This window comes from Enterobacter sp. BIDMC 27 (assembly GCF_000534415.1).
Taxonomy (GTDB): Bacteria; Pseudomonadota; Gammaproteobacteria; order Enterobacterales; family Enterobacteriaceae; genus Enterobacter; species Enterobacter hormaechei_C.
Genome location: NZ_KI973178.1, coordinates 2,314,127 through 2,371,797, shown reverse-complemented (window position 1 = coordinate 2,371,797; position 57,671 = coordinate 2,314,127). Strand labels below are relative to the sequence as shown.

Genomic DNA, 57,671 nt, shown 5'->3' with positions numbered 1-57,671 from the left:
TCGCGGCGGCGAGGTTACCGGCTTTATCCAGCGCCACCGCGCCTACCGTGCCCATTTTGCTGCGTTCATCGAGCGGCGCGGCATGGTCCAGCTGCGTCATCCCCGCTGTACGGGCGTCCAGCAGTTGCCGGTAACGCTCCTCGGTGGAGAAAAGATCGGGCGAGACCGTGTCCATCCCGTGCTCGACGGCAAATTTTTCCGCCCCCGCCCCGGCCAGCAGCACATGCGGGCTTTGTTCCATCACCAGACGCGCGGCCAGCACCGGATTACGCAGACGGCTGACACCCGCTACCGCGCCCGCCTTCAGGGTGACGCCGTCCATCACGCAGGCATCCAGCTCGTGCGTTTCATCGCGCGTAAAGACCGAGCCAATACCGGCATTAAACAGCGGGCACTCCTCCAGCAGACGTACTGCTTCGGTCACCACGTCCAGCGCGCTGTCGCCCGCTTCCAGCATCCGCTGGCCTGTTTCCACAATGGCGTTCAGCGCATCAATATAACGCTTCTCCTGCTCGGGACTGAGCTGTGCACGGGTGATTGCCCCGGCACCGCCATGAATTGCGATAACCGCTTTACTCATTTCGCATCACCCATCAGCCTGGCTGGCTGCTTTTTCTATAAATATCATTATCGTCGACGAATCTTCAGATGATTTTTGAATATAGAAAGACGCAACTGTGATGTAAAGCGTACACCCATCGGGTCATACAGTTAGCCGCACTTTTCTGCCATAATGAGCGCTTTCGTTGTTACTCCGCAGGAGCCCACCATGGATTTTACCGCCGGACTGATGCCGCTTGAGACGGCACTCTCGCAGATGCTTGACCGTATTACTCCCCTGCACGACGTTGAGACGCTGCCGCTTGTGCGCTGTTTTGGCCGTATTGCCGCGCGCGATATCGTCTCGCCGCTGAACGTGCCGGGGTTCGACAACGCGGCGATGGACGGCTATGCCGTACGTCTGGCGGATCTGCAAACGGGTCAGCCGCTGCCGGTGGCAGGTAAAGCGTTTGCCGGGCAGCCGTTCAACGGTGAGTGGCCAGCGGGCACCTGCGTGCGCATTATGACCGGGGCACCGGTGCCAAAGGGCTGTGAAGCCGTGGTGATGCAGGAAGAGACCGAACAAACGGACGACGGCGTGCGCTTTACCGCCAGCGTCAAAGCGGGACAAAATATCCGCCACATCGGGGAAGACATTACCCTGGGCGCAACGGTCTTTGCCGCCGGGCAAAAGCTGACGGTCGCCGAACTGCCGGTGCTGGCATCGCTTGGCATCGCGGAGATTGACGTGGTCCGCAAAGTGCGCGTGGCGGTGTTCTCCACGGGAGACGAGCTACAGCTTCCGGGTCAGCCACTGAACGAGGGGCAGATTTACGACACCAACCGTCTGGCGGTGCACCTGATGCTTGAGCAGCTGGGCTGTGAGGTGATTAACCTCGGTATCATTCCTGACGCTCCGCAAAAACTGCGCGCGGCGTTTATCGACGCTGACGCCTCTGCCGACGTGGTGATCAGCTCCGGCGGCGTATCGGTTGGCGAAGCGGATTACACCAAAACCCTGCTTGAAGAGCTGGGCGAAATCGCCTTCTGGAAGCTGGCGATTAAACCGGGCAAACCGTTCGCGTTTGGCAAACTTCCGCACAGCTGGTTCTGTGGCCTGCCGGGTAACCCGGTCTCCGCCGCGCTTACCTTCTACCAGCTGGTGATCCCGCTGCTGGCGAAGCTTTCAGGCAACAATGCCAGCCCGCTGCCGGAGCGTGTGCGCGTGCGGGCGGCAACGCGCCTCAAAAAATCACCCGGCCGTCTCGATTTCCAGCGCGGCATTCTGGCGCGCAACGCCGACGGCGAGCTGGAGGTGAGCACTACCGGGCATCAGGGTTCGCACATCTTTAGCTCCTTCAGTCAGGGGAACTGCTTTATCGTGCTGGAGCGCGATCGCGGCCACGTTGCGGCGGGCGAATGGGTTGAAGTGGAACGCTTTAATCACCTGTTCGGAGGCTGACATGACGGTGGAACTGAGCGACCCGGAGATGATGCGCTATAACCGCCAGATCGTGCTACGCGGGTTTGATTTCGAGGGCCAGGAAGCGCTCAAGGCGGCCAGCGTGCTGGTTGTGGGCCTGGGCGGGCTGGGCTGCGCAGCGGCGCAATACCTGGCTGCGGCGGGTGTCGGCAGCATGACGCTGCTGGATTTCGACACCGTGTCGGTGTCCAACCTGCAACGCCAGACGCTGCACAGCGACGCGACGGTCGGTCAGCCTAAAGTGGAATCAGCACGCACGGCGCTGGCGCGCATTAACCCCAACGTTCAGTTCACCCTGATTGACGCGATGCTGGATGACGACGCGCTGTTTGCGCAGATTGCACGGCATGACCTGGTGCTGGACTGCACCGATAACGTCGCCATTCGCAACCAGCTCAATGCGGGCTGCTTTGCCCGTAAAACGCCGCTGATTTCCGGCGCGGCCATTCGCATGGAGGGGCAAATCACCGTCTTCACCTACGCTGAAGGAGAGCCCTGCTACCGCTGCCTGAGCCGTCTGTTTGGCGAGAATGCGCTGACCTGCGTCGAGGCGGGCGTGATGGCGCCACTGGTTGGCGTTATCGGTTCCTTGCAGGCGATGGAGGCGATCAAAGTGCTGGCGCACTACGGCACGCCCGCAGCGGGTAAAATCGTGATGTATGACGCGATGACCTGCCAGTTCCGCGAGATGAAGCTGATGCGTAACCCCGGGTGTGAGGTGTGTAGCCAGTAAAAAAGTCGGGTGGCGGCTTTGCCTTACCCGACCTACAACGGCTCGAACGGCGCCACCCGGCAACAGCGATGCAAACGTAGGCCGGGTAAGCGTTAGCGCCACCCGGCAACCGCATCAGACAGACGTCCGCCCAAACGCCCCCTGCCAGTCCTGCTCAAACTTCACAATTGCCGCATCCACGGCCGGAGAGGTAATAAACTGCTGCGCCACGTCCAGCGGCAGCGTGATGGACTCGCACCCTGCCAGCAGGCAGTCCAGCGCCTGGCGCGGGGTTTTAAAGCTCGCCGCCAGCACTTTTGACTGCGGGGCATGCAGGGTCAGCAGCTGTTGCAGTTCGACTACCGTCTGGATCCCGTCCCCGCCCTGTGCGTCCACGCGATTTACATAAGGAGCCACATACTCAGCCCCCGCCAGTGCGGAGAGCATCCCCTGTGCTGCGCCATACACCGCCGTACCCAGCGTCGGGATCCCTTCTGCTTTCAGCATTTTGATCGCCGCCAGCCCTTCGGCAGTCACGGGCACTTTCACCACCAGGTCATTGATTATCGCGCGCAGCTTACGTGCGTCTTCCACCATCCCCTCGGCGGTCTTCGCCATCACCTGAGCGAACAGCCGGCCCTTGCCGCCCAGCGCGTCGTGCAGCGCGGGCAGCAGCTCTTCCAGAGGCGTTTTACCCGCCGCCACAATGCTTGGGTTAGTGGTCACGCCCGCCAGCGGAAAGATACGCGCCAGCTTTTTGACTGCCGCAACGTCAGATGTGTCGAGATAAAGTTCCATGATGTCACCCTCAAAATTAGCCTGCACTTACCCTATCACAGCAAAACCTGCTCAGGAATTGACCCATATCAAGATAACTTTCATTCGAAAGTAATTTAATCTTCATATGTAATTCGAGGGCAAGAAAATGATCTTCAATATACAGCGTTACTCCACCCACGACGGCCCCGGTATTCGAACCGTGGTATTCCTGAAAGGCTGCTCGCTGGGCTGTCGCTGGTGTCAGAACCCGGAAAGCCGCTCCCGCACGCGGGACGTCCTGTTTGATGCCCGTCTGTGCCTGGACGGCTGTGACCTGTGTCAGCAGGCCGCGCCGGGGTGTGTTGAACGCGCGCTGAACGGGCTGGTCATTCATCGTGAGACGCTTAACGACGAGACGCTCACTGCCCTCACCGACTGCTGCCCGACCCAGGCGCTTATCGTCTGCGGTGAGGAGAAGCAGGTGGAGGAGATTATGGCCACCGTGCTGCGCGACAAGCCCTTCTACGACCGCAGCGGCGGCGGGATCACCCTCTCCGGCGGCGAGCCGTTCATGAACCCGGCGCTGGCACATGCCCTGTTTAAAGCCAGCCATGAACAAGGCATTCATACGGCCGTTGAAACCTGCCTTCACGTGCCCTGGCATTATATCGAGCCGTCACTGCCGTATGTCGATCTGTTCCTGGCGGACCTGAAGCATGTGGACAGTGACGTATTCAAACAGTGGACCGATGGCTCAGCCAGACGGATCCTGGACAACCTGAAGCGCCTGGCTGCCGCCGGGAAAAAAATCACCATTCGCGTGCCGCTGATCCAGGGCTTTAACGCCGATGAAGCGTCGGTTACCGCCATTACCAATTTCGCCGCCGACGAACTCGGCGTTCACGATATTCATTTTCTGCCGTATCACACGCTGGGCATGAACAAATACACCCTGCTCGGCCAACCCTACTCTGCCCCTGACAAACCGCTGGATAACCCTGCCCTGCTGGACTTCGCGCAGCAGTATGCCTGCCAGAAAGGGTTAACAGCGACCTTACGAGGATAAACTTATGACCACCCTGAATCTCAACACCCTCAGCGAGCGCATCAAGGCGCACAAAACGGCGCTGGTGCATATCGTTAAGCCGCCGGTCTGTACCGAGCGCGCACAGCATTATACCGAAATGTATCAGCAGCACATGGACAAGCCGATCCCGGTACGTCGCGCCCTGGCGCTGGCGCATCACCTGGCCGAGCGTACCATCTGGATCAAGCATGACGAGCTGATTATCGGTAACCAGGCCAGCGAAGTGCGCGCCGCGCCGATCTTCCCGGAATATACCGTCTCCTGGATTGAGAAAGAGATTGACGATCTGGCGGACCGTCCGGGTGCGGGCTTCGCGGTCAGCGAAGAGAACAAGCACGTCCTGCATGCGATCTGCCCGTGGTGGCGCGGCCAGACGGTGCAGGATCGCTGCTACGGTATGTTTACCGACGAGCAGAAAGGCCTGCTGGAAACCGGCATTATCAAAGCCGAAGGCAATATGACCTCCGGTGACGCACACCTGGCAGTGAATTTCCCGCTGGTGCTGGAGAAAGGGCTTGACGGCCTGCGCGCGAAAGTGGCCGAGCGCCGGTCGCGCATCAACCTGACGGTGCTGGACGATCTGCACGGCGATCAGTTCCTGAAAGCCATTGATATCGTGCTGGAAGCCGTAAGCCTGCACATCAAACGCTTTGCCGACCTGGCGCGTAAAATGGCCGCGACAGAAACCCGCGACAGCCGCCGCGACGAGCTGCTGGCCATGGCGGAAAACTGCGACATCATCGCCCACCAACCGCCAAAAACCTTCTGGCAGGCGCTACAGCTGTGCTACTTCATTCAGCTGATCCTGCAAATTGAGTCCAACGGTCACTCCGTCTCCTTTGCCCGTATGGACCAGTACCTTTACCCGTACTACCGCCGCGACGTGGAGCTGGATCAGAGTCTGGATCGCGAGCACGCCATTGAGCTGCTGCACAGCTGCTGGCTGAAGCTGCTGGAGGTGAACAAAATCCGCTCCGGCTCGCACTCCAAAGCCTCTGCGGGCAGCCCGCTGTATCAGAACGTCACCATCGGCGGCCAGAAGCTGGTCAACGGTGAGCCGATGGACGCGGTCAACCCGCTCTCTTACGCGATTCTGGAGTCCTGTGGTCGCCTGCGCTCCACCCAGCCAAACCTGAGCGTGCGCTACCACGCGGGGATGAGCAACGACTTCGTCGACGCCTGCGTGCAGGTGATCCGCTGCGGCTTCGGGATGCCAGCGTTTAACAACGATGAAATCGTGATCCCGGAATTTATCAAGCTCGGCGTGGAACGAGAGGACGCGTATGACTATGCGGCGATTGGCTGTATCGAAACCGCCGTCGGCGGCAAGTGGGGCTATCGCTGCACCGGCATGAGCTTTATCAACTTCGCCCGCGTGATGCTCGCCGCGCTGGAAGGTGGCCGCGATGCCACCAGCGGTAAGGTATTCCTGCCGCAGGAAAAAGCGCTTTCTGCCGGTAACTTCGGCAATTTCGATGAGATCATGGCGGCGTGGGATAACCAGATCCGCTACTACACCCGCAAATCCATTGAGATCGAGTACGTGGTGGACACCATGCTGGAAGAGAACGTCCACGATATTCTCTGCTCGGCGCTGGTGGACGACTGCATTGAACGCGCGAAAAGCATTAAGCAGGGCGGCGCGAAGTATGACTGGGTTTCCGGCCTACAGGTGGGGATCGCCAACCTTGGCAACAGCCTGGCGGCGGTGAAGAAGCTGGTGTTTGACCAGGGCGTTATCGGTCAGCAACAGCTGGCGGCGGCGCTGGCGGATGACTTCGAGGGGCTGACCCACGAGCAGTTGCGCCAGCGCCTGATCAACGGCGCGCCGAAGTACGGTAACGACGACGACAGCGTGGACCTGCTGCTGACCCGTGCCTACGAAACCTACATTGAAGAGCTGAAGCAGTACCATAACCCACGCTACGGCCGCGGCCCGATTGGGGGTAACTACTATGCGGGCACGTCGTCTATCTCCGCAAACGTGCCGTTTGGCGCAGCAACCATGGCAACGCCGGACGGCCGTAAAGCCCACACCCCGCTGGCGGAAGGGGCAAGCCCGGCCTCCGGTACCGACCACCTCGGCCCGACGGCGGTGATTGGCTCCGTGGGTAAACTGCCGACGGAAGCGATTCTCGGCGGCGTGCTGCTAAACCAGAAGCTGAACCCGTCGACGCTGGAAAACGACAGCGATCGCCAGAAGCTGATGGTGCTGCTGCGCACCTTCTTCGAGGTGCATAAAGGCTGGCACATTCAGTACAACATCGTCTCCCGCGAAACGCTGCTGGAAGCGAAGAAACACCCGGATCAGTATCGTGACCTGGTGGTGCGCGTCGCGGGTTACTCGGCGTTCTTCACCGCCCTGTCGCCGGATGCGCAGGACGATATTATCGCCCGTACTGAGCATACGCTGTAACGGTTTATCCCCTCTCCCTTGAGGGAGAGGGTTAGGGTGAGGGGGAAATGCGCACGCTGATGCCCTCACCCCGGCCCTCTCCCACGGGGAGAGGGAGAAAACACTAAAAACGGCAACTTCGGTTGCCGTTTTGCTTTGACTTTCGAATGAAATTAAATTTGTGCTCCCCGTCACCTTGTTATTAGAATGTTTCAAACGCAGTGACCCAGGAGCACAGTATGACCGTAAAAGTTATCGTCACCGATATGGACGGAACTTTCCTTGATGATGCCAAGCAGTACGATCGTGACCGCTTCCAGGCACAGTTTGAGCAGCTTAAAGCCCGCGACATTGAATTTGTTGTCGCCAGCGGCAACCAGTATTACCAGCTCATCTCCTTCTTCCCGGAGCTGAAAGATCAGATCTCCTTCGTCGCGGAAAACGGCGCGCTGGTCTTCGATCACGGCGAACAGATTTTCCACGGCGAACTGACGCGTCATGAGTCGCAAATCGTCATTGGCGAGTTGCTAAAAGACAAAGGGCTGAACTTTGTGGCCTGCGGGCTGGAGAGCGCGTACGTCAGCGATAAAGCACCAGAAGCGTTCGTGAAGCTGATGTCGAAACACTACCATCGCTTAAAACCCATCAGCGATTACCGCGAAATTGACGACGTGCTGTTTAAATTCTCCCTGAACCTGCCGGACAGCGATATCCCGAATCTGGTTGATAAACTGCATGTCTCCCTGGACGGCATCATGAAGCCGGTCACCAGCGGCTTCGGTTTTGTCGATTTGATTATCCCCGGCCTGCACAAAGCCAACGGCATCAGCCGCCTGCTGAAACGCTGGAAAACCTCCCCGCAGGAGTGCGTCGGCATTGGCGACAGCGGCAACGATGCGGAAATGCTGAAGCTGGTGAAATACTCGTTTGCGATGGGCAACGCGGCGGAAAGCATTAAAGCGGTCAGCCGTTACGCTACCGACGATAACAACCATCAGGGCGCGCTGAACGTGATTCAGGCCGTGCTCGACGCGCACTCCCCATTCGACGCCTGATCCCCCTACCTGCCGGAGCCTCGCTCCGGCCCCCTCACTCTTTTCCCATCCTGTGGTACCCGTCAAGGTTTTAAACTTGCATTAACTTTTTTTTAACTTAAAGTATCACTTGTAGACACTTTTACTTTCGAATGAAAGATGCGAGGCAGTTATGACCTTTACCAGCGAAACGTTGCCAGCGGACCATAAAGCGGCAATCCGTCAGATGAAACGTGAATTACGCGCGCAGATCGGCGATGTGCAGGCGGTGTTCGACCGGCTCAGCGATAAAATCGCCACCCGCGTGGCGGAAATCAACGCTCTCAAAAACAAAGGCGAAACCGTCTGGCCAGTGATCCCTTTTGCCGACGTGAAAAACGGCACGATCACCGCCGAACAGCGCGAAGCCGTTAAACGTCGCGGCTGCGCGGTGATCAAAGGCCACTTCCCGCGCGAGCAGGCGCTGGCGTGGGATCAGTCGATGCTCGACTACCTCGATCTGAACAAATTTGACGAGGTGTACAAAGGACCCGGCGATAACTTCTTCGGCACCTTAACGGCCTCTCGTCCGGAGATTTATCCGATCTACTGGTCTCAGGCGCAAATGCAGGCGCGCCAGAGTGAAGAGATGGCGCAGGTACAGTCATTCCTGAACCGTTTATGGACATTTGAGAGCAACGGTAAACAGTGGTTCGACCCGGACGTGAGCGTGATTTACCCTGACCGCATCCGCCGCCGCCCGCCGGGAACCACCTCGAAAGGACTTGGCGCACACACCGATTCTGGCGCGCTGGAGCGCTGGCTGCTGCCCGCTTATCAGCAGGTGTTCGCCCGCGTGTTTGACGGCAACGTCGAGAAATACGATCCGTGGAATGCCGCGCATCGTACCGAAGTGGAAGAGTACACCGTCGATAACACCACCAAATGCTCGGTGTTCCGCACCTTCCAGGGCTGGACGGCGCTGTCGGATATGATCCCCGGCCAGGGGCTGCTGCACGTGGTGCCGATCCCGGAGGCAATGGCTTACATTCTGCTGCGTCCGCTGCTGGACGACGTGCCGGAAGACGAGCTGTGCGGCGTGGCGCCGGGGCGTGTGCTGCCGATTTCTGAGAAGTGGCACCCGCTGCTGATCGAAGCGTTAACCAGCATTCCGGCGCTGGAAGCCGGTGATTCCGTGTGGTGGCACTGCGATGTGATCCACTCCGTCGCGCCGGTGGAAAATCAGCAGGGCTGGGGCAACGTGATGTACATTCCTGCCGCGCCGATGTGCGAGAAGAATCTCGCCTATGCGAAAAAGGTCAAGGAAGCGCTGGAAACCGGCGCGTCACCGGGCGATTTCCCGCGCGAGGATTATGAGAAAAGCTGGCAGGGCCGCTTTACCGTGAACGATCTCAACATCCACGGCAGGCGCGCGCTGGGCATGGCTTAACCGTCATACAGCCCTTCCCGCTCAACGGCGGTGCGTCGTTTCCCCTGACGTATCCGCCGTACCGACTCCCGCACGGTCAGCGTGCCGTTTAGCAGCAATGTTCCCACCGGCGCATCCGGGCGCATCAGCCGCTGCTGGAGCATATGCACCGCTTCCGTTCCCAGCTCATCACGCGGAACATGTACCGCGGTTAAGGGCACATCCTGAATCGCCGCGAGATTAAAGCCGTCGATGCTCATCACCGAGACATCCTGCGGCACGCGCAGACCGTGTTTTTGCAGCGCGCTGATGGTCCCCGCCGCCATAAAATCACCACCAACCAGGAACGCCGTTGGCAGGTCCTTCCCTTTCTGCTGGTGAAGCCACTCGCTTACCAGCTGCTCCGTCTCTCTGGCGCTGAAGCTGGACACCATCAGCAGGTCGCGCCTGTCGCTGAACCTGAGGTTATGACCGTGCCACGCGTCGCGGATCCCGGACAGGCGCAGCTCCATGGTGTAGCGACGCAGGCACAGCACGTTCATCACCTCCCGGTGCCCCATCTCGAACAGGTACTCCGCCGCCCGCTCGCCAATCGCGCGATGATCCGGCGCGACGGCGGGCAGGCGCATGTGGCGGTCCCGGCAGTTAATCAGCATGCAGGGTTTGCCCACGTCCACCGCCAGATCGTGGATATGCGGATCGTCGATACCGAGGAGGATCGCCGCCTGGGTGTCCGTTTCGTTCATGCGGGCCAGAAACAGCTGGGCATCGCTGTCGTTCTCCTCCAGCGCACAGTAGCGCAGACGCACCTCGTGCGAGGCCAGCCCTTTGCTCACGCTCTGGATGACGCGGTAGTAAAAGATGTCGGACCGCTCGTCAAACGCCCGCTGCGGGGCAAACACCACCAGGCTGTTAAGCAGCAAGCGCCCCGCCGCCATGCCGTCCATTACCCCCAGCTCCCGCGCGCACGCCAGCACCTTTGCCCGTGCTTTTTCGCTGGTGTTTGCCTTCCCCGCCAGCACGCGAGAAACGGTGCTGATGGAGAGCTGCGTCCGGGCGGCGATTTCGGTGATTTTAAGCCTTTTGTCCATTTTGTGATCTGGCTCCGGATGTGAAATGAAAAAATTTTCACAACATGTTTATCAGGTAATAACTTGCGAGAAGGCCATAATGCCGAAAATTAAACCTCAGTTATGAGAAAGTTTGCACAAAATACACTATTCCCTGCCCAATTTCTTTCTTAAGGTGAACCTGTCACACAACTTCCATACTAGTTGTATAGCAGCTTAGCGCTCTAAAACAGATAACTTTCAAACGCCTGACGCTGTGTGACACCTGAACCTTTGTCCCCTTACCGTCCGTCTTGTGGAGAAGAAAATGAGTCAGGACATCAATAACACCGTAGCGACAAGCAAAACACGTCGCGTCATCAGGAACCTGCGCTGGTACGTACTGGTGCTGTTTCTTCTCGGCGTGACCGTTAACTACATCACCCGTAACTCGTTAGGTATTCTCGCCCCTGAACTGAAAGAGAGCCTCGGGATCACCACCGAGCAGTACTCCTGGATCGTCGGCGCGTTCCAGATCGCCTACACCATTTTCCAGCCCCTGTGCGGCTGGCTGATTGACGTTATCGGCCTGAAAATCGGCTTTATGGTCTGCGCCGGGATCTGGGCGCTGATGTGTATCTTCCACGCGGGTGCCGGAAGCTGGCTGCACCTGGCGATTCTGCGCTTCTTTATGGGTGCGTCCGAAGCCGCCGCCACGCCAGCGAACGCCAAAACCATCGGTGAATGGTTCCCGAAATCAGAGCGCCCTGTTGCCGCAGGCTGGGCGGGGGTAGGCTTCTCCATTGGGGCCATGCTGGCCCCGCCTATCATCTACTTTGCTCACGCGTCGTTCGGCTGGCAGGGTGCGTTTATGTTTACCGGCGTGCTGGCGCTGCTGTGGGTGATCCTGTGGTGGGCGTTTTATCACAACCCGGAACAGCACCCAAACCTGAGCCGCGATGAGCTGGCGTTTATCAAGCAGGATAACGAACCTGCGCCGGTCAAACTGCCCTTCCTGACCGCGCTGAAAACCGTCTCGAAGAACAAACGTTTCTACGGTATCGCCATCCCGGCCTTTATGGCGGAACCGGCCTGGGCCGTGCTGAGCTTCTGGGTGCCGCTGTACCTCGCCAAAGAGCACGGTATGGATTTGAAACAGATCGCGATGTTCGCCTGGCTGCCGTTCCTGGCCGCCGACCTCGGCAGCGTGGCGAGCGGCTACCTGACCCGGCTCTACACCCGCTGGTTTGGCTGCACCCGCGTCAACTCGGTGGTAGCCAGCTCCGTCACCGGCGCGTTTCTGATGATTTCTCTGGCCGTCGTGGCCGTGACCCGCGACCCGTATATCACCATCGTGCTGATCTCCATCGGCGGCTTCGGGCACCAGATCATCTCCTGCATGCTGAGCGCGCTGGTCGTGGAGTCGTTCGACAAAGGCCAGATGGCGACGGTCAACGGCATGCGCGGCTCGGCAGCGTGGATCGCCAGCTTCCTGTTCTCCCTTTTGATTGGGGTGACCGCCGACAAAATCGGCTTCAACCCGCTCTTTATCGCCATGGGCTTCTTTGACCTGCTTGGCGCTGTCTTCCTGGTGGCATTTATTGCTGAACGTCGCGCCAAGCGCGCCTGATAGTGGATGTATTGCATATGAAAAACCTGAAAAACTGGACCGTCGATACGCAGTCGGCGAATCATCTGGAACTGCTAATCGATAACCAGCACCGCCTGTGTCTGTATGTGCTGGAAGAGAATCTGTTCCGTGTGCTGATCAAACGTAAAGGCGAGCTGGCGCTGAACCGCACCTGGAGCATCGCGCCGGAACAAGATGTGCCGTGGGAAGGCCGCCGTCGTGACGATGTCAGCGGCTTCACCTGCCCTGCCTGGACGCTGACGCAGCGGGACGACACGTTAACCGTAGCGACTGAACAGCTGCGCGTCACCGTCCACCAGCCGCTGTGGCTGGAGTGGCACTACCGCAATGAGGCGGGCGAGTGGCAGCCGCTGGTCAATGACCGCCCGACCAGCGCCTACCTGCTGAACGCCCACGGTGACGGCGTGGCGCACTATCTTAGCCGTCGTAAGGATGAACGTTTTTACGGTCTGGGTGAGAAAGCGGGTGATTTACAGCGCAACGGCAAACGCTATGAGATGCGTAACCTGGACGCGATGGGCTATAACGCGGCCAGCACCGATCCGCTTTACAAGCACATCCCGTTCACCCTCACCCGTCGCGATGACGTGAGCTACGGTCTGTTCTACGATAACCTGAGCAGCTGCTGGCTGGATCTGGGTAACGAGATCGACAACTATCACACCGCCTACCGCCGCTGGCAGGCGGAAGCGGGCGATATTGACTACTACCTCTTCACCGGCAAGCGCGTGCTGGACGTGACGAAAGCCTTCGTGCGCCTGACGGGGAAAACGCTGTTCGGACCGAAGTGGAGCCTGGGCTACAGCGGCTCGACCATGCACTACACCGACGCGCCGGACGCGCAAAACCAGCTGATGAACTTCATCCGCCTGTGCGATGAGCATGCCATTCCGTGCGACTCGTTCCAGCTCTCCTCCGGCTATACCTCGATTAACGGCAAGCGCTACGTCTTTAACTGGAACTACGACAAAGTGCCGCAGCCGAAGGTGATGAGCCAGGCGTTCCACGACGCGGGGCTGCGGCTTGCGGCCAACATCAAGCCGTGTCTGTTGCAGGATCATCCCCGCTACAGCGAAGTGGCGGAACGCGGCCTGTTCATTCGTGATTCAGAAACCGATGCGCCTGAACGTTCCAGCTTCTGGGATGACGAAGGATCGCATCTCGACTTCACCAACCCGCAGACGGTGCAGTGGTGGCAGAACGGCGTGACCATGCAGCTGCTGGAGATGGGCATCGACTCCACCTGGAACGACAACAACGAGTATGAAGTGTGGGACGGGGAAGCGCGCTGCTATGGCTTCGGTCAGGAGATCGCCATCAAGCACATTCGCCCGGTGATGCCGCTGCTGATGATGCGCGCCTCGCTGGAAGCGCAGCAGCGCTTTGCGCCGGAGAAACGTCCGTATTTGATCTCCCGCTCCGGCTGTGCCGGGATGCAGCGCTACGTTCAGACCTGGAGCGGCGACAACCGCACCAACTGGGACACCCTGCGCTATAACATCCGCATGGGGTTAGGCATGAGCCTATCCGGACTGTTCAACGTCGGTCACGACGTCGGCGGTTTCTCCGGCGACAAGCCGGATGCCGAGCTGTTCGTGCGCTGGGTACAGAACGGCGTGATGCACCCGCGCTTTACCATTCACTCGTGGAACGATGATCACACGGTGAACGAGCCGTGGATGTACCCGGGCGTCACGCCTGCGATTCGCAGCGCCATTGAACTGCGCTACCGCCTGCTGCCGTATCTCTACACCCTGCTCTGGCAGGCGCACGCCGACGACGAGCCGATGCTGCGCCCGACCTTCCTCGATCATGAGCACGATGCGCAGACGTTTGAAGAGTGCGACGACTTCCTGCTGGGCCGTGACCTGCTGGTGGCCAGCGTCGTCGAAGCCGGGCAGCGCGAGCGCCGCGTCTGGCTGCCGGATAACGAAACCGGCTGGTACGATTTTTACACTCACGCGTGGTATGCGGGCGGGCAATCGATCGTCCTTGATGCGCCGCTGGAAAAGCTGCCGCTGCTGGTACGCGCCGGGGCCGGTTTGCCACTCAGCGAACGCATCCGTCACGTGAGCGCAGATAAAGACGATACCCGTGAGCTGAAACTGTTCCCGGTGAAAGGCGTCGGCACCACCGCCGGGCTGCTGTTTGAGGATGACGGCGAAAGCTGGGGCTACCAGAACGGCAACGCGCTGTGGGTGGAATGGGAGATGGAGTGCGACGGCGCAAGTATCAACCTGAAGGTGAATGCGCGCGGCGACTATCGTCCGGCATGGAAGGCGCTGAAGGTGTCATTACCGGCGGGGGAAAAACGTACGTTGCGGGTGAACGGGGTTGAAGGGGGCGAGTGGGTGGTGTAGTGCGGCCTGTTGCCCTCACCCTAACCCTCTCCCACAGGGAGAGGGGATAGAACGTAGGCCGGGTAAGGCGAAGCCGCCACCCGGCTATTTTTTTAACTCTCGATACCTTTACTGCGCAGGTAATCTTCGTAGTTACCGGTGAAGTCCACCACGCGCTCTGGCGTAATTTCGATCACGCGGGTCGCCAGCGAGCTAACGAACTCACGGTCGTGAGAGACGAAGATCAGGGTGCCCTGATACATCTCCAGCGCCATGTTCAGCGACTCAATAGATTCCATATCCAGGTGGTTAGTCGGTTCGTCCATCACCAGAATATTCGGTTTTTCCATCATCAGCTTGCCGAACAGCATACGGCCCTTTTCACCACCGGAGAGCACTTTGGCGGGCTTTTTGATGTCGTCCTGGCTGAACAGCAGACGCCCCAGAATGCTGCGTACCGCCTGCTCGTCGTCGCCTTCCTGCTTCCACTGGCTCATCCAGTCGAAGACGGTCAGATCGTTTTCAAACTCATATTCATGGTCCTGCGCGTAGTAACCAATCTGCGCGTTTTCAGACCATTTCACGGTACCGTTATCCGGTTGCAGTTCACCGACCAGGGTTTTCAGCATAGTGGATTTACCCACGCCGTTGGCGCCGAGGATGGCAATCTTCTCGCCCACTTCCAGCAGCAGGTTGAAGTTTTTGAACAGCGGGCCTTCATCGAAGCCTTTGGTGAGGGCTTCCACTTCCAGCGCGTTACGGAACAGCTTCTTGTCCTGCTCGAAGCGAATGAACGGGTTCTGACGGCTGGAGGCTTTAACCTCTTCCAGCTTGATTTTGTCGATCTGACGGGCACGCGACGTTGCCTGGCGCGATTTAGAGGCGTTGGCGCTGAAGCGGCTGACGAAGGATTGCAGGTCAGCAATCTGCGCTTTCTTCTTGGCGTTGTCGGCCAGCAGACGCTCGCGCGCCTGGGTTGCCGCCGTCATGTACTCATCGTAGTTGCCCGGATAAACGCGCAGCTCGCCGTAGTCCAGATCCGCCATGTGGGTACACACCATGTTCAGGAAGTGACGGTCGTGCGAGATGATGATCATGGTGCTGTCGCGATCGTTCAGCGTCTGCTCCAGCCAGCGGATGGTGTCGATGTCCAGGTTGTTCGTCGGTTCGTCGAGCAGCAGGATGTCCGGGTTAGAGAACAGCGCCTGCGCCAGCAGCACACGCAGCTTCCAGCCTGGCGCGACTTCGCTCATCGGGCCGTAGTGCTGTTCAACCGGAATACCGACGCCCAGCAGCAGTTCGCCCGCACGCGCTTCCGCAGAGTAGCCGTCCATTTCGCCGTATTGCGTTTCCAGGTCGGCCACTTTGTAACCATCTTCTTCGCTCATCTCAGCGAGACCGTAGATACGATCGCGCTCCTGCTTCACTTCCCACAGCTCCGCGTGCCCCATGATCACGGTGTCGAGCACGGTGAACTCTTCGAAGGCGAACTGATCCTGACGCAGCTTACCGATGCGCTCGTTAGGGTCGAGCGACACGTTACCGAGCGTTGGCTCCAGGTCACCGCCGAGGATCTTCATAAAGGTGGATTTTCCGCTACCGTTGGCACCAATCAGGCCGTAACGGTTGCCGCCGCCAAATTTGACGGAAATGTTTTCGAACAGCGGCTTACTGCCAAACTGCATAGTGACGTTGCTGGTAACTAACACGGAGAGATTCCTGCGAAAAGTGTGATAAACGCGGCATTATGCCACAATTCCGAATTGAGATCCCGTGTTGCGGTAATCCACTAAACTTTAACAAAATCGAAAAAAATGTGATTTCGTACACATCTGAATTCCCAGTTAACGGGAATGCACATATAATGCGCTCCCATTACCGATTCAGACTTATCAACTCATCGCCAGAATGGCTTAGATACCTCGCATAACATGAACATGAAATTAACAACGCTTTTTGCGGCGGCGTTAGCCGTAGTAGGTTTTTGTAAGACCGCGTCTGCGGTGACGTATCCCCTGCCGACAGACGGAAGCCGTCTGGTGGGTGAAAACCAGGTGGTGACGGTGCCGGAAGGGAACTCTCAGCCGCTGGAATACTTCGCGGCGCAGTATCAGCTCGGTCTGTCGAACATGCTGGAGGCGAACCCGGGCGTTGACCCGTATCTGCCGAAAGCGGGTACCGTACTCAACATTCCACAGCAGCTGATCCTGCCGGATACCGTGCACGAAGGTATCGTGATTAACAGCGCCGAAATGCGTTTGTATTACTACCCGAAAGGCACCAACACCGTGATCGTGCTGCCTATCGGTATCGGTCAGCTGGGTAAAGACACTCCGCTGAACTGGACCACCAAAGTGGAGCGTAAGAAAGCGGGCCCAACCTGGACGCCGACCGCCAAAATGCACGCTGAGTACATTGCTGCCGGCGAACCGCTGCCAGCCGTTGTGCCTGCCGGCCCGGATAACCCGATGGGTCTGTACGCGCTGTACATTGGACGTCTGTATGCCATCCACGGTACTAACGCCAACTTCGGTATCGGCCTGCGCGTAAGCCACGGCTGCGTGCGTCTGCGTAATGAAGACATCAAATTCCTGTTCGATAACGTGCCGGTCGGTACGCGCGTGCAGTTCATTAACGAACCGGTGAAAGCGACGTCAGAGCCGGACGGCAGCCGTTACATTGAAGTGCATAACCCGCTGTCCACCAGCGAAGATCAGATCAACAACAACGAAATCGTACCGATTAAGCTGACCAGCGCGGTGCAGTCCGTCACCTCTCAGGCGGATGTTGACACGACCATTGTTGACCAGGCGATTCAGAACCGTTCCGGTATGCCGGTGCGTCTGAACTAATCGTGAGAATTAAAAAAGCGGGCCGCGGGGCCCGCTTTTTTTTATCCGTTATTCACGATAACGATGCCGCCATGGTCATAGCGATAGTGACAGTGTGCGTACTCCAGCGGCGTACCATCTTCAAGATAGATCACCTGCTCTACCTCCAGCACCGGGTCGGTTGGCTCGCAGACAAGGTGTTGCATATCCAGCGCACTGGGCTTCAGCGCCCGCACCACCCGATACGATCCCATGATCTTCAGCCCCAGCGTCTCCTGTACATACCGGAATACCGAACTTTCAAGATGGGTTTTGTTCAGACCGGGCACCAGATTGAGCGGCATTACCGTAGCGTCCAGAGACATCGGCTCACCGTTCAGCAAACGCAGACGGATAAAGTCATAGATCGGCGTATCCGGATTTATCATCAGCGATGCCTGCTCTTTCTCGTTCGGGAAGCGCAGTTCGAAGTGCACCACCTGGCTCGTCACCGTGCCCAAATGTTCCCAGGTTTTGGTCGCCCCGAAGTAGTCGCTGCCGGAGAGATCCCACTGGGAAAGCTGGAGGAAATTTTTGCGGATGAACGTGCCCTGCCCCTGTCGGGTATAGACCAGCCCTTCTACGATCAGCTGACGCATCGCCTGCTGAATGGTCATCCGGCTGGTGCTGAACTCCGCCGCCAGCGCGAACTGGTCCGGCAGAGGTTCATTGGCGGCGTACTGCTGGGTGATAATGCGTTTCTTAATTTCCCGCGCTATGGTGATGTACTTCGCCGCCATCGTCCTTCCTTAAATTAGTGTTCTGTCCCGCTGTTTTTCAACGCCACTCGCTCGGCAACTTTGAGGAAAGGCAGGTAGAAGAATACACCAAATACGATGATTGCCAACTGCACCACCACCGCCCGCCAGTCCCCCGCCGTCGCCAGCCAGGCGCTGAGGATCGGCGGGGTCGTCCACGGGATCATCACCACGCAGCGCGACATGAGCCCCAGCGTGGTACAAAGCCACGCAAAGTAAATCCCGATAGCGGGCAGCAGCACAAACGGGATCATCAGCGGCAGGTTAAAGACTATCGGCAGGCCGAAAATCACCGGCTCGTTGATGTTAAACAGACCCGGCGCCAGCGACAGACGCGCCACCTGCTTCGCTGATTTCTGTCTTGAGAAGATGAAGATAGCAATCAGCAATGAGATTGTGCTGCCCGTCCCGCCCACCATGCCAAAGGTCGGCACAAAGATGTTGTTGATGATGTGCGGGATCGGCTGGCCGTTGGCGAAGGCCAGCATATTCTCATTGGTATTGATCAGCAGGAACGGCTCCAGCACCACGCTGTTGACCACCGACTGATGAATACCGAGCGTGAACAGGAAGTTACCGAAGCTGTAAATGAAGATCGTCCCGGGCAGGCTGGTGTTGATCAGCCGCAGCGGCTGCTGAATAAAGGTCGTAATGAGATGGATCAGATCCGTGTGCAGCACGTTCGCCAGTATAGCCGCCAGCACCGCAAACAGGGAGAGCGTGAGGATCGTCGGGATCAGCGCGGTAAAGGATTTGCTCACCGCTGGCGGTACGTTCTCCCCCAGCGAAATGTGCAGCGCCTTCAGCCGTGAAATGGCGATAAACAGCTCGGTTGAGAGCAGCCCAATCAGCACCCCGGCGAAAATCCCGGTGGAGCCGATATTGGCGAACGTCAGCACCTGGGTAACGTTTACCGTGGCGTCGCTGCCGACGGGGGTAATCTGTAAGCGCATCGGCATCATGATGATGAAACTGCTGACGGCGATAACCACTGCCGAGACCGGATTGTCGAAATCTTTGTTGCGCGCCAGCGACCAGGCGATCATCGGCGCCAGCAGCAGCGCGGCGATGTTCAGCGTGCCGTTGATGATCGCCTCGCCCCACACCTTAAACTGCGTGAGCGTGTCGCCCTCTAAGATCCAGGGGAACACCACGTTATTCACCAGCACAGCCAGACCGGCGAGGATGAAAATCGGCATTACCGTGGCGAAGGCATCGCGCAGGGAGCGAAGATGCACCTGGTTTGCCAGGCGCGCCGAGAACTCAACAAATTTATCGACAAAAGACTGCATGTGCGGTGTTATTTTTGTTTCAGACATAGCGGAGTGTTCCCATCAATCAGTCACAAAAACGGCCCGGCAGCGTACGGCTTACATCTCGCGTCCGTTGGTATGGATAACCTGTTTTAACCACGCATAGCTCTTCTTCGGCACGCGCTTCAGGTCTTTCAGGTCGTGATTTTCACGGTTGACGTAGACCACGCCGTAGCGCTTGCGCATGTCACCCTGGGAGCTGAGAATGTCAATCAACCCCCAGCCGAGATAGCCCCATACCTCTGCCCCGTCCTCGAACATCGCCTCTTTCATGGCCTCGATATGCGCCCGGTGGTAGTCGATGCGGTAGGTGTCCTCAATCGGATTCACGCCATCCCAGGACTCAATCACCCCAATGCCGTTCTCAATCGGGAATACTGGCATCCGCCAGTCGTTGGCATAGCGGGTGATGATGGTGCGAAAGCCCAGCGGATCGATCTGCCAGTTCCACTCGGTGGCCTTCAGGTACGGATTGTTTTTCTCGCCGTGCAGCAGGTAATAGTTCACCGGCGTGCCTTCCGGGATGGCATCGCTGTCCAGCGTTTTGCTGGCGTAGTAGCTGAAGGCCATAAAGTCGTTCTTCGTGCGCGCAAACAGCGCGAGATCGTCTGCGCGGTAGATATCGCCGAAGCCTTCCTGCTCCACCACCGCCATCACCGCCGGGCTGTAGCCCTGGCCCGCGAAGACGCGCAGCAGGTTCTGGTTGAGGAATTCGTCGTACTGCTGGGCGCAGAAGATGTCACGCGGTTTGCAGGTGGCCGGATAAATCAGCTGGTGCGCCAGCATGCCGCCCATCAGCTTGCCCGGCTTAGTCTGGTGGAGGTACTCGGTCAGCGCCATGTGCGCCACCATGGTGTGATGCTGCACTTCGTACAGCTCGCGCAGGGTTTCCTCCCCCTTCATATAGCCGGAGATGCGGAAGGCTATCGGCATGTGGAAAATATTCTGCTCGTTAAAGGTCAGCCAGTACTTCACCCGGTCACCGTAGCAGTCGATCATCTTTTTGCCGTAGCGGATAAACGCCTCCACGACGCGACGATCGTTAAATCCGTTGTACTCCTGCGCCAGCGCCAGCGGCATATCGAAATGGTAGAGGCAGACCATCGGCTCGATACCGCGGGCGATCAGATCGTCGATAAAACGGTCATAAAACGCGATGCCTTCGGCGTTGAACTCGCCGTCACCCTGCGGGCAGACGCGGCTCCAGGAGATCTGGAAGCGGTAGCAGTTCATGCCCAGATCCTGCATCAAATCAAAGTCTTCCCGATAACGGTGGTAGGAGTCGGTGGCCACTTTCCAGTCAGAGATATTTTCACCGGCTTCGCGAATGTCGTACACCGACATCCCCTTTCCGCCCTCATTCCAGGCCCCTTCCGTCTGCATGCTCGACACCGAGTTGCCCCATAAGAAGTTGGCTGGCAGTGATTGATTCATGGTTGCCTCCTATATGACTAGTCATTTAAATTATATGACTAGTCATATAGCCGGAGATGGAATTTCGATCAAAGGGGAGGAACGATTTTTGTGAGATGGGTTTGAATAATGACGAGGGATGTCTTGCGAACTGCGCCCTGGCAGCAAGTCCTATTGCTGCCAGACGTAAATGAGTCTGCGCAATTCAGGGGAAAGATGCCGAACCGCCGAACTCCATATAGATTTTTGCCAGATTATTTAACTGGTTAAAGCGATTTTCATACAGTGCCAGTTCGGCCTGACGGCGTTTCTCCTGAGCATCAAGCCAGAAAGAAATTCGCACCGCGCCCTGGCGATAGCGAACTTCGTTTAGCCTCTCTGATTTTTTCGCCAGTTCCAGGCCTTCACGTAGAAGCGTCTCCTGTTCCAGGAGTTGATGACGCAAAGCAAGCGCATCTTCTATGCTACTCATCGCCTTGTAAAGTTCCTGTTTAAACTCCAGAACCCGTTGCTCGTAGTCGTTTCGGGCAATCTTCACGTCCATGCCCCTTTCTCTCCATTCCAGGAACGGCAGGGTCAGGTTTGCTCCAACAGAGCCTACAGGATTTTCCAGGAAGGCGATAAGGCTGCTGCTGCTGGTGCCAAGCGAGCCGGTCAGACTAAACGCTGGATAAAATGCAGTACGCTGGACATCAACGGTGGCCAATGCTTCCCGTACCCGCCACTCTTTAGCGCTGATATCGGGTCGATGCCGCAGCACGTTGACCGGGATCTTTCCACTGACCTGCGGCAGTGGTCCCATTGGTAACGCTTTCGGTTCGACTATCGCGCTGCCCGGCGCGGTTCCAAGCAAAACGGCTTGCTGATTGAGCGCCTGTAAACGTTCATTCTTCAACGCCGCCAGCCTGTTTTCCTGCGAAAGCACGCCCTGCTGAGCATCCACAACATCCAGAGAGGAGGCACCGCCCGCGGCATAGCGCGCGTTAGCCAGGCGCAGCGTCTCTTTTGCATAGTCGATGCTTTGTTGCAGGACAGACAGCTGCTGGTTAATAAAGCCTAAGCGCCAGTAATTATTACTGGCATTTGAAAGCAGCGTCAGGCGTGCAGAACGCAGATCCTCTTCCGAGGCAAAACGTGCCCACGCCTTCGCATCGCGCTGCCGCGCTATTTTGCCCCACAGATCCAGCTCATAGCTGGTATTAATACTGGCAACGCTGCCCCTGCTCCAGTTGGCTGAGCTGTTCAGCTGTTTTTTACCGTCAAGCGCGAGCGAACCTTTTAGTCCCGGATCGTTTGTGATGCCAATCCGCTCTTCTTCCAGGCGGGCGCGATAAACACGCAATACTGCTCCAGCGACATCGTTATTGCGCACCATCACCTGCCGCAGCCAGCCGTCGAGGTCTGGATCGTTAAAGGCCTGCCAGTCGAACGGCATCCTCTCCTCCGCAGCATCCGCCTGATACCAGTTGGCAGGGTATTTCACCTCAGGAGGCTGATAGTCGCTTTTCAGAGAGTCGGCGCAGCCAGCACTAAGCAGGACAGCAAGGCATACCGTTAAAGGGGATAATATTTTCATGGGTTACTCGCTGGCCAGTGAAACGACCGGATCCATCCTTGCTGCCTTGCGGGCAGGGAGATAACCAAAGATCATGCCGATTAAAGTTGAGCAGAAGAATGCGGCAGCAGCGGCCTGCCACGAATAAATGGCGGTGAAAATGCCCCCTGCCAGCGCGGTGAACAGCGCTCCGGCGGCATACGACAGTGCAATACCTAACACTCCGCCTATTAGACATACCAGCACAGCCTCAATCATAAACTGCTGCATGATATCGCCCTGACGCGCACCGACCGCCATTCGTACGCCAATCTCATGGGTCCGTTCCGTGACCGACACCAGCATGATATTCATCACCCCAATGCTGCCGATCATCAGCGAGATGCAGGCCACCATCAGAATCAGGATGCTAAAGGTCATTGAGGTCCGTTCGATTGATTGTCGAATCTGCTCGAAATTATAAAGCTGGAAGTCTTTCACGCCGTGGCGTTGAGTGAGAAGCTGAGAAATAGCGCTGACCGCTGCCTCGTTGGCAACATCATCCTTAAGCCTTACGCTGATGCTGGTCAACACCGGTTTTCCTGTCATTCGATACATCACCGTGCTGTAAGGCATCCAGACGTTAATGCGATTAGGCGCATAGCTTCGGCTGTTCCCTTTGGCGATGCCGACAACCCGTGCAGGCACGGAACCCAGAAAAACGATTTGCCCAAGTGCCTTGAGTCCCGCATCGTCAAATAACGCCTTGCGGGCGTTTTCATCAATGATGACTTCCTGCGAGGCATTTCGATCGTCCTGGAAAGTTGATCCCTGCAACAGTTCAATACCGTTTACGCGAAAATGATCGCGCCCAACGCCATTGATCGTGGCGGTAGCGGATTTACCCAGAAAGCGAATGTTGTCGGAAGCGTTAACTTCGGGGCTGACGCTGTCAACAAACCCCTGCTTTGCTAATGCTTCGGCGTCTGCCGGGACCAGTGTACGAATGGCTTCAGTGCTGTCGTCAAAGAAATCCCTTCCCGGGTAGATGCTCACCACGTTGGTTCCAAGCTCCTTGATATTATCAAGGGTTCGCTGTTTCGCGCCTTCTCCCAGTGCCACCACCGTAACAACCGCGGCGATACCAAAAATAATGCCCGTCATGGTTAACGTCGTGCGCAGGCGATGCGCATTCATCGCTTTTAACGCCATGTGCAGGGATTCACGGGTACGGTCAACAATACTTTGCCACCAGCTTTGCTGAACGCTGTCAGGTCGTTTAAGGGCAACCCCGGAGGTAACACGACTGCCGGTATCAGAAATAATTTCACCGTCACGCAGCTCAATAATACGGTTAGCATGCTGCGCTACCTTCATATCATGTGTCACCATAACCACGGTATGGCCACGCTGATTCAGTTCACTGAGTATTGACAGTACCTCCTGACCGGACTGCGTATCCAGCGCGCCGGTGGGTTCATCCGCCAGAATGATTTCACCGCCGTTAATCAGCGAGCGGGCAATACTCACACGCTGCTGCTGGCCGCCTGAAAGCTCTCCCGGTTTATGATGTTCACGACCTTCCAGCCCGAGTCTTCCAAGCAATGTCGCCGCGCGCAGACGGCGCTTTTCGCGCTCACTATTGGCATAAATCGCCGGAATTTCAACGTTACTTAACGCGCTCAGGTCGGGCATTAAATGATAACGCTGGAAGATAAAACCGATGTGCTCACGGCGGATCCTTGCCAGATCGTCAGGTGAAAGCTGGGCGGCATTTTGACCGCTGATAAAGTAATCGCCACAATCAGGGACATCGAGACAGCCCATAATATTCATCAGGGTTGACTTACCGGAACCGGAGGCGCCGATGATCGCGACCATCTCCCCAGCAGCGATAGTCAAATCAATCCCTTTAAGCACGGTGAGCTCCTGTCCACCGTTCCTGTAGGTGCGGCTGATGCCCTTGAGTTCTATGATATTACTCAAGATACAAACCCTTCCCCGGGCGCTTTTTCACCCGGCTGCGATAACACAACATGTTCCCCGACTTTTACACCGTCCAGGATCTGGATATCCACACTGTTAGTAATGCCGGTTTTGACCTCACGGGTTTCCAGCCGGTTATCACTGGTCAATATCTGCACCTGCTGTTTGTTGCCACTCACCTTGTGCACAGCCTGAATCGGCACCAGTAACGTATTTTTAGCTTCTCCAGCCAGCAAGGTCACCTGTGCTGTCATGGCAATTCGCAATCGATTTTCTGGATTGGGGACATCCAGCAGCGCGTTGTAGTACACCGAAGCATTTGACGTGCCTGACCCTGAGGCTGAGCTACTGCTGGCAAGGCTATCATCTTTCATAACCGACTCAGGTGCCAGTTCAACGGTACGTAACGTGGCGTCATAATGCTTATCCGGCTCAGAGAAAATGGTGAATCTGGCTTTCTGTCCCGGTGAAATTCGCGTGATATCCGCCTCAGAGATCTGGGCTTTAATTGTCATCACGTCCAGACGTGCGAGTTTGATAATGGTCGGCGCACTTTGGCTGGAGTTAACCGTTTGGCCCTGTTGGGTGACAACGGCAATAACAATGCCGTCCATGGGAGCAACAACTTTTGTATAACCCAAATCGACCTTTTTCTTGTCGACATCAATTTGCGCCTGGACGAGTTTGGCGTTCAGTGCCGATAGCTCAGCGCGGGTACTGGCCAGCGTGGTTTCAGCCGTTTCGAAATCTTCTCTCGAGCTGGCATCCTCATTTAACATCTGGCGCTGGCGCTTAAAACGCAATGAGGCTTGCTTCAACTGCGCCTGCTTAGCCTGAAGGTCCGCTTTTACCACGTTGAGAGCAGCTTCTGCGTTGCGTAAATCATTCCGCTGCGGCACGTCATCAATTTCAGCGATGAGCTGTCCTTTAGTGACACGATCGCCTAACTTCACCTTCAGCGACTTAACCTGGCCAGAAACCTGTGCCCCAACGTTGACCCGCTCAATCGCATCAATTCGACCGGTAGCAAGTACGGCGTTTTCAATATCGCCGATGCGTACTGGAGCGGTAACATACTCAGGAACCTCGGGGCTTCTCAGGAAGAAGAACAAGGCGATGCTAAAAATAATTAGCAGAGCCGCAGCACAGGTCATTACGCGTCGGGGAGGGAATTTTGTTAACATTACGCAGGTTTTCCATAACGATAAACAGCAGTGAATCAGGCATCATAGTAACATCGCCAGTATTTACGGGAGGTAAACCCGCGCTATTTGGTGAAGTAGCGTCATCGTAGACCCCCGCCATCAATTACACAGAATCACCAGGTCCGCCTGTAAACCGCCGCAAGCGTGGGATTTTGTGCCTAAATCCACAGAGTCCCCTTTTGCTGAGCCCCACCTGCGATTTTTCCCATAATCGATTCATTGTGCATTAAGTGCTTAATTATAGTTGCAACTCACATATGATAATAGTAATTATTATCATTAGCATTTGCACTGATGGTTTATCTGGCAAGGTATACAGAGGTATCAGGAAACAAGCCTCTCCAGGTTTGTTGAACGGTCTCACACTCAACAAATGCATCTGAACACCGCGGCGTGGCATCACGACGCCGCCTGGGCTGTTCAAAAGGACAACGGCGCGTAAGCGTTAATGGAAGCCGGGACAAGGAATTCCCGATTCACCAGCCTACGTCACGGAATAGTCAGCGACAGGACCGTTCGTAAGGCTGATGAAACTCAAAAAGGACGCAGCGTCTGTCAAAGCAGGCTTAACGAAAATTAACGTCCTGCTGCTGGCATATGACTGCGTCGACTTCCTGATTTAGTTCGTCAAGCGGAGAGGGATTTTCTCATGCGTATTTTGTTTGTAGGCCCGCCTCTCTATGGGCTGCTGTATCCTGTGCTGTCTCTGGCACAGGCGTTTCGCGTTAACGGCCATGAAGTGCTGATCGCCAGCGGAGGAAAATTCGCCCAAAAAGCGGCAGAAGCAGGGCTGGTGGTATTTGACGCCGCACCCGGTTTTGATTCTGAAGCTGACTATCGCCGCCGCGAGGCACAGCGAAAAGAAAGCAACATCGGCACAAAAATGGGCAACTTCTCATTCTTCAGCGAAGAGATGGCCGACCACCTGGTGGAGTTTGCCGGACACTGGCGGCCCGATCTCATCATCTACCCGCCGCTCGGCGTCATCGGGCCTCTGATAGCCGCCAAATACGATATACCGGTCGTAATGCAAACCGTCGGCTTCGGCCATACGCCCTGGCATATCAAAGGCGTAACGCGTTCGCTCGCGGACGCCTATCATCGCCACGGCGTTGGGGCCGCACCGCGCGATATGGCCTGGATCGACGTAACACCACCGAGCATGAGCATTCTTGAAAACGACGGAGAACCCATTATTCCCATGCAGTACGTCCCGTACAACGGCGGCGCGGTGTGGGAACCGTGGTGGGAGAGGACGCCCGACCGTAAACGTCTGCTGGTGAGTCTCGGTACCGTCAAACCGATGGTCGACGGCCTTGACCTGATCGCCTGGGTGATGGATTCCGCCAGTGAAGTCGATGCCGAGATCATCCTGCATCTTTCGGCCAATGCGCGGTCGGATCTGCGCTCACTGCCCTCAAATGTTCGCCTGGTCGACTGGATACCCATGGGAGCCTTCCTGAACGGCGCAGATGGCTTCATTCATCATGGTGGCGCGGGCAATACCCTGACGGCGCTGCACGCCGGTATTCCACAGATCGTCTTCGGCCAGGGTGCCGATCGCCCGGTAAATGCCCGCGCTGTTGTCGAACGCGGCTGCGGGATCATCCCCGGCGACGACGGCCTGTCGAGCAGCATGATCAATGCTTTCCTCGACAATCGCGCGCTTCGCGACGCCTCTGAAGAGGTAGCGGCGGAAATGGCAGCGCAACCCTGTCCGAGCGAGGTGGCGAAAAGCCTGATCGCGAGGGTACAGAAAGGGTAGCCACTACGCCGTCATGACGATCATACGCCAGCACGCATCCAGGAGATACGCCCGTAACAATGCGGGACCGGATCGGGCTGGCGCTTTTTTTTGCACAGCGATCCGACTTGGATCCTATTGTTTACAGACGGAGGAGGCTTAATGCCTGCGACTCACTCTCCCACTCCTGCGCGGTCCTGGATAGTTCGCCTGGCACGCGTGTGCTGGGAACGTAAGAAACTTAGCATCATCGTAGTGGTAGCGTCGGTCTCGACCATTCTGCTGGCCGCGCTGACGCCGTTGCTGACAAGGCAAGCGGTGAACGACGCGCTGGCGGGCAATCCGACTCGTCTGCCGTGGCTGGCCTGCGGGCTATTGCTGATTGCCTTTTTTGATTTCATCGGTAACTACGTGCGCCGCGGTTATGCCGGGGAGCTCTCGCTCTGGGTGCAGCACACCCTGCGAGGACGGGCATTCGACAGTATTCAAAAACTTGACGGCGCAGGCCAGGACGCACTGCGCACCGGGCAGGTGATTTCACGGACCAACAGCGATCTGCAGCAGGTGCATACCCTGCTACAGATGTGTCCGGTGCCGCTGGCGGTGTTCACTTATTACATTGCCGGCATTGCCGTGATGCTGTGGATGTCACCCGCCATGACGCTCATCGTCGTGTGCGTACTGGCATGCCTGGCTATCACTGCGCTGCGCGCGCGTCGCCGGGTCTTCGCGCAAACCGGGCTGGCCTCGGACCGACTGGCAAATCTCACCGAACATATGCGCGAGGTGCTGGCGCAGATCTCAGTGGTAAAATCCTGCGTGGCGGAGCTGCGTGAAACGCGCTGGCTGGATCGCCAGTCGCGGCAGATGGTGCGGGTACGCATCGGTGCGGCCATCTCGCAGGCGATGCCAGGTGCCACCATGCTGGCGCTACCGGTGCTCGGGCAAATCGTCCTGCTGTGCTACGGCGGCTGGTCGGTTATGCACGGGCGCATCGATCTCGGCACCTTCGTGGCGTTTGCCAGCTTCCTCGCGATGCTGACCGGGCCAACCCGTGTACTGGCATCGTTTCTGGTTATCGCCCAGCGCACCCAGGCGTCCGTGGAGCGCGTGTTTGCTCTGATCGACACCCGTTCGCAGATGGAAGACGGGACGGAGGCGGTTAACGGTCAGGTTATCGGGCTGCAACTGGAGAATATGAGCTTCGAGTACCGTGGCGGCAGACGCATCCTCAGCGATGTCTCCTTTTCCCTGCACGCCGGTGAAACGGTGGCGGTAGTGGGCGCATCGGGTTCCGGGAAATCCACGCTGCTGATGCTGCTGGCGCGTTTTTACGATCCCAGCGCCGGAGAGATATGGCTCAACACCAGCGCAGGCCGACAGAACCTCCGCGATCTCAGGCTGGAGGCGCTTCGTCGTCGGGTAGGCGTTGTGTTTGAGGATGCTTTTCTGTTTGCCGGTACGGTGGCGGAAAATATCGCCTACGGGCACCCTCAGGCAACGGCGGACGACATTCGCCTCGCGGCGAGGGCAGCAGGAGCCAGCGATTTTATCAACGCCCTGCCGAAAGGCTTCGATACCCAATTAACCGAACGCGGTAAGAATCTTTCCGGCGGACAGAGGCAGCGAATCGCGCTGGCGCGGGCGCTCATTACCGCGCCGGAAGTGTTGATCCTCGATGACACCACCTCTGCGGTCGATGCCGGTACTGAAGCGGAGATCAACACCGCGCTGAGTCGCTATGCTGACGAAAAGCATATGCTGCTGGTGATTGCCCGACGCCGTTCGACGCTTCAGTTAGCCAGCCGGATTGTGGTGCTGGATAAGGGCCGGGTGGTGGACACCGGAACCCAGGCAGAACTTGAAGCGCGCTGTCCGGCGTTCCGCGCGCTGATGACCGGCGACGGCGATTTCCTCGCGCCTTCCCACAGTGGGCCTAACGGATTGTGGCCGACCGTACCAGCGGCACAAGACGATGCGGCGCAGACGGGGGATAAAGGCTTTGTCGCCCGTATGACGCGCGTGCCGGAAAATGCAGTACAGCAGGCGCTGGCCGGTAAAGGCCGCAAAGTTACGTCGCTGCTGAAGCCCGTGGCGTGGATGTTCGCCATCGCCGCCCTGCTGATCGCCCTCGATTCGGCGGCAGGCGTCGGGGTACTGATACTGCTGCAGCGCGGCATTGACTCCGGCGTTGCCACAGGCGATATGTCGACTATCGGCCTCTGTGCCCTATTCGCCCTGTGCCTGGTGGCCGTGAGCTGGTGCTGTTATTCACTACAGACTGTCTTCGCCGCCAGAGCGGCAGAGTCAGTCCAGCATACGGTGCGCTTGCGCAGCTTCGGCCATATGCTGCGTCTTGGTCTCCCCTGGCATGAAAAGCATGTCGATTCGCGTCTGACCCGCATGACCGTAGATGTGGACTCTCTCGCCCGCTTTCTGCAAAACGGCCTTGCCGGTGCAGCCACCAGCCTGGTGACAATGTTCGCCATCGCCGCCGCCATGTTCTGGCTCGACCCGCTCCTGGCGCTGACGGCATTAAGCGCGGTGCCAGTGGTCGCACTGGCAACCTGGATTTATCGCCGCCTCAGCTCCCCTGCTTATGCGCAGGCGCGGCTGGAAATAGGCAAAGTCAACAGCACCCTGCAGGAGAAAGTCTCCGGCTTGCGCGTTGTGCAATCGCATGGCCAGCAGGAACAGGAAGCCGCCCGGCTGCGCGCGTTATCGGATCGGTTCCGTGCGACCCGCGTACGTGCGCAAAAATACCTTGCCGTCTATTTCCCGTTCCTGACCTTCTGCACCGAGGCCTCCTATGCCGCCGTTCTTCTGGTGGGTGCATCGCGAGTCGCCGAAGGCGAAATGACCGCCGGGGTGCTGGCGGCTTTCTTCCTGCTGCTGGGGCAATTCTATGGGCCAGTGCAGCAGTTATCAGGAATTGTCGACGCCTGGCAGCAGGCGACGGCCAGCGGCAAACATATCAATGAACTGCTGGCGACCGAAGGCACAGAGAACATCGAGCCCTCTTCCGCACCGCCCGCCACCGGCGCGCTGCATCTTGATGAGGTCACGTTCAGTTATCCCGACAGTCCTCAACCCGCGCTGAACAAACTTACCCTGACAATCCCTGAGGGAAGGGTCGTCGCGGTCGTTGGTCGCAGCGGTGCGGGTAAGTCAACGCTGATTAAGCTGATCGCCGGATTGTATTCCCCCACCCACGGCAGGATCAGCATTGGCGATCGGATAATTGATGATGCCTCGCTTGCCGATTACCGTCGCCAGATTGGGCTGGTCGATCAGGATGTGGCGTTGTTTAGTGGTGATATCGCGGAAAACATTCGTTATTCACGGCCATCCAGTACCAATGACGACGTTGAGATTGCCTCTCAACAGGCAGGGCTGTATGAGACGGTGCGCAATCTGCCGCAGGGATTCCGCACACCGGTGAATAACGGCGGTGCCGATCTGTCCGCAGGTCAGCGCCAGCTGATTGCGCTGGCCCGCGCACAACTGGCGAATGCTCACATCCTGCTGCTCGATGAAGCCACGTCACGCCTGGATCGCACATCCGAAGAGCGATTGATGTCATCGTTAACAGACGTCGCGCACGCCGGGAAGCACCTGGCGCTGATTGTGGCGCACCGTCTGACCACCGCGCAGCGCTGCGATCTGATTGCCGTTATCGATAAGGGGCAGCTTGCGGAATACGGCACCCACGAACAGCTGTTAGCGGCCGGCGGCCTCTACACCCGCTTGTGGCATGACAGCGTCGGCAGCTCTGTTCCCCATCGCCAGCACGACATCACGGGGGAAATCGTGGAAGAGTAATTGCGCACGTAAGACATTACAAAACACGCGCTAAAGCGGCTGTTCCCGGAATAGCCGCTTTAGCTATTTATACTGACACCCTTCATATTCAAAGAGAGTGAATGCTGAACATGCAACAACATCCCTCTGCTATCGCCAGGCTGCGCAGCCAGCTGGCAGCAGGCCACATTGCTAACCTTTCTGACTTCTGGCGAGACGCTGAGTCGCTAAATGTACCGCTGGTGACGCCAGTCGACGGAGCGAAAGACGAGCGTGATGTGACATTTCTGTGGCGCGCCAGGCACCCTCTACAGGGCGTTTATCTGCGTCTGAATCGGGTGACGGATAAAGAGCACGTGGCGAAAGGGATGATGACCGCCCTTCCCGCGACGGATATCTGGACTCTGACACTGCGTTTACCTGCAAGCTACTGCGGCTCCTATTCGCTGGTGGAAATCCCCCCCGGCACCCCGGCCGAGACGATTGCACAGTCCGGAGGCCGCTTTGCTACCCTCGTCGGGCACGCCGATCCGCTAAACAAAACGCCGGGGATCAACGTTCGGGGAAGCACACAGGAGTCGGTGCTGGCGCTTGATAAAGCCCCCGCCCAGTCCGAATGGCGCGGCGGGTCACCCAGCGGGCAATTGCTTACCTCGGCGCGCACTCTCGCCGGGGAATCGCGCCGGGTTCGGCTCTATCTGCCGGACGTTGATGTTTCGCAGCCCCTCGGCCTGGTGGTACTGCCCGATGGTGAAACCTGGTTCGATCACCTTGGCGTATGCGCGGCAATTGACGCCGCCATAAACAACGGACGCATCGTGCCTGTGGCTGTACTTGGCATCGATAATATCGATGAACACGAGCGAACTGCGATACTCGGCGGGCGCAGCGAGCTGATAAAGGATATCGCCGGCCAGTTGTTGCCGACGATCCGCGCCGAACACCCGCAGCGGCGGTGGGCAGACCGTTCGCGCACCGTGCTGGCCGGACAGAGCCTCGGCGGGGTCAGCGCGCTCATGGCCGCTCGTTACGCACCGGAAACGTTCGGGCTGGCGCTCAGCCACTCCCCTTCGATGTGGTGGACGCCAGAGGGTGCCAGCCGGCCAAACGTGTTCAGCGAAACCGATTCGTCATGGGTGAGCGAACATCTGCTTTCTGCCCCGCCGCAGGGCGTGCGCATCCGCCTGTGCGTGGGATCGCTGGAAGGTTCGACGGTACCCCACGTTCAGCGGCTGCATCAGCAGTTGCTTACCGCTGGCGTCGACAGCCATTGCGCAATGTACACCGGGGGTCACGATTACGCATGGTGGCGCGGCGCACTGATTGACGGGCTTGGTTTACTCCAGGGTTGACTTGACCCGCGAACACTTTCAGGCAACTGTACAGGCTTCCTGAATAAAGAAAATGTCACCTGCGGAAAAGGAATAAACATCAGATGTATGCCCGCGAGTATCGCCCAACACACTCACGCAAGGCGCTTGTCACTCTTCTTTCTGGTCTCACCCTTATCTGGAATGCGCACGCTTTCGCAAAGCCGGATATGCAGCCACTGGGGCCGAATATCGCCGATAAAGGCTCTGCGTTTTACCATTTCAGCGTCAACTCGTTCGACTCCGACGATGGCAGCCGCCATTATCGGGTATGGACGGCCGTGCCAAATAAATCCGCACCGGCGTCGGGCTACCCGATTTTATATATGCTCGACGGCAACGCAGTTATGGACCGCCTGAACGACGACCTGCTCAAACAGCTGGCAGAAAAATCACCGCCGGTGATTGTGGCTGTCGGGTATCAGACCAACCTCCCCTTCGATCTCAACGGCAGGGCCTACGACTATACGCCAGCAGCAGAAAGCGGCAAAACGGATACCCGCAACGGGCGTTTTAGCCGTAAGAGTGGGGGTAGCAACGACTTCCGCCAGTTACTGGAAACGCGTATAGCGCCAAAGGTGGAACAGGGATTGAATATCGATCGGCAGCGTCGCGGCCTGTGGGGGCACTCCTACGGCGGCCTGTTCGTGCTGGATGCATGGCTGTCTTCCCCTTATTTCCGGACGTATTACAGCGCCAGCCCGTCGTTGGGCAGAGGCCATGATGCGCTACTGAGCCGCATCACGGCGGTTGAGCCGTCGCAATACTGCGCCAGGCGCCTGATGATAATGGAAGGTTCGGCGACGCCGGGCGATAACCGGGAAACGCATGCTGCCGGAGTGCTGACGAAAATTCATGCCACCCTCGCCACGCTGGAAGATAAAGGCGTCAATGCCGCCTTTTGGGATTTCCCAAACCTGGGACACGGGCCGATGTTCAACGCCTCCTTCCGCGGAGCGCTGTTAGATATCAGTGGTGAAAACGCAGGTAACACAGCAGGCTGTCATTCATTAAGCCGCTAAACACTGCCCGCCTTGACGCGGGCAGTACACCTGTAACACTACGATCAAAATGACGCGGTAACACCGGCATAATAAGCCCGGCCAGGCTCGTTATAGGTATTCGCCCCTTCAGAAGATCGGTAGATCTGTTTATCTAAGATATTGCTAACACCAACGTTAAGACGCAGATTTTTATTAATATCGTAATTGAAGTTCGTCCCCACCAGCGAATAAGCGCCCAGCTCTTTACCCGACAGACCGCCAGTATCTTCACTACGAGTTTCCGAATGAGTACGCGGTTTTTGTCTGCCGTATAACGTCCAGTTGACGCTGGCAGAGAACGCCTGGGTGATGGTCCAGTCAAGCGAGTTATTAATGGTGTATTTCGGGATGATCGACAGCGGGTTACCGGTGTCTTTTTGCTCCGAGGTGATCATCCAGGTGGCATTGGTATTCCAGTTCAGACGATCTTTCACCAGCGGGAACGCCATGCTGGCTTCGATACCGTCCACCAGCGCTTTCCCGCCGTTCTGCCACTGGAGAATATATGCGCCGGAAGCGGTTTGCCCGATAACATTATCGCCGGCCACGATCTTATTCTGGTAGTCATTGCGGAAGTAGGTCACGCTGGCATGGTAATCTTCCCAGGCGAACTCCAGCCCAATTTCTTTATTGATGCTGATTTCCGGATCGAGATCTTTATTACCGATCAGGTAGCAGCCGCCCGATGTAATATCTTTTGGACAACCGTTGCCTTTCGAGTAGAGCAGATAACCTTCGCTGGATTGATACAGGTTTGGTGCTTTAAAGGTTCGGGCAATCCCCGCTTTGACTTTGAAGTAATCCCCCAATTCCTGCGAGAGGTTCAGGCTGGGGCTGAAGTTACCGCCGGAATCGTTGAGATAATCAAAGCGCAGGCCGGGAATGATATTCGTGCCGGGAACCGGCTCAATATTATCTTCAATATACAGCGCACTGATTTGGGAAAGGTTTTTACTGCTGCGATCCGCAGCCGAGCCAGAAATGCCGCCGATATCACTGTCATCCACGGTCAGGCTGGTAGAGGAAGGATCGTCGAGCTCATCGCGGCTCCACTCCGCACCCACGGTCAGCGTTTGATCGACCAGCGCATTCAGCGGAATATTAAGCTCGCCGCTGGTTCGCCAGGAGCTCAGGCGATTGGTCGTGAACTTTTCATCCGCCGAAATACGCCCTTCACCGCCTCCGGATAATCCTTCATTCATGCGGGTGTTATTGGTTTTCTCGTAATAGACACCAAAACGGCTTTGACCCCAGTCCCAGATACCATTATGTGTAATGCCATAATTCTGCCGGTACAGGCGGTTCGTCTCTTCGCCGGATTTCGCCAGGCTTTCAGTGACGGCACTGGAAGAACTGTTTTGCGTATCGCCCGCATAGATATTCCCCTGGCGGCTATATCCGGCTTCGAAATCGATAATTTGCTGCGGATTTAATTTCCACGAGACAACGCCGTTAATATCTTTGTTGCGCACCCCTTCATGCCCGGCCGCGTTTTTCGTACCGGCCGAGGAGTTAATATCCCAGCTGTCGGCATCGGTTTTATTCAGGTTTCCGTACAGGCGCATGGTCAGCGCATCGCCAGCCAGCGGCCCGCTAAGGCTGAAGTTGGCGCGACGCGTAGCGCCTTCGTCGCTGCTTTCCGGCTGGTTGGTGTATAACGACAGCGAACCGTGCCAGTCGTTGGTAGGGCGTTTGGTAATGATGTTCACCACCCCGCCCGCTGCGCCCGAACCGTAGCGTGCCGCCGCAGGGCCGCGGATCACTTCAATACGCTCAACCTGTTCCGGTGGCACCCAGTTGGTGTCGCCGCGGGTATCACGCTCTCCACGCCAGCTATAACGCACGGCGTTGCGCGACGTCACCGGCACACCATCAATTAAAATTAAGGTGTTCTCCGGCCCCATGCCGCGAATGTCGATCTGGCGGTTATTACCACGTGTACCCGAGGCGCTGTTGCCGGTCAGATTGACACCGGGCATTTTGCGAATAATATCGGAGAGATCGTTGACCGGAGGGTTCTTTTTAATATCTTCGCTGGTAATAATCGACACGCCCGGCTGCTGTTTGAGTACCTGCTCAGCGGTGGCTTCCACCACCAGGGTCTCGTCGTTATCATCGGAGGATTTTGCCAGTGATACCTGACTGTTCAACCCTGCCAGGAGCGCAGTGAGCGGCCAGAAGATCTTGATAATTCTCATACCCATTCCCTAATACATGCCTAACGTAAAAGTGATCGATCGTTAAGCTCACATCCTTGCCAGATATTTTAAACTGCCATTATTTTTATAATAAGAATGATAATTAATATCATTTGGAGAGGATTAAGGCAATCCTTAATACACGGATGCGCGCATTAATGAAACGCACGCATTGGCCCGGAGTGATTCTTCCCGGGTACCACCCTGTGCGTTCGTAAAGCTGGCATACTGAAACAGCGGAAGAAGAGAACAGCCCATTGGTATTTCGTGTAGTGACATAACGTTAATATGTCACTACAAGGGAACGCAGCCCCGGTAAGCGCAAGCGCCACCGGGGAAAGAAAGGTTATTGTTGCGCTAACTGATTGCGACGGTACTCGCCCTGGCGCTCCAGCATCCAGCCAGGATACTCGCGCGGCAGCGCGCTGACCGCATCCAGCTGTTTCAGCTCATCATCGCTTAGCTGAACGCCGGTTGCGGCAATGTTGTCATCCAACTGATCGACGCGTTTCGCACCAATAATGACGCTGGTCACCGCTTTCTGGTGCAGCAGCCACGCCAGCGCGATTTGCGCCACGGAAACGCCTTTACTTTCGGCGATGGTACGCATCACGTCCACGCAGTCGAAGGCGCGATCTTTATTCACTGGCGGGAAGTCGAACGCCAGGCGACGACTACCGGCCGCGCTCTGCCCATCGCGATCGTATTTTCCGCTTAGCAGACCACCCGCCAGCGGGCTCCATACCATCAACCCGACGCCTTCGCTCTGCATCATCGGCACCAGTTCGCGCTCAAGGTCGCGCCCGGCGATGGTGTAGTACGCCTGCAATGAGGCAAAACGCGCCAGCCCCAGACGCTCAGAGATGCCGAGCGCTTTGGCAATCTGCCATGCCGCCCAGTTCGAGACGCCGATATAGCGTACGTGACCGTGCTGCACAAGATTATCCAGCGCGTAAAGCGTCTCCTCGATGGGGGTCGCGGGGTCGAAACCGTGCAGCTGATAGAGATCGATATGATCCAGCTGCAAGCGACGCAGGCTCTCCTTCACGCCGCTGATGATGTGATAGCGCGAGCTACCGCGCGAGTTCACCCCCGCTGTGCCGGTTTCACCGAACACCTTGGTGGCAACGACCACGTTTTCGCGCGGAATTTTCAGGTTCTTCAGCGCCTGTCCGGTGATCTCCTCCGAACGCCCTTCCGAGTAGACATCTGCCGTGTCGATAAAATTGATCCCGGCGTCCAGCGCGCGGCCCACCAGCTGCTCGGCGTCGCTTTGCTGAAGCTGACCAATTTTGCCCCACATGCCGCCTTCACCGCCGAAGGTCATGGTGCCGAGGCAGAGTTCAGAAACAAACAGTCCGGTATTGCCCAGTTTTTGATAACGCATAACGCTTTCCTCGCATGTCGATTGGGTGTCTGTTAGTTATACCCGCCCCCCAGCCATCGCGAATGTGGCGTTCCTGTCCGTTTCTTGCCCAATCCTCTGAATCTATCCGCGCGGGGCGTCGCCAAAGACGCTGTAGTCTGGCAGCCGCACCTGCTGATATGGCTCCCAGCCACCGCCGAGGGCTTTGTAGAGCGCCACCAGGTCAAGCGCGCTCTGCACCTGCGCCTGTGCCCGCTGCTGTTCGGCCTGAGCGAGCTGACGCTGGGCGTCCAGCACGTCGATAAAGCTGGCGATCCCCTGCCGGTAGCTGTCGCTGGCGAGATCAAAGGCGTTTTGCAGCGCGTCGATGGTTTTCGCCAGGCCCGCTTCACGCTGCTGGTCGGTGCGATAGCTCACCAGCGCGTTTTCAACGTCGCCGAGCGCCGTCAGTACCGTCTGGCGATAGTCCAGCACTGCCGCCCCCTGCTGCGCGCGCGCCACCTTGACGCTGGAGACCAGCCGACCGCCCTGGAAAATCGGTATGGAAACCTGCGGGCCAAAGCTGTAGAAGTGGCTGCTCCAGTCGGTCAGCCAGTTAGATTCACTGTTGCGCAGGCCAAACTGTCCGGAGAGGGTAAAGCTCGGGAACAGTTCTGCCACCGAGACGCCAATCTGCGCCGTGGCGGCATGGAGATTCGCCTCGGCTTCGCGCACGTCCGGGCGACGGCGGGCCAGCGTCGACGGAATACCGGTCTGCACAATATCTGGCAGGGCAGGCATCGGCTGCACGGATTGCAGTTCGGCATCCAGCGCGCCCGGCGGTTTGCCGAGCAGGATCGCCAGCCCGTTCATCGCCTGGCGTTCCTGCGCCTGATACTGCGGCAGCTGCGCTTCAAGATTGCCCAGCTGCGCCCGGGCGTTCTCCACGTCCATCTGCGGCGACAGCCCGCCCCGCTGGCGGCTTTCGGTCAGATCCAGCGTCTGCTGTGCGCTTTCAATTTGCGTATTAAGCGTGGCAATGATGCTCTGCGCCCCACGCAGCTGTAGCCACGCCCGCGCCACTTCGGCTTCCAGCGAGACCAGCGCATCGTTACGCTGCTCGATCGCCGCCCGCTGCTGCGCCTCGGCCGCTTCTACCTGACGGCGCACCTTGCCCCACAGGTCGATTTCCCACTGGGCGTCGAAGCTGCCCTGATAGAGGTTTATCGGCTGCGTCAGCGGGCCTAACGCGCCCCGCAGTTCAGGATCGACATTATTCAAGTGGTCATACACGCCGTGGGATTTCAGCTCCCCTTCCAGCCCAAGCTGCTGGCGCGTCGCCTGCACATTGCCATTCACCGACGGGAAAAACGCCCCGCCGGCCTGGTTAATCTGTTCGCGCGCGCCGGCAATGCGTAATACCGTTTGCTGTAGCGTCAGATTCCCGGCGATGGCGCGTTCAATCAGGCTGTCGAGCTGCGGCGAGCCGAAGGTTTTCCACCAGCGCGGGTTAGTGGCCGCGGAGGAAGTTTGCGATTTCACCGCGCTGTCGCCCTTATCGTTCCAGTGCGTGGTGGCGGGCGGTGCAGGCTGTTGGTAGTCCGGCCCGACGGCGCAGCCCACCAGCAGCATCATTATCATCAGGGGGTGTAAACGTCTGTGTATCATCAGTGTGCTCCTGCACTCCCCTCGCTCTTAACCGGCGAGAGCAACAAACAAAACGGAATCAGTAATAGGGCCACCGCGCTCAGAATGGTGAAGACGTCGATGTAGGCCAGAAAGCGCGACTGCTCGATCATCGTCTGGTACATCCGCCCGGTGGCAATGCCGGTCGGATCGCCCACCTGAGTGGTGAAGTTCTGGATCGCCTGGGCGCTTTCGCGAATCGCCAGCTGGAACTGCTCGTTAAACGGCGAAGCGTGGTAAGCCAGATGCGCGCTGTGCGCCTGCGAGCGCTCGGTGATCGCCGCCGTCGAGAGCGAAATCCCAATCGAACCCGCCACGTTGCGGAACATGGTAAACAGCGCCGCCGCGTCGGCGTTAAGCCGCCTCGGGATCGAGATAAAGGCGATGGTGGTCAGCGGCACAAACAGGAACCCCAGCCCTATCGACTGCGCGCTGCGGAACAGCACCAGCGTTTCGAAGTCGATATCCGGCGTCAGCGTGCGGGACCAGAAGAACGACACCGCCAGGCAGGTAAAGCCGAAGGCGATGATCCAGCGCGTCTGCACCACCGGCATCAGCTTCAGTACCAGCGGGATGGTCAGCACAATCAGCACCGCGCCGGGCGAGAGCACCAGCCCGGACCAGGTGGCGGTATAGCCCAAATCCTGCTGCGCCAGCTGCGGAATAACCACCGAACTGCCGTACAGGATCATCGCCATCCCCGCCATCAGCAGGCTGGAGATCGCAAAGTTGCGGTCCTTCATACAGTGCAGATCCACCACCGGCTTTCTGGCATACATCAGCCAGTAGATCGCGCCGATAATGCCGACCAGCGTCAGTACTGCGAAGGTGCGGATAAAGTTCGAATAGAACCAGTCATCATCTTCGCCCCGGTCGAGCATCACCTGCAAACAGCCAAGACCGAGGGCGATCAGGCCGATCCCCGTCCAGTCGACGGTGAGCTTCTCTTCCGACTTTTTCTCCCACGGCGGATCTTCCAGCAGCTGATAGATAGCCAGCACCGTCACAATCCCTACCGGGATATTGATAAAGAACACCCAGCGCCAGGAGTAGTTATCGGTGATCCAGCCCCCCAGCGTGGGGCCGAGTACCGGCGCGACGATAATGGCAATGGATGAAAGGCCAAAGGCTTTGCCCCTGTCCTCCGGCTTGAAGTAGTCGAGTAGCACCGACTGCTGGGTAGGCTGCAATCCGCCGCCAAAGAACCCCTGCATCACGCGGAACAGGATGATTTGCCATAGCTCGGTGGCGATGCCGCACAGGAACGAGCAGATGGTGAACATCACAATGCAGATCAGGAAGAACTGCTTGCGACCAAACAGGCGGCTCAGAAAGGCCGAAATCGGCAGCACGATGCCGTTCGCCACCAGGTAGCTGGTGAGCACCCAGGTGGATTCGTCATAGCTGGCCGAGAGCGACCCCGCGACGTGGGGCAACGCCACGTTGACAATGGTGGTGTCCAGAATTTCCATAAACACCGCCAGGGTGACCACAATCGCCACCGCCCACGGGTTACTGGCGGGCTTCCAGTTATCGTGGCTGTGATCCGTCATTCCACGGTGACCTTCGGTTCAACCGACAGCCCCAGCGGCAGCGGCTTGTTCGGATCCAGCCCTTTATCAATGACGATTTTCACCGGCACGCGCTGAACGATCTTCACAAAGTTACCGGTGGCGTTTTCCGACGGGAAGGCCGAGAAGCGCGAGCCGCTGCCCTGCTGGATGCTGTCGATATGGCCTTCCAGCTCCATATCCGGCCAGGCATCGACGGACACGGTCACTTTGTCGCCCGGCTTCATGCGCTCAAGCTGCGACTCCTTGAAGTTCGCCACCACCCACACGTTCGGGGAAACCAGCGAGAACAGCGCCGTACCTGCCTGCACCAGCGTACCGGGCTGGACGTTGCGTTTGGTGACAAAACCGTCGAACGGGGCGCGGACTTCGGTATAAGAGAGGTTCAGGTTGGCGGTTTCCAGCTGCGCTCTGGCCTGATCGACCTGCCGTTCGCGGGCTTCGACGTTGGTCTCCTGCTGGCGGATTTGCAGCTGAACCTGCTCCGCCACTTCCAGCTGCGCCTGCGCGCTGGCCAGACCCGCCTGGGCACTCCGCAGTTGAGCGTTCGCGGCATCGATACTTTGTTGCGTGGTCGCGCGCGGGTCAACGCCGCGCTGACGGCGGTACTCCGCCTGCGCATTGGCCATATCCGCCTGAGCTTTCAGTACCTGGGCTTTGGCTTCATCGCGCTGGGCGGGATATTGCACCTTCGAGAGCGCCAGCTGCGCCTGCGCCTGGTGCAACTGCGCAACCGCCAGCCCAAGCTGGGCCTGGGCCTGATCGCGCTGGGCGGTGGTATCACGCGGATCGATCACCACCAGCACATCCCCTTTCTTCACGCGCTGGTTATCCCGCACGCGAAGTTCGGTGACGTAGCCTGCCGTTTTTGGGGCAATGGTCACTACGTCGCCGTCGGTGAAGGCGTCGTCGGTGGTCTCTTCGTTACGGGTTAAAAACCACCAGACCAGCGCCACAATCACCATCACGATGACCACGATGCCAAGGATAATTAACGGTTTTTTCCCCGGGCGCTTGCGCTCGTTATTGTTTTGATCCTGCTCGTCAGCAGGTGGGTTTTGATCTTCTGCCATAGTTCAGCAACGGTCCTGTCAGTGAGCGGCATCACACTATGCCGTTCACTAAAGCTAGGACGTTGCTATACATTTGCCAGGAAAAACTGACAAATTGCGCACTATATGAGAAGGAATAGTCCGAAACCGACCGCCGCTGACCAGAGCAGCATCGGGATTGACCATAAATGGAAGCGCCACCAGATGCGGCGATCGTTGGCCATCCGCAGGGCGATGAGGTTAGCCAGCGAGCCAGGCAGCAACCCAAAGCCGCCGACGTTGACCGCCCACGCCAGCAGTACCGTTGGGGGAACATAGTTAAGCAGCAAAATGGTGGACGGCACGTTACTGATCACCTGCGAGAGACCAATCGCCGTCAGCCATAATCCCGGCTGCGACAGAACGCTAACGCTATGGAGAACGTTCTGCAATACCGGGAGCTGGATCAGGAGATGGACGTCAATAAACATCGCCATAAACACCAGCAGCAGCGTCCAGTCAACGCTCACCAGCACCCGCCGGGCGAGGAACAGGAAGCCGCACGCCACCAGCAGCGCGCCCGCCAGCGCCTGGTTTAACTCCAGAGCGATAAGGAAAACGATATACAGCCCCAGGCAGCTCCAGACGAGACGCGGCTGCCACTGGGGGCCGGTTGTACCGCTGTGGTACTGCAACGATTTATTCGGGAAAGCAAACCAGCCCACCGCCAGCAGCGACGCCACGATCGCCAGCGCCAGCGGCGCCATCTGCCCGGTAAACGCGGTAAACGACAGGCCGGAGCGTCCCCACAGCAGAATGTTCTGCGGGTTACCGATCGGCGTGAGCAGCGAGCCCGCATTGACGGCCAGCGCTTCAAAGATAATCAGACGGGTAACCGGTATTTCGCACAACTTACGCAGCGTGAGCGTAAGCGGCACCACGATAAAAAGCGCCACGTCATTAGTGAGAAACGTCGACAACAGCGCCGCCGAAAAGACCATGAACAGGGCCAGCTTGCGCTCGGTGGCGAAGCGGCGCACCATTTTGCGCCCCAGCACGTCAAAATAGCCGCTCAGCTCCACGCCTTTGGTGAGCATCATCAAACCGCTCAGGGTAATAATGGTGCGCCAGTCTATGGCCGCCGGCCAGGTGTGCGGCGTGAAGGGCACAAAGACGCTGAGCCCAACGCCAGTGATCAGTAAAAGATGGAAAAAGCGATCGCGTTTCAGGGCCTGCAAACCGGGGATGTTCATTCAGCGGAGGGACCGTATTTGAGCGTAAACTCGCGGAACTTCAACAGCGTCTCCTCGCTGACGTGGTGTTCCATACCTTCGGCATCCCGACGGGCAATTTCCGGGCTGACGCCCAGCACCAGTAAAAAATTCTCGACGATCTGGTGTCGCTCGCGGCTCTCCTGCGCCAGCTTCTCGCCCTCAGCGGTGAGAAACACCCCGCGCCAGGGGATCATTTCGATCAGCCCGACCGACGCCAGACGTTTTAACATTTTGGCAACGGTTGGCTGCGACACCCCCAGGCGTGCGGCCATATCCACCTGGCGCGCTTCTCCAACCTCACGGATCAGATCAGAGATCAGTTCGACATAATCATCAATCAGCTCCCGGCGGTGCGCCTCACGCACCTGGCGGAAGCCTTCCACATGCTCTTCAACGTTCACCAGTTGCGTCGTTTTTTTTGTTGTTGGCTTACCTGCGCGACGGTTCATTGTGCTTCCTCAATGGGGTTGACGCTTCCAGCGCCCTGTAACGGAGCGCACATTGTAAACCATAGCTCTACAAGCACAAAAAATTAACGAATTAGCCATAGCTATACAATATAGCCTGTGCTATATCTGTATGTAATGCAGTCACCCTTCACGGATCGAAGGGATCATGAATCAGGAGGTCTTATGAATGAATTCAAGAGGTGTATGAACGTGTTTACCCACTCTCCTTTTAAAGTGCGCCTGATGCTGTTGAACATGCTGTGCGATATGTTTAACGCCAAACCGCAGCAGGACGACAATTCTTCCCACTAAGCGGCGTCGCGGTACGCCGCTTCATTTTCCCGTCACACTTACGTTGTAAACTGGCCTGTTCCCGATTATTTTTGCGGATTTGCAGCCCCCTTCGCAAAACATCTGTTTAGCAACTGTTGACCTTAATTCACGCTCGCACTATCTTCTTGCAGCCCTGCACAATTTGCGGCTCGCTGAAGCGGACCTCTCATTCCCTTTCCACGCACTGTCCGGCAGGCTTTGACCCTTGACGCCAGGGTGAGCACATGGCGTTTTCGTGATAGTGATCTATGAACGTAACCCTGATTGATACACTTGTTACCCGCAGCCGGGCCTTAAGCCCGTGGACGGGATTCTATTTTTTGCAATCGCTGTTGATTAACTTTGCTCTTGGCTACCCCTTTAGCCTGCTTTATGCCGTCGGGTTCACCTGTATTCTTCACCTGCTCTGGCGAAGCGCACCGCGCGTGCAGAAGGTGCTTATCGGGATCTGTTCTCTGATTGCTGCCGCCTATTTCCCGTTTGGCCAGGCCTATGGCGCGCCGAACTTTAATACTCTGCTGGCGCTCCACTCCACCAATATGGAAGAGTCCACAGAGATCCTGACGATCTTTCCGTGGTACAACTACGTGGTTGGCCTTTTCATTTTTGCCCTCGGCGTGATTGCGGTTCGTCGTAAGCCCGTCGGGAAAAAGGCATGGGGTAAAATTGAAAGCCTGTGCCTGGCCTTTAGCGTGGTGACGTTTTTTGTTGCACCGGTACAAAATCTGGCCTGGGGCGGCGTGTTTAAGCTTAAAGATACCGGGTATCCGGTGTTTCGCTTCGTCAAAGACGTGGTGGTGAATAACGAGGAAGTGCTCGACGAGCAGGCGCGTATGGCCGAGCTTTCCACCATGAAAGATACCTGGAACGTGCTGGCGGTGAAACCGAAGTATCACACTTACGTGGTGGTGATCGGGGAAAGCGCGCGTCGCGATGCGCTCGGCGCGTTTGGCGGTCACTGGGATAACACGCCGTTTGCCAGCTCCGTTAACGGTACGCTGTTTACCGACTACGTGGCGGCCAGCGGCTCGACGCAGAAATCACTCGGTCTGACGCTCAACCGCGTGGTGGATGGAAAACCGCAGTTTCAGGATAATTTTGTCACCCTGGCCAACCGGGCAGGTTTTCAGACATGGTGGTTCTCTAACCAGGGACAGATCGGCGAGTATGATACCGCCATCGCCAGCATCGCGAAGCGTGCCGACGAGGTACAGTTCCTGAAAAGCGGTGATTTCGAAGCCGATAAAAACACAAAAGATGAAGCGTTGCTAAAAATGACGGCGCAGGTCTTTGCTACTCAGCGCACCCAGCCGCAGCTGATTGTCCTGCACCTGATGGGGTCACACCCGCAGGCATGCGATCGTACCGGGGGAAAATATGCGGAGTTTGTGCAATCCAAAGAGACCTCGTGTTATCTCTACACCATGACGCAAACCGACGATCTGCTCAGCAAGCTGTACGCACAGCTGCGCAACAGCGGCGACAGCTTCTCGATGGTCTATTTCTCTGACCACGGTCTGGCATTTAAGGAACGCGGTAAACAGGTGCAATATCTGGCACACGATGACAAGTTCCAGCAAAACTTCCAGGTACCGTTTATGGTGCTGTCGAGTGATGACAAAACGCATCGCATCATCAAAGCGCGCCGTTCCGCGAACGATTTCCTGAAATTCTTCTCTCAGTGGACGGGGATTAAGGCGAAAGAGATAAAAAATGATTACCCGTTTATCTCCGGGAAGAAGGGCTCGCCAGTTTACATTACCAACTTTAAGTTACAGAAAGTCGACTATACCCATCTTGGGACGGATATTTTCGATATTAAGAGTAAGTAATTTCTGCCGTTTCGTGCGGGCTGATGCCCTCACCGGCTCTCCCACGAGGAGAGGGTACAAACAAAAAAAATCCGCCACATTGGGCGGATTTTTTACTGGCTCACCGAAGTGATTAGAAGCGGTAACCTACGCCCGCGATCCAGGTGCCAACGTCAACGTTGCGGATACGGCTCTGCTCATAGGAGAAGTCCAGAGCAACGTTTTCGATTGGGTTGAACTGCATACCTGCGCCATAGGAGAAACCATAGTCGCTGTTGCTTGCAGTACGGTTCAGACCCTGGTTTTCGGTCTGCTGGAATTTACCGTAGCCAACACCTACAACACCGTAGATGCTTGCCCAGTCATTCAGGCGGTAAGCAGGACCCGCGGTGATGCCGTAGTACTGACCTTTATTGTAAGAGCCATTTTCAGTACGATCTTTCTCGGTGTAAGTGAAAGAACCGATCACACCCAGCGGGTTGTTGTCTTGCTCGTAACGGTACTTCAGGTTGAAACCGTTGGTTTTGTTCATCACGCCCTGCATATCGCTCTGAGCGTAACCACCGGTTACAGTAGAAGTTGCCGCTACAGCGGTACCTGCGGAAACAGCCAGAACAGCTGCCAGTGCTGAAAGACATGCAATTTTTTTCATAACCACCTCAAATGTGCTTCAAGTAAGTCCGTAAGTTTTAAATATATCAAAAAATTCTGTGAAACTCTTTGTCATTCACGATGTCTAATGCGACCTTTCCTGTAACAGAACATTTCCAGCACCAGCTATCTCGTTCAAATAACTCCAGATTTTCACCTGTAAATGCTAATAGTGCGCGTCATCGCCATTTAGTTCATCCAGATTATTCCTAATCTTTCAGGCGATAAAATCATCAACGTTTTCTCATTTTACGGATTTTCCCTGGATTTTTTTCAACAGTAGCTCAACCGTTGCAGCTTATTTCCATTACACTGCGACTTTTACCTCATTTGACATAAATTGACAGGAGAAAGGATGCCAGGTTTACCTCGTAAATCGTCGGTCTGGATGCCGGTGGCAGTCATACTTATCGCGATGATGTCCATACAAAGCGGCGCGTCGCTGGCAAAATCGCTGTTTCCGCTGGTTGGTGCGCCCGGCGTTACGGCGCTGCGTATCGCATTAGGCACCCTGATCCTCGTGGTTGTTTTTAAACCCTGGCGGCTACGGTTTAAAAAGGAGCAGCGACTGCCACTGCTTTTTTATGGGCTGGCGCTGGGAGGGATGAACTACATGTTCTATCTCTCTATTCAGACGATCCCGCTGGGGATCGCGGTCGCGCTTGAATTTACCGGCCCGCTGGCGGTTGCCCTCTTCTCTTCTCGTCGTCCGGTAGACTTTATCTGGGTCGTACTGGCCGTGCTGGGGCTATGGTTCCTGCTGCCGCTCGGGCAAAGCGTTTCACAAATCGATCTGACAGGGGCAGCTCTGGCGCTGGGCGCGGGGGCATGCTGGGCGGTGTATATTCTCACTGGCCAGCGTGCGGGGGAAGAGCACGGCCCCGCGACGGTCGCCTTAGGCTCGCTGATTGCCGCCGTTATCTTTGTCCCGATTGGAATGGCACAAGCGACAGACTCAATATGGCAATGGTCAATCCTGCCGGTTGGGCTGGCGGTTGCCATTCTCTCCACGGCGCTGCCCTACTCTCTGGAGATGATCGCCCTGACGCGCCTGCCCACACGCATTTTTGGTACGCTCATGAGCATGGAGCCCGCGCTGGCCGCCATCTCAGGAATGATTTTCCTCGGTGAAACCCTGACCCTGGTACAAACGCTGGCGCTCTGTTCCATTATCGCGGCGTCTATGGGCTCCACCCTGACCATGCGTCCGGAACCTAAAGTGGAAAAAATAGACCTCAACTAAGCCTTAAATTCTGCATGGCTAACCCGCCATGCAGAATATACGCCACGTCAGTAGCTCAAATAATTTCTTACAAACTCTCTCATATTGCCAAAATATTTCACCTGCTCGCCTTCCGGGAAAGCGAATTAAGATTGATCTGTATCAATTTAAATAAACCACCTACTTTTCAAATAGTTGATAATACAACCTTCCTTTCGCTATTAAACCGATAGGCAGAGCCAAACCGCAGAGAAAAAATCCGGTGCTATACTTAGTCCCGTAATTACCTGGGACACAAACATCAAGAGGATATGAGATTATGAGTACCGCTAAACTGGTGAAAACGAAAGCGTCTAATCTGCTTTATACCCGTAACGATGTATCGGATAGCGATAAAAAAGCGACCATCGAGTTGCTGAATCGCCAGGTGGTCCAGTTCATCGATCTTTCGCTGATCACCAAACAGGCCCACTGGAATATGCGCGGTGCAAACTTTATTGCCGTTCATGAAATGCTGGATGGCTTCCGCACAGCACTGGTGACTCACCTGGATACCATGGCCGAGCGCGCCGTACAGCTGGGTGGCGTGGCACTGGGTACAACACAGGTGATCAACAGCAAAACGCCATTGAAAAGCTATCCGCTGGATATCCATACCGTTCAGGATCACCTGAAAGAGCTGGCGGATCGTTATGCGATTGTGGCGAATGATGTTCGTAAAGCGATTGGCGAAGCCAAAGATGAAGATACCGCTGATATCTTCACTGCCGCATCACGCGACCTGGATCAGTTCCTGTGGTTCATCGAGTCCAACATCGAATAATCCCTGCGGATTGTCCGAATAACCCTCGCCCCTGGCGGGGGTTTTGCACATTTATGGTGCGCACTTTTGCCCGCAACGGCCGCAAAAGTGAATAAAATGTAATAATCACCTCACACAACCGTTAACGGAAGATTGTTTTTTCGTCAGATTCTGCGCTAAATATCCCCCTGTCAGAAGACCTTAACGAAGCGCACCAAAACGGTGCTCCATTCTGGTGCAACCTGGCAGAATTGCCACGCTTTTTGTGCAATGCGTGACATCATCCCCTTTGCAAAACAACAGCTTGTAAAATTGGCACGATTTTTTCATTGTGCCTGAGGTTCTCGCAGGGGATCGCCCCGTGGATATAAAAGGAAATGCTATGAAGTCTGTATTAAAAGTTTCACTGGCTGCACTTACCCTGGCGTTTGCGGTGTCCTCGCAGGCCGCCGACAAACTGGTTGTGGCGACTGACACGGCGTTCGTACCGTTTGAATTCAAACAGGGTGATAAATACGTTGGTTTTGACGTGGATCTGTGGGCCGCTGTCGCAAAAGAACTCAAACTGGATTACACCTTGAAGCCAATGGATTTCAGCGGCATTATCCCGGCACTGCAAACCAAAAACGTTGACCTGGCGCTGGCAGGCATCACCATTACCGAAGAACGTAAAAAAGCCATCGATTTCTCTGACGGCTACTACAAAAGCGGCCTGCTGGTGATGGTGAAAGCGGATAACAACGACGTGAAAAGCGTGAAAGATCTCGACGGTAAAGTGGTCGCCGTGAAGAGCGGCACCGGCTCCGTTGATTACGCGAAAGCCAACATCAAAACCAAAGACCTGCGTCAGTTCCCGAACATCGACAACGCTTACATGGAACTGGGCACCAACCGCGCTGACGCGGTGCTGCACGACACGCCTAACATCCTTTACTTCATCAAAACCGCCGGTAATGGCAAGTTCAAAGCGGTAGGTGATTCCCTGGAAGCTCAGCAGTACGGTATTGCGTTCCCGAAAGGCAGCGACGACCTGCGTAACAAAGTTAACGGCGCGCTGAAAACCCTGAAAGAGAACGGCACCTATAACGAAATCTACAAAAAATGGTTCGGTACCGAGCCTAAATAATTTCACCTGACTTCAGGTTTGTAACGCCCGGTGGCGCTTCCGCTTACCGGGCCTACGTTTTTTGTTTTTCACCACGGTATACAGGAATACATCATGCAGTTTGACTGGAGCGCCATCTGGCCTGCCATTCCTCTCTTGCTTGAAGGCGCTAAAATGACCCTGTGGATTTCGGTCCTCGGTCTGGTTGGCGGGTTGATTATCGGTCTGGTGGCCGGTTTCGCCCGCACCTACGGCGGCTGGATTGCAAACCACATCGCACTGGTTTTCATCGAAGTGATCCGCGGCACCCCCATTGTGGTGCAGGTCATGTTCATCTACTTCGCCCTGCCGATGGCCTTCACCGACCTGCGCATCGACCCGTTCAGCGCCGCCGTTGTCACCATCATGATCAACTCCGGCGCCTACATTGCGGAAATTACCCGCGGTGCGGTGCTGTCGATTCATAAAGGCTTCAGCGAAGCCGGCCTGGCGTTAGGTCTTTCCCGTCGCGAAACCATTCGTCACGTGATCCTGCCGCTGGCGCTGCGCCGCATGCTGCCGCCGCTGGGTAACCAGTGGATCATCAGCATTAAAGACACCTCGCTGTTTATTGTTATCGGCGTGGCCGAACTGACCCGTCAGGGCCAGGAGATCATCGCGGGTAACTTCCGCGCTCTGGAAATCTGGAGTGCGGTCGCCGTTGTCTATCTGATTATCACGCTTGTCCTGAGCTTTGTTCTGCGTCGTCTTGAAAGAAGGATGAAAATCCTGTGATTGAATTTAAAAACGTTTCCAAGCACTTTGGCCCAACCCAGGTGCTGCACAATATCGATTTGAACATCAGGCAGGGCGAAGTGGTGGTGATCATCGGGCCGTCCGGTTCCGGTAAATCCACCCTGCTGCGCTGCATTAACAAGCTTGAGGAGATCACCAGCGGCGATTTGATCGTCGATGGTCTGAAGGTTAACGATCCGAAAGTGGACGAGCGCCTGATCCGCCAGGAAGCGGGCATGGTGTTCCAGCAGTTCTACCTGTTCCCGCACCTCACGGCGCTGGAAAACGTGATGTTCGGTCCTCTGCGCGTGCGCGGGGCCAGCAAAGCGGCAGCGGAAGCGCTGGCAAGAGATCTGCTGGCGAAGGTTGGTCTGGCGGAGCGTGCCCACCACTATCCTTCCGAGCTGTCCGGCGGCCAGCAGCAGCGCGTGGCCATTGCCCGTGCGCTGGCGGTGAAGCCAAAGATGATGCTGTTCGATGAGCCAACGTCGGCACTCGACCCGGAGCTGCGTCACGAAGTGCTGAAAGTTATGCAGGATCTGGCGGAAGAAGGCATGACGATGGTGATCGTTACCCACGAAATCGGCTTTGCCGAAAAGGTGGCGTCCCGTCTGATCTTCATTGATAAGGGCCGTATCGCGGAAGACGGGAATCCGCAGGCGCTGATTGCGAACCCACCAAGCCAGCGCCTCCAGGAGTTCCTGCAACACGTCTCCTGATAGACACACCCAGAGCCGGGCATGCCCGGCTTTTTTACGCCGGATTGTTCCCAAAAAATCCCCTCCGCCCCCCGCGCTCTATACTTATCATTTTGCACGATATTTTTGTCGGAGGACGCCGTGCCGTGGATCCTGTTGCTACTGTTTAGCCTGTTAAGCGCGCCATCACTTGCTGTAACCCTTCCCGGCGTCACCACCGGAGCCACCGCCACCCAGCAAAATGCGCCGCCAGAGCCAGACGCAGAAAAGAAAAAAGCCGCCTACGGCGCGCTGGCCGACGTGCTTGAGAACGACACGTCCCGACAGGAGCTGATCGATCAGCTGAGGAAGGTGGCTGCCACGCCGCCTCAGGATCCGGTTCCTGCTATTGCGCCGCCGGAAGCCGAAGAAGAAAAAACGGTGCTGGAAAACGTCACCGACATCAGTCGCCGCTACGGGGAAGCCCTGTCGTCGCGTTTTGCCCAGCTCTATCGCAACCTGGTTGGCACCTCACATAAGCCTTTTAATCCTCACACCTTTTCCGCAGCCGCCACCCAGTTTGCTATTCTGGCTGGCGCCGTCTTCATTTTTTACTGGCTGTTGCGCCTGTCTGTCTGGCCGCTTTACCGGAAAATGGGCCAGTGGGGACGCAAAAAGAATCAGCATAAAAGCAGCTGGCTGCATCTTCCGGCAATGATTACCGGGGCGTTTGTCATCGATTTGCTGCTGCTGGCCCTGACGCTGTTTGTCGGCCAGATGCTGGCCGACCGACTTAATACCGGAAACAAAACCATCGCGTTTCAGCAGGGACTGTTCCTCAATGCATTTGCCCTGATTGAGTTCTTTAAAGCCCTCCTGCGGCTGATCTTCTGCCCGCGCGTGCCGGACCTTCGCCCCTTCGCCATTTCGGATCAGAGCGCCAAATACTGGGCGGTGCGGCTCAGCGTGCTGAGCGGGTTGATTGGTTATGGCCTGCTGGTTGCCGTGCCGATTATTTCCAACCAGGTTAACGTGCAGTTCGGGGCGCTGGCGAACGTGCTGATCATGCTGTGCATTACCGTCTGGGCGCTGTACCTCATCTTCCACAATAAAAAAGCGATCACCGACAGCCTGCTGCACCTGGCCGATCGCTCCCTCTCCTTTTTCAGCCTCTTTATTCGCGCCTTTGCGCTGGTGTGGCACTGGCTGGCCAGCGCCTATTTTATTGTGCTCTGTTTCTTCTCCCTGTTCGATCCGGGCAATAGCCTGAAATTTATGATGGGGGCGACGTTCAAAAGCCTGGCGATTATCGGCATTGCGGCCTTTGTCTCTGGCCTGCTCTCCCGCTGGCTGTCGAAAACGATCACCCTGTCGCCGCAGGTTCAGCGTAACTACCCGGAACTGCAAAAGCGGGTAAATGGCTGGATGACGGTATCCCTGAAGGTGGCGCGTATTCTGACGGTCTGCGTGGCAATTATGCTACTGCTGAACGCGTGGGGGCTGTTTGATTTCTGGAACTGGCTGCATAACGGCGCGGGGGAAAAGACCGTTGATATTCTTATTCGTATCGCGCTGATCCTGTTCTTCTCCGCCGTCGGCTGGACGCTGCTGGCAAGCCTTATCGAAAACCGTCTGGTGTCGGATGTCCACGGCAGGCCGCTGCCGAGCGCCCGCGCCCGCACGCTGCTGACCCTGTGCCGCAACGCGCTGGCGGTGATCATCAGCACCATCACCATCATGATTGTACTGTCGGAAATCGGCGTGAATATCGCCCCGCTGCTGGCGGGTGCCGGTGCGCTTGGGCTGGCGATCTCCTTTGGTTCGCAGACGCTGGTGAAGGATATTATCACCGGCATTTTTATCCAGTTTGAGAACGGGATGAACACCGGGGATCTGGTGACCATAGGACCGCTCACCGGCACGGTGGAACGCATGTCCATTCGCTCCGTCGGCGTACGTCAGGATACCGGCGCGTACCACATTATTCCGTGGTCATCGATCACCACCTTTGCCAACTTTGTGCGCGGCATTGGTTCGGTGGTGGCGAATTATGATGTCGATCGTCATGAGGATGCAGATAAGGCGAAGCAGGCGCTGCGGGATGCGGTGAGCGAACTGATGGAGATGGAGGATATTCGCGGGCTGGTGATTGGTGAACCGTCGTTCGCGGGTATCGTCGGGCTGACGAACACTGCCTTTACCCTGCGCGTGTCGTTCACCACCCAGCCCCTTAAGCAGTGGACGGTGCGCTTCGCCCTCGACAGCATGGTGAAAAAACACTTCGATCTGGCGAACGTGAGAGCGCCGGTGCAGACGTATCAGGTATTGTCGCCGCCCGCTTCGCCGCTGCCTCCGCAGGAGCCGACGCTGTAACCGAGCCGGGTGGCGGCTTCGCCTTACCCGGCCTGCGATGGGGGGCTATTTGCGGCGTTTGTTATCGTCCATAAAGGTCCAGGCGATAAAGCGGCTCTGCTTCTGGCCCTGCGCCATCTCTTTTTTGACCACTCTCACCGCGCCGACGTCGGTCAGGGCGCGGTAAAGCGGCGGCAGGTTATCGCCACGGGAAACCAGCGTGGTAAACCATTTCACCTGACGACCGAAGCCCTTACTCTCGGCAATCATGCGCAAAATAAATGCCACTTCCCCGCCCTCGCACCACAACTCCTGCTGCTGGCCGCCAAAGTTCAGCGCGCCATCTTCAGCCTGGCCCAGGTTACGCCGCTTGCGTTCACTGCCCGCACGTGCGGAGGCGGCGGAGTCGTGGAATGGCGGGTTGCACAGGGTGGCATCATATTGTTCGTTCTTGTGAATAATGCCGTTGAAAATAGCAGCGGGATCCTTTTGACGACGCAAACGAACGGCCCGGCTTAACCCTGGGTTAGCGTTGATAATGGCCTGTGCGCTGGCAAAGGCCTCGGCGCCGATCTCGCTGCCGGTAAACCGCCACTGGTACTCATGTGCGCCTATCAGGGGGTAGATCAGGTTCGCGCCCGTACCGATATCAAGCACGGTGGCCTGTTTCGGCACCACGCCGCCATTATCATCTGCCAGCAGATCGGCAAGATGATGGACATAATCCGCACGGCCTGGCACCGGTGGGCAGAGAAAGCCATCCGGGATGTCCCAGTGCGTAACGCCATAAAAATGGGCCAGCAGCGCTTTGTTCAGCGTCTTAACCGCCAGCGGATCGGCAAAGTTTACCGACGGTTCACCGGCTGGTGTCTGAACAATAAAATCCTGCAATTCCGGGCAGCTCAGGCACAGGGCTTTCATGTCGTAGCGGCTACGGTGGCGGTTACGCGGGTGCAATCCCGGCTTTTGGGAAGTCATGGCATTCTCCTTTAGACAGCCGCGTAAGATACCCTGTGACGGCGCGGGGGTAAATATCTGTCTGCGCTGCACAAAAAACCGACGAAAATCAGCAACCTGTATGTCTATGATCTGTCAGCAAATTGTCAGAATTTATCGTTCAAAAAATAAGCAGATCATCATCAAATTTTTGCGCTAAATCACGCGCGTCAGGCTTCTAAACTTAAGAGGAATCACCTGTTGTTTCCCCTGAGGATGTGATTATGAAAAAGTATCTGACCTTTATTATTGCGGGTGCGCTGGCAGGCGCATCGTTCTCAGCCTGGTCCGTTCAACCTCTGACCGACAGCAACGACACCAGCCAGCTACGTGCGGCCGGGACGGTCTCTGTCAGCCGGGCAAGCAACCTTGATGACCTTCAGGACAAGCTGGCCGAAAAAGCGCGTCAGGAAGGGGCTAAAGGCTTCGTGGTGAACGCCGCCGGTGGCGATAACCATATGTACGGCACCGCGACCATCTATAAATAACGCCCTCTTTTCCCACACTGCATCTGCCAGGCAGATGCAGTTCTCATTTCCTTCCTTCGCCTTGACTGTGCGTTTTTTAACCCCATATTAAGATAAATGGCTTAAACAGATCAGGAGAACATGATGGCTTCCGGCTGGGCGAATGACGACGCCGTTAACGAACAGATCAACAGTACCATTGAAGATGCGGTTGCGCGTGCTCGCGGTGAAATTCCGCGCGGCGAAAGTTTGACGGAATGCGAAGAGTGCGGGGATCCGATTCCTGAAGCACGGCGTAAAGCCATTCCTGGCGTACGGCTATGCATTGCCTGTCAGCAGGAGAAAGATTCAAAAAATGCGGCACATTCAGGATATAATCGTAGAGGATCGAAAGACAGCCAGTTACGTTGACTTTCCTTTACCGAAGTTAACCGCGCCAGCCGTTTACTTTACGCTCACGACTTTTAGCGAAACGCGTAGCAAAACGTGCCCTTCCGATGGCTTCTGTAAAGCGCATCCCCAAGAAATGTCAATTGCGCTTCTGAATTTATTAATAATCAATAAGTTATTTGTCATTCAATTTTTTTGAGTAACCACGTCAATTCTCTTCGATTTTATCTTCCACTAAAAACCGTGATACTTATCACATCGACGGAACATCGTCCCCTTAACAGAATAACCTGCGAGAATTGACCTATGAAAACAATCAAATATGCTGTTGCCGCTGTTGCCCTGTCCGCTCTGTCTTTCGGCGCTTTCGCCGTAGAGCCAGTCTCCTCTACTCAGGCACAGGATCTGAACAAAATCGGGGTGGTGAGTGCTGAAGGCGCGACCACGCTGGACGGTCTGGAAGCCAAACTGGCGGAAAAAGCTGCCGCTGCCGGCGCAAGTGGATACACCATCACCTCCACTAACGGTAATAACAAACTGAGCGGTACCGCGGTTATCTACAAGTAATCGAACGAATTATGCTCCACCCTCACCCTACCCTCTGGTGAGATGCTCCAACCCTCATTGACCCTGTTGTTGTTACCCTTGTTTGCCCGTCCGCCACTGGACGGGCTTTTTTTTTGCTTAAAACGACTGCGCCACGCGCTGCAACCCGGCGTCCACGGACGCCACTTCCCCTGCCGCCAGCAGACAGCAGGCCATTTGCAGCTTGATAGACTGCGGAACCGGCACCTTTCCGGCCAGACACTGTACGATCCAGTGCGCGGTGACTTGCGGATCTTTCGACTCAGGCAGGATCACATCGCTGTTCTCTTCCCCACGTTCGAGCACGACCCACGTCCCGGCAGGCTCAATCAGCATCAGCTGTGGACAACGCTGCGGGTTGGCGTAAACCTCCCCTTCAGTCCCGTGCATCAGCAGCGCTCGCCCGCCGATTTCGGCAAAGAATTGACCGACCCGCGTCACGTACTCCGGATGGGAGACGCTGGAAAGACGCAGCGCGGCGTCTTCGGCAAACGGCGTCGCCAGCTTCGCCAGGGTGTGGGCGCTGTTACGCACCCCCATGCGCCAGCGCATGTCCAGCTGCTTTTCCAGCGGCGGGCAGAGCGCGCGCACGGGAATATAGACCGGCTGGTTCCCCTCCAGCTTTGCCTGCGCCTGGCCAGCATGGAGAGTGGGTTCGATGCCTAATAATTCCAGAATGGTTTCTGTCAGCACGCGCGTCGGATCTTCGCTCACGCCATGCACCACCACCGGGAAACCGAGTTTCTGCAACAGAATAGCCAGCAGCGGCGTGAGGTTTGCCTGCTTACGCGCGCCATTGTAGGTCGGGATCACAATCGGCATCGGCTTCGTGACGGGCGGGGTTAAACGCATCGTCTGCGACTGCATGGCCTCATAAAAACCGCGCATCTCCGCCTCACCTTCCCCTTTGATGCGCAGCGCAATCAGAATGCCGCCCATTTCCAGATCCGGCACGTCGCCATTCAGCATATGCGTGTACAACGTACGGGCCGTTTCCTGGTCCAGATCGCGAGCATGGTTTTTCCCACGCCCTACCTCTTTGATTATTTTGCGGTAATCCACGACATTTCTCCTGACAGCATCATCTTGTTAACAATATAGCCCGATGAACACGCACCCGATAGTGTTTTGTGATCATTATCAACCTGCTGTTTTCAGGTAAAAAAAATAAACTCAAGCACTATTTGCATTATTTGTGATTGGAACTAAAGATTCGTACCTGCCCTTTTTTTGATTAAATAAACATCGGAAAGTTATTAAGGGTCAACGGTAAAAACGTCCAGGCAACGTTTTTGCCAGAAACACATTGGGATTTACTATGAACAAGGTTGCATTAGGGTTGTTTATCGCCACAACGGTGGGGTGTTCTGCATCCGCATTTGCGGAAACCAACGGTGAAGGGCAGATTAATTTCACCGGAGAAATTATCGATTCTGCTTGCCAGGTCGTGAATGGATTAAGTAATCCATTAGATGTTCAGTTAGGAAAAGTATCTAAAACGGTATTTACCGGCGCAGGCTCTACCAGCACACTCACGAAGTTTGATATTAAGTTAACCAATTGTCCGGAAACCGTAACCTCGGCTGCGATTAACTTCGGTGGTACCCCGGATGCGGATAATAATGCCACGCTGGCATTAACGCCCGATACCGATGCGGCTACTGGTGTAGCTATTCAGCTAATGGACGCTTCCGGGCAGCCTGTCACTCTGTATACCCCTTCGAAGCAATATCCTTTAGCCTCCGGAACGGAGGTTAACGACCTGGAGTTCGGTGCGCGTTATATTCAAACTCAGGCGGCAGTTACTGCGGGCCCTGCTAACTCTGTATCGACCTTCACCGTTATTTATAACTGATCTTATCAATCCTGAGATATTAATGCTCTTGCGGGCATTAATATCTCATCTTTTTATTGAGAAATCTTTATGCGCCACGGTTATTTACTGAGCACTCTTTTACTGGTAGCAGCCTCGGCACAGGCGGGTGTCGTGATCAATGGCACCCGTCTGGTCTATCAGGGAGATAAAAACGAATCATCTCTTGGTCTTTCAAACCCAGATACCACAGATTATCTGGTGCAGTCCTGGGTCGATTCCGGTGGTAAAAACCTGGCCAAAGCACCGTTCCTGATCACCCCGCCGCTTTTCCGACTGGATGCGAAAGAAGATAACGTACTACGCGTGGTGCGTACGGGAGGAAATTTACCGGAAGACAGGGAATCTCTGTACTGGCTGAATATTAAAGCGATCCCGTCCTCAAAGCATGTTGAAGGCGTAAATACGCTGCAAATTGCCATTAACACCCGAATTAAATTGCTGTATCGCCCGTCAGCGGTAAAAGGCAAACCAGAAGATATGGCCGATAAACTTGAATGGCATCGCGAAGGGAATGATTTAGTGGTAAATAATCCCACGCCTTTCTATATGAATTTTCAGGCCGTCACCCTGAATGGTCAGAAA

At 56.6% G+C, this 57,671-nt stretch carries 46 protein-coding genes (2 of these 46 running past the window's edge); 26 read left to right on the top strand and 20 right to left on the bottom strand.

Going from position 1 to position 57,671, the window contains the following annotated elements; translation table 11 throughout:
- Window positions 1-580, bottom strand: partial view of a beta-aspartyl-peptidase gene (gene iaaA, locus L463_RS11465; protein ID WP_017384893.1) — the 5' portion only. Its footprint begins 359 nt before the window's first position; only the first 580 of its 939 coding nucleotides appear in the window; the start codon lies at window positions 578-580; the stop codon falls past the left edge of the window.
- 189 nt (window positions 581-769) lie between these two features.
- Here iaaA and moeA point away from each other — a divergent pair, with 189 nt between their 5' ends.
- Both moeA and moeB read left to right on the top strand, forming a co-directional pair.
- Window positions 770-2,002: a molybdopterin molybdotransferase MoeA gene (moeA, locus tag L463_RS11470; RefSeq protein ID WP_032102674.1), complete on the top strand. Its 1,233-nt coding sequence runs from the start codon at window positions 770-772 to the stop codon at window positions 2,000-2,002.
- 1 nt (window position 2,003) lies between these two features.
- Window positions 2,004-2,756 (top strand): molybdopterin-synthase adenylyltransferase MoeB, encoded by a 753-nt coding sequence (gene moeB / locus L463_RS11475; RefSeq protein WP_017384895.1) that lies wholly within the window; start codon window positions 2,004-2,006, stop codon window positions 2,754-2,756.
- Window positions 2,757-2,870: 114 nt separating this feature from the next.
- Here moeB and fsa read toward each other — a convergent pair whose 3' ends face one another.
- Complete coding sequence (gene fsa, locus L463_RS11480) at window positions 2,871-3,533, bottom strand: fructose-6-phosphate aldolase (protein ID WP_017693747.1); 663 nt, start codon at window positions 3,531-3,533, stop codon at window positions 2,871-2,873.
- A 127-nt stretch (window positions 3,534-3,660) separates the two neighbouring features.
- On the opposite strand from fsa, the gene L463_RS11485 reads away from it, so the two are divergent.
- The 4 genes from L463_RS11485 (at window position 3,661) to L463_RS11500 (ending at window position 9,439) form a co-directional block, all read left to right on the top strand.
- On the top strand, window positions 3,661-4,560 hold the full coding sequence (locus L463_RS11485; RefSeq protein ID WP_032102673.1) for a glycyl-radical enzyme activating protein: 900 nt from the start codon (window positions 3,661-3,663) through the stop codon (window positions 4,558-4,560).
- A 4-nt stretch (window positions 4,561-4,564) separates the two neighbouring features.
- Window positions 4,565-6,997: a formate C-acetyltransferase/glycerol dehydratase family glycyl radical enzyme gene (locus L463_RS11490; RefSeq protein ID WP_032102672.1), complete on the top strand. Its 2,433-nt coding sequence runs from the start codon at window positions 4,565-4,567 to the stop codon at window positions 6,995-6,997.
- A 218-nt stretch (window positions 6,998-7,215) separates the two neighbouring features.
- Complete coding sequence (locus L463_RS11495; protein ID WP_032102671.1) at window positions 7,216-8,031, top strand: Cof-type HAD-IIB family hydrolase; 816 nt, start codon at window positions 7,216-7,218, stop codon at window positions 8,029-8,031.
- A gap of 151 nt (window positions 8,032-8,182) precedes the next feature.
- Window positions 8,183-9,439, top strand: a complete 1,257-nt coding sequence (locus tag L463_RS11500) for a DUF1479 domain-containing protein (protein WP_032102670.1) — start codon at window positions 8,183-8,185, stop codon at window positions 9,437-9,439.
- Here L463_RS11500 and L463_RS11505 read toward each other — a convergent pair.
- Window positions 9,436-10,509: a LacI family DNA-binding transcriptional regulator gene (locus L463_RS11505; RefSeq protein WP_032102669.1), complete on the bottom strand. Its 1,074-nt coding sequence runs from the start codon at window positions 10,507-10,509 to the stop codon at window positions 9,436-9,438. The genes L463_RS11500 and L463_RS11505 overlap by 4 nt on opposite strands.
- Window positions 10,510-10,795: 286 nt before the next feature.
- On the opposite strand from L463_RS11505, the gene L463_RS11510 reads away from it, so the two are divergent.
- Together L463_RS11510 and L463_RS11515 are read left to right on the top strand one after the other, a co-directional pair.
- Window positions 10,796-12,097, top strand: coding sequence for an MFS transporter (locus L463_RS11510; protein ID WP_017384901.1), 1,302 nt, complete (start codon window positions 10,796-10,798; stop codon window positions 12,095-12,097).
- A 17-nt stretch (window positions 12,098-12,114) separates the two neighbouring features.
- Window positions 12,115-14,478, top strand: a complete 2,364-nt coding sequence (locus tag L463_RS11515; RefSeq protein ID WP_032102667.1) for a glycoside hydrolase family 31 protein — start codon at window positions 12,115-12,117, stop codon at window positions 14,476-14,478.
- 92 nt (window positions 14,479-14,570) lie between these two features.
- Here L463_RS11515 and L463_RS11520 read toward each other — a convergent pair whose 3' ends face one another.
- Window positions 14,571-16,166 (bottom strand): ABC-F family ATPase, encoded by a 1,596-nt coding sequence (locus tag L463_RS11520; protein ID WP_003858434.1) that lies wholly within the window; start codon window positions 16,164-16,166, stop codon window positions 14,571-14,573.
- 222 nt (window positions 16,167-16,388) lie between these two features.
- On the opposite strand from L463_RS11520, the gene ldtB reads away from it, so the two are divergent.
- Window positions 16,389-17,309, top strand: a complete 921-nt coding sequence (gene ldtB / locus L463_RS11525) for a L,D-transpeptidase (protein ID WP_015571042.1) — start codon at window positions 16,389-16,391, stop codon at window positions 17,307-17,309.
- A 41-nt stretch (window positions 17,310-17,350) separates the two neighbouring features.
- Here ldtB and L463_RS11530 read toward each other — a convergent pair whose 3' ends face one another.
- The 6 genes from L463_RS11530 to L463_RS11555 form a co-directional block, all read right to left on the bottom strand.
- Entirely contained in the window at window positions 17,351-18,067 is a 717-nt protein-coding gene (locus L463_RS11530; protein WP_015571043.1) for a GntR family transcriptional regulator, read from the bottom strand.
- Between the two features lie 14 nt (window positions 18,068-18,081).
- Window positions 18,082-19,404 (bottom strand): PTS sugar transporter subunit IIC, encoded by a 1,323-nt coding sequence (locus tag L463_RS11535; protein ID WP_023296170.1) that lies wholly within the window; start codon window positions 19,402-19,404, stop codon window positions 18,082-18,084.
- 51 nt (window positions 19,405-19,455) lie between these two features.
- Complete coding sequence (locus tag L463_RS11540) at window positions 19,456-20,832, bottom strand: glycoside hydrolase family 1 protein (RefSeq protein ID WP_032102665.1); 1,377 nt, start codon at window positions 20,830-20,832, stop codon at window positions 19,456-19,458.
- Between the two features lie 184 nt (window positions 20,833-21,016).
- The gene (locus tag L463_RS11545; RefSeq protein ID WP_032102664.1) at window positions 21,017-22,387 is read right to left on the bottom strand and encodes a macrolide efflux RND transporter outer membrane subunit EtsC; all 1,371 of its coding nucleotides are present in this window, start codon (window positions 22,385-22,387) and stop codon (window positions 21,017-21,019) included.
- A 3-nt stretch (window positions 22,388-22,390) separates the two neighbouring features.
- Window positions 22,391-24,331: a MacB family efflux pump subunit gene (locus tag L463_RS11550; protein WP_023303344.1), complete on the bottom strand. Its 1,941-nt coding sequence runs from the start codon at window positions 24,329-24,331 to the stop codon at window positions 22,391-22,393.
- Window positions 24,328-25,515 (bottom strand): macrolide efflux RND transporter periplasmic adaptor subunit EtsA, encoded by a 1,188-nt coding sequence (locus L463_RS11555; RefSeq protein WP_023303343.1) that lies wholly within the window; start codon window positions 25,513-25,515, stop codon window positions 24,328-24,330. Before L463_RS11555 ends, L463_RS11550 begins: the two co-directional genes overlap by 4 nt.
- Before the next feature lie 670 nt (window positions 25,516-26,185).
- On the opposite strand from L463_RS11555, the gene iroB reads away from it, so the two are divergent.
- The 4 genes from iroB (at window position 26,186) to L463_RS11575 (ending at window position 33,473) form a co-directional block, all read left to right on the top strand.
- On the top strand, window positions 26,186-27,301 hold the full coding sequence (gene iroB / locus L463_RS11560) for a salmochelin biosynthesis C-glycosyltransferase IroB (RefSeq protein WP_017384908.1): 1,116 nt from the start codon (window positions 26,186-26,188) through the stop codon (window positions 27,299-27,301).
- Between the two features lie 141 nt (window positions 27,302-27,442).
- Window positions 27,443-31,102, top strand: a complete 3,660-nt coding sequence (gene iroC, locus L463_RS11565) for a salmochelin/enterobactin export ABC transporter IroC (RefSeq protein ID WP_045349287.1) — start codon at window positions 27,443-27,445, stop codon at window positions 31,100-31,102.
- A 101-nt stretch (window positions 31,103-31,203) separates the two neighbouring features.
- Complete coding sequence (locus tag L463_RS11570) at window positions 31,204-32,433, top strand: esterase family protein (protein ID WP_032102662.1); 1,230 nt, start codon at window positions 31,204-31,206, stop codon at window positions 32,431-32,433.
- Window positions 32,434-32,516: 83 nt separating this feature from the next.
- Window positions 32,517-33,473 (top strand): alpha/beta hydrolase, encoded by a 957-nt coding sequence (locus L463_RS11575; RefSeq protein ID WP_032102659.1) that lies wholly within the window; start codon window positions 32,517-32,519, stop codon window positions 33,471-33,473.
- Between the two features lie 44 nt (window positions 33,474-33,517).
- On the opposite strand, the gene iroN is transcribed toward L463_RS11575, so the two are convergent.
- From iroN to mntR, 7 genes are all read right to left on the bottom strand, one after another.
- Window positions 33,518-35,692 carry a siderophore salmochelin receptor IroN gene (gene iroN, locus L463_RS11580; RefSeq protein ID WP_108454204.1) on the bottom strand — a complete coding sequence of 725 codons (2,175 nt, stop codon included), beginning with the start codon at window positions 35,690-35,692 and terminating at the stop codon, window positions 33,518-33,520.
- A 346-nt stretch (window positions 35,693-36,038) separates the two neighbouring features.
- Complete coding sequence (locus tag L463_RS11585) at window positions 36,039-37,079, bottom strand: aldo/keto reductase (protein WP_017384912.1); 1,041 nt, start codon at window positions 37,077-37,079, stop codon at window positions 36,039-36,041.
- Window positions 37,080-37,181: 102 nt separating this feature from the next.
- The gene (locus L463_RS11590; protein ID WP_032673173.1) at window positions 37,182-38,705 is read right to left on the bottom strand and encodes an efflux transporter outer membrane subunit; all 1,524 of its coding nucleotides are present in this window, start codon (window positions 38,703-38,705) and stop codon (window positions 37,182-37,184) included.
- Entirely contained in the window at window positions 38,705-40,276 is a 1,572-nt protein-coding gene (locus L463_RS11595; RefSeq protein ID WP_015571056.1) for a DHA2 family efflux MFS transporter permease subunit, read from the bottom strand. Before L463_RS11595 ends, L463_RS11590 begins: the two co-directional genes overlap by 1 nt.
- Window positions 40,273-41,367 carry an HlyD family secretion protein gene (locus L463_RS11600; protein WP_015571057.1) on the bottom strand — a complete coding sequence of 365 codons (1,095 nt, stop codon included), beginning with the start codon at window positions 41,365-41,367 and terminating at the stop codon, window positions 40,273-40,275. Before L463_RS11600 ends, L463_RS11595 begins: the two co-directional genes overlap by 4 nt.
- 101 nt (window positions 41,368-41,468) lie before the next feature.
- Window positions 41,469-42,578, bottom strand: a complete 1,110-nt coding sequence (locus L463_RS11605) for an anion transporter (protein ID WP_032102656.1) — start codon at window positions 42,576-42,578, stop codon at window positions 41,469-41,471.
- Complete coding sequence (mntR, locus tag L463_RS11610; RefSeq protein ID WP_015571059.1) at window positions 42,575-43,048, bottom strand: manganese-binding transcriptional regulator MntR; 474 nt, start codon at window positions 43,046-43,048, stop codon at window positions 42,575-42,577. Before mntR ends, L463_RS11605 begins: the two co-directional genes overlap by 4 nt.
- A gap of 183 nt (window positions 43,049-43,231) precedes the next feature.
- Between mntR and mntS the strand changes: the two genes are divergently transcribed.
- Window positions 43,232-43,360, top strand: a complete 129-nt coding sequence (gene mntS, locus L463_RS11615; RefSeq protein WP_017384915.1) for a manganase accumulation protein MntS — start codon at window positions 43,232-43,234, stop codon at window positions 43,358-43,360.
- Window positions 43,361-43,629: 269 nt separating this feature from the next.
- Window positions 43,630-45,213: a phosphoethanolamine transferase gene (locus L463_RS11620; RefSeq protein ID WP_023296159.1), complete on the top strand. Its 1,584-nt coding sequence runs from the start codon at window positions 43,630-43,632 to the stop codon at window positions 45,211-45,213.
- A 112-nt stretch (window positions 45,214-45,325) separates the two neighbouring features.
- Here the strand turns inward: L463_RS11620 and ompX are convergent, their stop codons facing one another.
- Window positions 45,326-45,844 carry an outer membrane protein OmpX gene (gene ompX / locus L463_RS11625; protein ID WP_003858450.1) on the bottom strand — a complete coding sequence of 173 codons (519 nt, stop codon included), beginning with the start codon at window positions 45,842-45,844 and terminating at the stop codon, window positions 45,326-45,328.
- Between the two features lie 354 nt (window positions 45,845-46,198).
- Here ompX and rhtA point away from each other — a divergent pair, with 354 nt between their 5' ends.
- The 6 genes from rhtA to ybiO all read left to right on the top strand — a co-directional run bounded on the left by rhtA (window position 46,199) and on the right by ybiO (window position 52,796).
- Window positions 46,199-47,086, top strand: a complete 888-nt coding sequence (gene rhtA, locus L463_RS11630) for a threonine/homoserine exporter RhtA (protein WP_017384917.1) — start codon at window positions 46,199-46,201, stop codon at window positions 47,084-47,086.
- Window positions 47,087-47,384: 298 nt separating this feature from the next.
- Entirely contained in the window at window positions 47,385-47,888 is a 504-nt protein-coding gene (gene dps, locus L463_RS11635) for a DNA starvation/stationary phase protection protein Dps (protein ID WP_000100801.1), read from the top strand.
- A gap of 361 nt (window positions 47,889-48,249) precedes the next feature.
- The gene (glnH, locus tag L463_RS11640; protein WP_003858455.1) at window positions 48,250-48,993 is read left to right on the top strand and encodes a glutamine ABC transporter substrate-binding protein GlnH; all 744 of its coding nucleotides are present in this window, start codon (window positions 48,250-48,252) and stop codon (window positions 48,991-48,993) included.
- A gap of 93 nt (window positions 48,994-49,086) precedes the next feature.
- Entirely contained in the window at window positions 49,087-49,746 is a 660-nt protein-coding gene (gene glnP / locus L463_RS11645) for a glutamine ABC transporter permease GlnP (RefSeq protein WP_003858462.1), read from the top strand.
- Entirely contained in the window at window positions 49,743-50,465 is a 723-nt protein-coding gene (glnQ, locus tag L463_RS11650) for a glutamine ABC transporter ATP-binding protein GlnQ (protein WP_023296158.1), read from the top strand. Before glnP ends, glnQ begins: the two co-directional genes overlap by 4 nt.
- A gap of 120 nt (window positions 50,466-50,585) precedes the next feature.
- Window positions 50,586-52,796, top strand: a complete 2,211-nt coding sequence (gene ybiO / locus L463_RS11655; RefSeq protein ID WP_023296157.1) for a mechanosensitive channel protein — start codon at window positions 50,586-50,588, stop codon at window positions 52,794-52,796.
- Window positions 52,797-52,841: 45 nt separating this feature from the next.
- Here ybiO and rlmF read toward each other — a convergent pair whose 3' ends face one another.
- Window positions 52,842-53,753, bottom strand: a complete 912-nt coding sequence (gene rlmF / locus L463_RS11660) for a 23S rRNA (adenine(1618)-N(6))-methyltransferase RlmF (protein WP_023296156.1) — start codon at window positions 53,751-53,753, stop codon at window positions 52,842-52,844.
- 242 nt (window positions 53,754-53,995) lie between these two features.
- On the opposite strand from rlmF, the gene mcbA reads away from it, so the two are divergent.
- The 3 genes from mcbA (at window position 53,996) to ybiJ (ending at window position 55,195) form a co-directional block, all read left to right on the top strand.
- Window positions 53,996-54,259: a DUF1471 family periplasmic protein McbA gene (gene mcbA, locus L463_RS11665; RefSeq protein WP_003858470.1), complete on the top strand. Its 264-nt coding sequence runs from the start codon at window positions 53,996-53,998 to the stop codon at window positions 54,257-54,259.
- A gap of 123 nt (window positions 54,260-54,382) precedes the next feature.
- Complete coding sequence (locus L463_RS11670; RefSeq protein WP_017693765.1) at window positions 54,383-54,649, top strand: DksA/TraR family C4-type zinc finger protein; 267 nt, start codon at window positions 54,383-54,385, stop codon at window positions 54,647-54,649.
- Between the two features lie 285 nt (window positions 54,650-54,934).
- On the top strand, window positions 54,935-55,195 hold the full coding sequence (ybiJ, locus tag L463_RS11675) for a DUF1471 family protein YbiJ (protein WP_003858474.1): 261 nt from the start codon (window positions 54,935-54,937) through the stop codon (window positions 55,193-55,195).
- Window positions 55,196-55,312: 117 nt separating this feature from the next.
- Here the strand turns inward: ybiJ and ybiB are convergent, their stop codons facing one another.
- Window positions 55,313-56,275 (bottom strand): DNA-binding protein YbiB, encoded by a 963-nt coding sequence (gene ybiB, locus L463_RS11680; RefSeq protein WP_023296155.1) that lies wholly within the window; start codon window positions 56,273-56,275, stop codon window positions 55,313-55,315.
- A gap of 256 nt (window positions 56,276-56,531) precedes the next feature.
- On the opposite strand from ybiB, the gene L463_RS11685 reads away from it, so the two are divergent.
- Together L463_RS11685 and L463_RS11690 are read left to right on the top strand one after the other, a co-directional pair.
- Window positions 56,532-57,068 (top strand): fimbrial protein, encoded by a 537-nt coding sequence (locus L463_RS11685; RefSeq protein WP_015571068.1) that lies wholly within the window; start codon window positions 56,532-56,534, stop codon window positions 57,066-57,068.
- A gap of 69 nt (window positions 57,069-57,137) precedes the next feature.
- Window positions 57,138-57,671, top strand: partial view of a fimbrial biogenesis chaperone gene (locus L463_RS11690; protein WP_015571069.1) — the 5' portion only. It continues 141 nt past the right edge of the window; 534 of the gene's 675 nt are visible here — the first part of the coding sequence; it begins with the start codon at window positions 57,138-57,140; the stop codon falls past the right edge of the window.

Coding starts and splice junctions, on each gene's coding strand:
- L463_RS11575 (WP_032102659.1), top strand. CDS start 32,517: ATGTATGCCCGCGAGTATCGCCCAACACACTCACGCAAGGCGCTTGTC.
- ldtB (WP_015571042.1), top strand. CDS start 16,389: ATGAACATGAAATTAACAACGCTTTTTGCGGCGGCGTTAGCCGTAGTA.
- mntS (WP_017384915.1), top strand. CDS start 43,232: ATGAATGAATTCAAGAGGTGTATGAACGTGTTTACCCACTCTCCTTTT.
- L463_RS11605 (WP_032102656.1), bottom strand. CDS start 42,578: ATGAACATCCCCGGTTTGCAGGCCCTGAAACGCGATCGCTTTTTCCAT.
- L463_RS11490 (WP_032102672.1), top strand. CDS start 4,565: ATGACCACCCTGAATCTCAACACCCTCAGCGAGCGCATCAAGGCGCAC.
- ybiJ (WP_003858474.1), top strand. CDS start 54,935: ATGAAAACAATCAAATATGCTGTTGCCGCTGTTGCCCTGTCCGCTCTG.
- ompX (WP_003858450.1), bottom strand. CDS start 45,844: ATGAAAAAAATTGCATGTCTTTCAGCACTGGCAGCTGTTCTGGCTGTT.
- L463_RS11555 (WP_023303343.1), bottom strand. CDS start 25,515: ATGTTAACAAAATTCCCTCCCCGACGCGTAATGACCTGTGCTGCGGCT.
- glnP (WP_003858462.1), top strand. CDS start 49,087: ATGCAGTTTGACTGGAGCGCCATCTGGCCTGCCATTCCTCTCTTGCTT.
- L463_RS11530 (WP_015571043.1), bottom strand. CDS start 18,067: ATGGCGGCGAAGTACATCACCATAGCGCGGGAAATTAAGAAACGCATT.
- mcbA (WP_003858470.1), top strand. CDS start 53,996: ATGAAAAAGTATCTGACCTTTATTATTGCGGGTGCGCTGGCAGGCGCA.
- fsa (WP_017693747.1), bottom strand. CDS start 3,533: ATGGAACTTTATCTCGACACATCTGACGTTGCGGCAGTCAAAAAGCTG.
- iroB (WP_017384908.1), top strand. CDS start 26,186: ATGCGTATTTTGTTTGTAGGCCCGCCTCTCTATGGGCTGCTGTATCCT.
- L463_RS11595 (WP_015571056.1), bottom strand. CDS start 40,276: ATGACGGATCACAGCCACGATAACTGGAAGCCCGCCAGTAACCCGTGG.
- iroN (WP_108454204.1), bottom strand. CDS start 35,692: ATGAGAATTATCAAGATCTTCTGGCCGCTCACTGCGCTCCTGGCAGGG.
- dps (WP_000100801.1), top strand. CDS start 47,385: ATGAGTACCGCTAAACTGGTGAAAACGAAAGCGTCTAATCTGCTTTAT.
- moeA (WP_032102674.1), top strand. CDS start 770: ATGGATTTTACCGCCGGACTGATGCCGCTTGAGACGGCACTCTCGCAG.
- rlmF (WP_023296156.1), bottom strand. CDS start 53,753: ATGACTTCCCAAAAGCCGGGATTGCACCCGCGTAACCGCCACCGTAGC.
- glnH (WP_003858455.1), top strand. CDS start 48,250: ATGAAGTCTGTATTAAAAGTTTCACTGGCTGCACTTACCCTGGCGTTT.
- L463_RS11495 (WP_032102671.1), top strand. CDS start 7,216: ATGACCGTAAAAGTTATCGTCACCGATATGGACGGAACTTTCCTTGAT.
- L463_RS11600 (WP_015571057.1), bottom strand. CDS start 41,367: ATGGCAGAAGATCAAAACCCACCTGCTGACGAGCAGGATCAAAACAAT.
- L463_RS11485 (WP_032102673.1), top strand. CDS start 3,661: ATGATCTTCAATATACAGCGTTACTCCACCCACGACGGCCCCGGTATT.
- L463_RS11515 (WP_032102667.1), top strand. CDS start 12,115: ATGAAAAACCTGAAAAACTGGACCGTCGATACGCAGTCGGCGAATCAT.
- L463_RS11540 (WP_032102665.1), bottom strand. CDS start 20,832: ATGAATCAATCACTGCCAGCCAACTTCTTATGGGGCAACTCGGTGTCG.
- L463_RS11620 (WP_023296159.1), top strand. CDS start 43,630: ATGAACGTAACCCTGATTGATACACTTGTTACCCGCAGCCGGGCCTTA.
- L463_RS11510 (WP_017384901.1), top strand. CDS start 10,796: ATGAGTCAGGACATCAATAACACCGTAGCGACAAGCAAAACACGTCGC.
- L463_RS11545 (WP_032102664.1), bottom strand. CDS start 22,387: ATGAAAATATTATCCCCTTTAACGGTATGCCTTGCTGTCCTGCTTAGT.
- rhtA (WP_017384917.1), top strand. CDS start 46,199: ATGCCAGGTTTACCTCGTAAATCGTCGGTCTGGATGCCGGTGGCAGTC.
- L463_RS11535 (WP_023296170.1), bottom strand. CDS start 19,404: ATGTCTGAAACAAAAATAACACCGCACATGCAGTCTTTTGTCGATAAA.
- L463_RS11670 (WP_017693765.1), top strand. CDS start 54,383: ATGGCTTCCGGCTGGGCGAATGACGACGCCGTTAACGAACAGATCAAC.
- iroC (WP_045349287.1), top strand. CDS start 27,443: ATGCCTGCGACTCACTCTCCCACTCCTGCGCGGTCCTGGATAGTTCGC.
- L463_RS11570 (WP_032102662.1), top strand. CDS start 31,204: ATGCTGAACATGCAACAACATCCCTCTGCTATCGCCAGGCTGCGCAGC.
- L463_RS11685 (WP_015571068.1), top strand. CDS start 56,532: ATGAACAAGGTTGCATTAGGGTTGTTTATCGCCACAACGGTGGGGTGT.
- mntR (WP_015571059.1), bottom strand. CDS start 43,048: ATGAACCGTCGCGCAGGTAAGCCAACAACAAAAAAAACGACGCAACTG.
- L463_RS11500 (WP_032102670.1), top strand. CDS start 8,183: ATGACCTTTACCAGCGAAACGTTGCCAGCGGACCATAAAGCGGCAATC.
- L463_RS11505 (WP_032102669.1), bottom strand. CDS start 10,509: ATGGACAAAAGGCTTAAAATCACCGAAATCGCCGCCCGGACGCAGCTC.
- L463_RS11590 (WP_032673173.1), bottom strand. CDS start 38,705: ATGATACACAGACGTTTACACCCCCTGATGATAATGATGCTGCTGGTG.
- moeB (WP_017384895.1), top strand. CDS start 2,004: ATGACGGTGGAACTGAGCGACCCGGAGATGATGCGCTATAACCGCCAG.
- L463_RS11585 (WP_017384912.1), bottom strand. CDS start 37,079: ATGCGTTATCAAAAACTGGGCAATACCGGACTGTTTGTTTCTGAACTC.